60 protein-coding genes and 1 pseudogene (1 of these 61 running past the window's edge) are annotated in these 56,297 nt (G+C 70.2%); 46 read left to right on the top strand and 15 right to left on the bottom strand.

Annotation, left to right across the window (positions count from 1 at the left end):
* Nucleotides 1-1,302, bottom strand: partial view of a helix-turn-helix transcriptional regulator gene (locus AB0P24_RS33670; protein WP_365800711.1) — the 5' portion only. The gene continues 894 nt to the left of window position 1, outside the view; the window shows 1,302 of its 2,196 coding nt (coding positions 1-1,302); it begins with the start codon at nucleotides 1,300-1,302; its stop codon lies beyond the left edge, outside the window.
* 121 nt (nucleotides 1,303-1,423) lie between these two features.
* Between AB0P24_RS33670 and AB0P24_RS33665 the strand changes: the two genes are divergently transcribed.
* Nucleotides 1,424-3,253, top strand: coding sequence for a zeta toxin family protein (locus AB0P24_RS33665; RefSeq protein ID WP_365800709.1), 1,830 nt, complete (start codon nucleotides 1,424-1,426; stop codon nucleotides 3,251-3,253).
* On the opposite strand, the gene AB0P24_RS33660 is transcribed toward AB0P24_RS33665, so the two are convergent.
* Nucleotides 3,220-3,495: a hypothetical protein gene (locus AB0P24_RS33660; RefSeq protein WP_365800707.1), complete on the bottom strand. Its 276-nt coding sequence runs from the start codon at nucleotides 3,493-3,495 to the stop codon at nucleotides 3,220-3,222. The two genes, AB0P24_RS33665 and AB0P24_RS33660, sit on opposite strands and share 34 nt — an antisense overlap.
* Before the next feature lie 205 nt (nucleotides 3,496-3,700).
* Here AB0P24_RS33660 and AB0P24_RS33655 point away from each other — a divergent pair, with 205 nt between their 5' ends.
* Both AB0P24_RS33655 and AB0P24_RS33650 read left to right on the top strand, forming a co-directional pair.
* The gene (locus AB0P24_RS33655) at nucleotides 3,701-6,373 is read left to right on the top strand and encodes an ATP/GTP-binding protein (protein WP_365800753.1); all 2,673 of its coding nucleotides are present in this window, start codon (nucleotides 3,701-3,703) and stop codon (nucleotides 6,371-6,373) included.
* Between the two features lie 57 nt (nucleotides 6,374-6,430).
* A complete protein-coding gene (locus AB0P24_RS33650) occupies nucleotides 6,431-7,333 on the top strand; it encodes a DUF4231 domain-containing protein (protein ID WP_365800705.1) in 903 nt (300 codons plus the stop codon).
* Nucleotides 7,334-7,982: 649 nt separating this feature from the next.
* On the opposite strand, the gene AB0P24_RS33645 is transcribed toward AB0P24_RS33650, so the two are convergent.
* From AB0P24_RS33645 to AB0P24_RS33620, 6 genes are all read right to left on the bottom strand, one after another.
* Nucleotides 7,983-9,323, bottom strand: coding sequence for a hypothetical protein (locus tag AB0P24_RS33645; protein WP_365800703.1), 1,341 nt, complete (start codon nucleotides 9,321-9,323; stop codon nucleotides 7,983-7,985).
* 280 nt (nucleotides 9,324-9,603) lie between these two features.
* A complete protein-coding gene (locus AB0P24_RS33640) occupies nucleotides 9,604-10,236 on the bottom strand; it encodes a DciA family protein (protein ID WP_365800701.1) in 633 nt (210 codons plus the stop codon).
* Nucleotides 10,233-12,452 (bottom strand): hypothetical protein, encoded by a 2,220-nt coding sequence (locus AB0P24_RS33635; RefSeq protein WP_365800699.1) that lies wholly within the window; start codon nucleotides 12,450-12,452, stop codon nucleotides 10,233-10,235. Before AB0P24_RS33635 ends, AB0P24_RS33640 begins: the two co-directional genes overlap by 4 nt.
* 1,152 nt (nucleotides 12,453-13,604) lie before the next feature.
* Complete coding sequence (locus AB0P24_RS33630) at nucleotides 13,605-14,066, bottom strand: DUF296 domain-containing protein (protein WP_365800697.1); 462 nt, start codon at nucleotides 14,064-14,066, stop codon at nucleotides 13,605-13,607.
* A gap of 27 nt (nucleotides 14,067-14,093) precedes the next feature.
* On the bottom strand, nucleotides 14,094-15,083 hold the full coding sequence (locus tag AB0P24_RS33625; protein ID WP_365800695.1) for an asparaginase: 990 nt from the start codon (nucleotides 15,081-15,083) through the stop codon (nucleotides 14,094-14,096).
* Nucleotides 15,084-15,123: 40 nt separating this feature from the next.
* Nucleotides 15,124-16,824 carry a helix-turn-helix transcriptional regulator gene (locus tag AB0P24_RS33620; protein WP_365800693.1) on the bottom strand — a complete coding sequence of 567 codons (1,701 nt, stop codon included), beginning with the start codon at nucleotides 16,822-16,824 and terminating at the stop codon, nucleotides 15,124-15,126.
* Nucleotides 16,825-17,122: 298 nt separating this feature from the next.
* Between AB0P24_RS33620 and AB0P24_RS33615 the strand changes: the two genes are divergently transcribed.
* The gene (locus AB0P24_RS33615; RefSeq protein ID WP_365800691.1) at nucleotides 17,123-17,278 is read left to right on the top strand and encodes a hypothetical protein; all 156 of its coding nucleotides are present in this window, start codon (nucleotides 17,123-17,125) and stop codon (nucleotides 17,276-17,278) included.
* 86 nt (nucleotides 17,279-17,364) lie between these two features.
* On the opposite strand, the gene AB0P24_RS33610 is transcribed toward AB0P24_RS33615, so the two are convergent.
* Nucleotides 17,365-18,123 carry a GntR family transcriptional regulator gene (locus tag AB0P24_RS33610; RefSeq protein WP_365800689.1) on the bottom strand — a complete coding sequence of 253 codons (759 nt, stop codon included), beginning with the start codon at nucleotides 18,121-18,123 and terminating at the stop codon, nucleotides 17,365-17,367.
* A 245-nt stretch (nucleotides 18,124-18,368) separates the two neighbouring features.
* Between AB0P24_RS33610 and AB0P24_RS33605 the strand changes: the two genes are divergently transcribed.
* The 37 genes from AB0P24_RS33605 (at nucleotide 18,369) to AB0P24_RS33425 (ending at nucleotide 42,581) form a co-directional block, all read left to right on the top strand.
* Nucleotides 18,369-18,827: a hypothetical protein gene (locus AB0P24_RS33605; protein WP_365800687.1), complete on the top strand. Its 459-nt coding sequence runs from the start codon at nucleotides 18,369-18,371 to the stop codon at nucleotides 18,825-18,827.
* A 283-nt stretch (nucleotides 18,828-19,110) separates the two neighbouring features.
* Nucleotides 19,111-19,821, top strand: coding sequence for a hypothetical protein (locus AB0P24_RS33600; protein WP_365800686.1), 711 nt, complete (start codon nucleotides 19,111-19,113; stop codon nucleotides 19,819-19,821).
* A 16-nt stretch (nucleotides 19,822-19,837) separates the two neighbouring features.
* The gene (locus AB0P24_RS33595; RefSeq protein ID WP_365800684.1) at nucleotides 19,838-20,029 is read left to right on the top strand and encodes a hypothetical protein; all 192 of its coding nucleotides are present in this window, start codon (nucleotides 19,838-19,840) and stop codon (nucleotides 20,027-20,029) included.
* A 126-nt stretch (nucleotides 20,030-20,155) separates the two neighbouring features.
* Nucleotides 20,156-20,374 carry a DUF5999 family protein gene (locus AB0P24_RS33590; protein WP_365800682.1) on the top strand — a complete coding sequence of 73 codons (219 nt, stop codon included), beginning with the start codon at nucleotides 20,156-20,158 and terminating at the stop codon, nucleotides 20,372-20,374.
* Nucleotides 20,375-20,570: 196 nt separating this feature from the next.
* A complete protein-coding gene (locus tag AB0P24_RS33585; protein ID WP_365800680.1) occupies nucleotides 20,571-20,777 on the top strand; it encodes a hypothetical protein in 207 nt (68 codons plus the stop codon).
* Nucleotides 20,778-20,879: 102 nt separating this feature from the next.
* Nucleotides 20,880-21,350, top strand: coding sequence for a hypothetical protein (locus AB0P24_RS33580; protein WP_365800678.1), 471 nt, complete (start codon nucleotides 20,880-20,882; stop codon nucleotides 21,348-21,350).
* Nucleotides 21,351-23,510 (top strand): hypothetical protein, encoded by a 2,160-nt coding sequence (locus AB0P24_RS33575; RefSeq protein WP_365800676.1) that lies wholly within the window; start codon nucleotides 21,351-21,353, stop codon nucleotides 23,508-23,510.
* 175 nt (nucleotides 23,511-23,685) lie between these two features.
* Complete coding sequence (locus tag AB0P24_RS33570; RefSeq protein ID WP_365800674.1) at nucleotides 23,686-25,152, top strand: hypothetical protein; 1,467 nt, start codon at nucleotides 23,686-23,688, stop codon at nucleotides 25,150-25,152.
* Nucleotides 25,149-25,322, top strand: a complete 174-nt coding sequence (locus AB0P24_RS33565; RefSeq protein ID WP_365800672.1) for a hypothetical protein — start codon at nucleotides 25,149-25,151, stop codon at nucleotides 25,320-25,322. The genes AB0P24_RS33570 and AB0P24_RS33565 overlap by 4 nt, the downstream gene beginning before the upstream one ends.
* Before the next feature lie 128 nt (nucleotides 25,323-25,450).
* Nucleotides 25,451-25,963, top strand: a complete 513-nt coding sequence (locus tag AB0P24_RS33560; RefSeq protein ID WP_365800670.1) for a hypothetical protein — start codon at nucleotides 25,451-25,453, stop codon at nucleotides 25,961-25,963.
* A 67-nt stretch (nucleotides 25,964-26,030) separates the two neighbouring features.
* Nucleotides 26,031-26,396 carry an RRQRL motif-containing zinc-binding protein gene (locus AB0P24_RS33555; protein WP_365800751.1) on the top strand — a complete coding sequence of 122 codons (366 nt, stop codon included), beginning with the start codon at nucleotides 26,031-26,033 and terminating at the stop codon, nucleotides 26,394-26,396.
* A gap of 39 nt (nucleotides 26,397-26,435) precedes the next feature.
* Complete coding sequence (locus AB0P24_RS33550; protein ID WP_365800669.1) at nucleotides 26,436-26,750, top strand: hypothetical protein; 315 nt, start codon at nucleotides 26,436-26,438, stop codon at nucleotides 26,748-26,750.
* A 93-nt stretch (nucleotides 26,751-26,843) separates the two neighbouring features.
* The gene (locus AB0P24_RS33545) at nucleotides 26,844-27,473 is read left to right on the top strand and encodes a hypothetical protein (RefSeq protein ID WP_365800667.1); all 630 of its coding nucleotides are present in this window, start codon (nucleotides 26,844-26,846) and stop codon (nucleotides 27,471-27,473) included.
* Between the two features lie 13 nt (nucleotides 27,474-27,486).
* On the top strand, nucleotides 27,487-27,855 hold the full coding sequence (locus tag AB0P24_RS33540; protein WP_365800665.1) for a hypothetical protein: 369 nt from the start codon (nucleotides 27,487-27,489) through the stop codon (nucleotides 27,853-27,855).
* 117 nt (nucleotides 27,856-27,972) lie between these two features.
* Nucleotides 27,973-28,587, top strand: a complete 615-nt coding sequence (locus AB0P24_RS33535; RefSeq protein ID WP_365800663.1) for a hypothetical protein — start codon at nucleotides 27,973-27,975, stop codon at nucleotides 28,585-28,587.
* A gap of 84 nt (nucleotides 28,588-28,671) precedes the next feature.
* The gene (locus tag AB0P24_RS33530) at nucleotides 28,672-29,079 is read left to right on the top strand and encodes a hypothetical protein (protein WP_365800661.1); all 408 of its coding nucleotides are present in this window, start codon (nucleotides 28,672-28,674) and stop codon (nucleotides 29,077-29,079) included.
* A gap of 103 nt (nucleotides 29,080-29,182) precedes the next feature.
* Complete coding sequence (locus tag AB0P24_RS33525; RefSeq protein ID WP_365800659.1) at nucleotides 29,183-29,533, top strand: hypothetical protein; 351 nt, start codon at nucleotides 29,183-29,185, stop codon at nucleotides 29,531-29,533.
* Nucleotides 29,530-30,018 (top strand): Pycsar system effector family protein, encoded by a 489-nt coding sequence (locus AB0P24_RS33520; protein WP_365800658.1) that lies wholly within the window; start codon nucleotides 29,530-29,532, stop codon nucleotides 30,016-30,018. Before AB0P24_RS33525 ends, AB0P24_RS33520 begins: the two co-directional genes overlap by 4 nt.
* Nucleotides 30,019-30,131: 113 nt before the next feature.
* A complete protein-coding gene (locus tag AB0P24_RS33515) occupies nucleotides 30,132-30,509 on the top strand; it encodes a hypothetical protein (protein ID WP_365800657.1) in 378 nt (125 codons plus the stop codon).
* Nucleotides 30,510-30,617: 108 nt separating this feature from the next.
* The gene (locus AB0P24_RS33510) at nucleotides 30,618-31,304 is read left to right on the top strand and encodes a hypothetical protein (RefSeq protein ID WP_365800656.1); all 687 of its coding nucleotides are present in this window, start codon (nucleotides 30,618-30,620) and stop codon (nucleotides 31,302-31,304) included.
* 96 nt (nucleotides 31,305-31,400) lie between these two features.
* A complete protein-coding gene (locus AB0P24_RS33505; RefSeq protein ID WP_365800655.1) occupies nucleotides 31,401-32,042 on the top strand; it encodes a hypothetical protein in 642 nt (213 codons plus the stop codon).
* A gap of 86 nt (nucleotides 32,043-32,128) precedes the next feature.
* A complete protein-coding gene (locus tag AB0P24_RS33500) occupies nucleotides 32,129-32,443 on the top strand; it encodes a hypothetical protein (RefSeq protein ID WP_365800654.1) in 315 nt (104 codons plus the stop codon).
* 68 nt (nucleotides 32,444-32,511) lie between these two features.
* Nucleotides 32,512-33,003, top strand: coding sequence for an AAA family ATPase (locus AB0P24_RS33495; protein WP_365800652.1), 492 nt, complete (start codon nucleotides 32,512-32,514; stop codon nucleotides 33,001-33,003).
* A gap of 96 nt (nucleotides 33,004-33,099) precedes the next feature.
* Nucleotides 33,100-33,897: a hypothetical protein gene (locus AB0P24_RS33490; protein WP_365800650.1), complete on the top strand. Its 798-nt coding sequence runs from the start codon at nucleotides 33,100-33,102 to the stop codon at nucleotides 33,895-33,897.
* Nucleotides 33,898-34,415: 518 nt separating this feature from the next.
* Nucleotides 34,416-35,090 (top strand): GGDEF domain-containing protein, encoded by a 675-nt coding sequence (locus AB0P24_RS33485; RefSeq protein ID WP_365800648.1) that lies wholly within the window; start codon nucleotides 34,416-34,418, stop codon nucleotides 35,088-35,090.
* The gene (locus tag AB0P24_RS33480) at nucleotides 35,087-35,551 is read left to right on the top strand and encodes a hypothetical protein (protein ID WP_365800646.1); all 465 of its coding nucleotides are present in this window, start codon (nucleotides 35,087-35,089) and stop codon (nucleotides 35,549-35,551) included. The genes AB0P24_RS33485 and AB0P24_RS33480 overlap by 4 nt, the downstream gene beginning before the upstream one ends.
* Nucleotides 35,548-36,072, top strand: a complete 525-nt coding sequence (locus AB0P24_RS33475) for a WhiB family transcriptional regulator (RefSeq protein WP_365800644.1) — start codon at nucleotides 35,548-35,550, stop codon at nucleotides 36,070-36,072. Before AB0P24_RS33480 ends, AB0P24_RS33475 begins: the two co-directional genes overlap by 4 nt.
* A gap of 9 nt (nucleotides 36,073-36,081) precedes the next feature.
* On the top strand, nucleotides 36,082-36,960 hold the full coding sequence (locus tag AB0P24_RS33470) for a hypothetical protein (protein WP_365800642.1): 879 nt from the start codon (nucleotides 36,082-36,084) through the stop codon (nucleotides 36,958-36,960).
* A gap of 3 nt (nucleotides 36,961-36,963) precedes the next feature.
* Nucleotides 36,964-37,518: a hypothetical protein gene (locus tag AB0P24_RS33465; RefSeq protein WP_365800641.1), complete on the top strand. Its 555-nt coding sequence runs from the start codon at nucleotides 36,964-36,966 to the stop codon at nucleotides 37,516-37,518.
* Nucleotides 37,519-37,530: 12 nt separating this feature from the next.
* Entirely contained in the window at nucleotides 37,531-38,010 is a 480-nt protein-coding gene (locus AB0P24_RS33460; RefSeq protein WP_365800639.1) for a hypothetical protein, read from the top strand.
* Nucleotides 38,007-39,122, top strand: a complete 1,116-nt coding sequence (gene dnaN, locus AB0P24_RS33455) for a DNA polymerase III subunit beta (RefSeq protein ID WP_365800637.1) — start codon at nucleotides 38,007-38,009, stop codon at nucleotides 39,120-39,122. Before AB0P24_RS33460 ends, dnaN begins: the two co-directional genes overlap by 4 nt.
* 22 nt (nucleotides 39,123-39,144) lie before the next feature.
* Nucleotides 39,145-39,318 (top strand): hypothetical protein, encoded by a 174-nt coding sequence (locus tag AB0P24_RS33450; RefSeq protein ID WP_365800635.1) that lies wholly within the window; start codon nucleotides 39,145-39,147, stop codon nucleotides 39,316-39,318.
* Between the two features lie 38 nt (nucleotides 39,319-39,356).
* A complete protein-coding gene (locus AB0P24_RS33445; RefSeq protein ID WP_365800633.1) occupies nucleotides 39,357-39,602 on the top strand; it encodes a hypothetical protein in 246 nt (81 codons plus the stop codon).
* Nucleotides 39,603-39,683: 81 nt separating this feature from the next.
* A complete protein-coding gene (locus AB0P24_RS33440; RefSeq protein WP_365800631.1) occupies nucleotides 39,684-40,013 on the top strand; it encodes a hypothetical protein in 330 nt (109 codons plus the stop codon).
* Complete coding sequence (locus AB0P24_RS33435; protein ID WP_365800629.1) at nucleotides 40,010-40,480, top strand: hypothetical protein; 471 nt, start codon at nucleotides 40,010-40,012, stop codon at nucleotides 40,478-40,480. Before AB0P24_RS33440 ends, AB0P24_RS33435 begins: the two co-directional genes overlap by 4 nt.
* 263 nt (nucleotides 40,481-40,743) lie before the next feature.
* Nucleotides 40,744-41,478, top strand: a complete 735-nt coding sequence (locus AB0P24_RS33430; RefSeq protein ID WP_365800628.1) for a ParA family protein — start codon at nucleotides 40,744-40,746, stop codon at nucleotides 41,476-41,478.
* Nucleotides 41,478-42,581, top strand: a complete 1,104-nt coding sequence (locus AB0P24_RS33425; protein ID WP_365800626.1) for a ParB/RepB/Spo0J family partition protein — start codon at nucleotides 41,478-41,480, stop codon at nucleotides 42,579-42,581. The genes AB0P24_RS33430 and AB0P24_RS33425 overlap by 1 nt, the downstream gene beginning before the upstream one ends.
* A gap of 92 nt (nucleotides 42,582-42,673) precedes the next feature.
* Here the strand turns inward: AB0P24_RS33425 and AB0P24_RS33420 are convergent, their stop codons facing one another.
* Entirely contained in the window at nucleotides 42,674-42,895 is a 222-nt protein-coding gene (locus AB0P24_RS33420) for a hypothetical protein (protein WP_365800624.1), read from the bottom strand.
* 295 nt (nucleotides 42,896-43,190) lie between these two features.
* Between AB0P24_RS33420 and mobF the strand changes: the two genes are divergently transcribed.
* Nucleotides 43,191-45,140 (top strand): MobF family relaxase, encoded by a 1,950-nt coding sequence (mobF, locus tag AB0P24_RS33415; RefSeq protein ID WP_365800623.1) that lies wholly within the window; start codon nucleotides 43,191-43,193, stop codon nucleotides 45,138-45,140.
* Nucleotides 45,141-45,321: 181 nt separating this feature from the next.
* Here the strand turns inward: mobF and AB0P24_RS33410 are convergent, their stop codons facing one another.
* Nucleotides 45,322-45,534, bottom strand: a complete 213-nt coding sequence (locus AB0P24_RS33410; RefSeq protein ID WP_365800621.1) for a hypothetical protein — start codon at nucleotides 45,532-45,534, stop codon at nucleotides 45,322-45,324.
* A 1,014-nt stretch (nucleotides 45,535-46,548) separates the two neighbouring features.
* On the opposite strand from AB0P24_RS33410, the gene AB0P24_RS33405 reads away from it, so the two are divergent.
* From AB0P24_RS33405 to AB0P24_RS33395, 3 genes and pseudogenes are all read left to right on the top strand, one after another.
* On the top strand, nucleotides 46,549-47,916 hold the full coding sequence (locus AB0P24_RS33405; RefSeq protein WP_365800619.1) for a replication-relaxation family protein: 1,368 nt from the start codon (nucleotides 46,549-46,551) through the stop codon (nucleotides 47,914-47,916).
* A 90-nt stretch (nucleotides 47,917-48,006) separates the two neighbouring features.
* Nucleotides 48,007-48,279 (top strand): hypothetical protein, encoded by a 273-nt coding sequence (locus tag AB0P24_RS33400; RefSeq protein WP_161240655.1) that lies wholly within the window; start codon nucleotides 48,007-48,009, stop codon nucleotides 48,277-48,279.
* Between the two features lie 74 nt (nucleotides 48,280-48,353).
* Nucleotides 48,354-48,491 (top strand): annotated as a pseudogene (locus AB0P24_RS33395) (DUF6207 family protein); the annotation flags it as partial.
* 102 nt (nucleotides 48,492-48,593) lie between these two features.
* On the opposite strand, the gene AB0P24_RS33390 reads toward AB0P24_RS33395, so the two are convergent.
* Both AB0P24_RS33390 and AB0P24_RS33385 read right to left on the bottom strand, forming a co-directional pair.
* A complete protein-coding gene (locus AB0P24_RS33390) occupies nucleotides 48,594-49,391 on the bottom strand; it encodes a hypothetical protein (protein ID WP_365800755.1) in 798 nt (265 codons plus the stop codon).
* A 160-nt stretch (nucleotides 49,392-49,551) separates the two neighbouring features.
* A complete protein-coding gene (locus AB0P24_RS33385) occupies nucleotides 49,552-50,415 on the bottom strand; it encodes a DNA ligase (RefSeq protein ID WP_365800617.1) in 864 nt (287 codons plus the stop codon).
* A gap of 377 nt (nucleotides 50,416-50,792) precedes the next feature.
* On the opposite strand from AB0P24_RS33385, the gene AB0P24_RS33380 reads away from it, so the two are divergent.
* On the top strand, nucleotides 50,793-52,061 hold the full coding sequence (locus tag AB0P24_RS33380; RefSeq protein WP_365800615.1) for an ATP-binding protein: 1,269 nt from the start codon (nucleotides 50,793-50,795) through the stop codon (nucleotides 52,059-52,061).
* Nucleotides 52,062-52,217: 156 nt separating this feature from the next.
* Here the strand turns inward: AB0P24_RS33380 and AB0P24_RS33375 are convergent, their stop codons facing one another.
* Both AB0P24_RS33375 and AB0P24_RS33370 read right to left on the bottom strand, forming a co-directional pair.
* A complete protein-coding gene (locus AB0P24_RS33375) occupies nucleotides 52,218-52,400 on the bottom strand; it encodes a hypothetical protein (RefSeq protein ID WP_365800613.1) in 183 nt (60 codons plus the stop codon).
* A 966-nt stretch (nucleotides 52,401-53,366) separates the two neighbouring features.
* Nucleotides 53,367-55,877 carry a Helicase associated domain protein gene (locus AB0P24_RS33370; protein ID WP_365800611.1) on the bottom strand — a complete coding sequence of 837 codons (2,511 nt, stop codon included), beginning with the start codon at nucleotides 55,875-55,877 and terminating at the stop codon, nucleotides 53,367-53,369.
* Nucleotides 55,878-56,297: the final 420 nt, after the last annotated feature.

The raw sequence follows: 56,297 nt of genomic DNA, 5'->3' as shown, positions 1-56,297 counted from the left end.
GAACGCCATGTTGACGTCGATCGCGACCAGGTACGGCAGCATGCACTCGTCGTCGGTCAGCGGCCGGCACCAGTCGTACGGCTCCTCCATCAGCATCTCTGCCGGGGTCCGCAGGTGGTGGCGCTCGAACTTTCCCTTGAGCTTGGGGTGCTCGTCCGGGACCTCGCACTCCACGTGTTCGTACACCGCCGTGAGCGCGTCCGCGTTCTTCGCGGGCTTGAAGGTGCCGGTGGCCTCGTCCTTTTCCGCGCGGGTCGGCGGGCGCAGCGCGGTCATCAGCTCGAGGCCGGTCGTCGACGTGGTGCCGCGCGGCGTCATCACCCGCTGCGCGTACGTGCCGAGGTACCGGGCGAGGTCGGCCGGGTGCATGCCCGGCAGCTGCGGGTCGTCCTTCTTGTCCCACTCGCGGGCGTCCAGCGCGTTCCACGCCGGGATGCACAGCTGCACGCAGCGCCGCCTCGAGCCCTCTGGGTCGCGGAAGACGCGCGCCCAGGGCCCCAGTCCGCGCTGGGTGAGCTGGAGTTCGGCGCGCTGGAGCTGCTTGACCACCTTGTGGCTGTCTTTGAGCCGGCCCGCGCGCCGCTCCTCATCCGAGAGCGTGGCGGGCAGGCCGTAGCGCTCCAGCGCGGCCGGGGTGAGGACCAGGATTGGGTCGGCGTCGCGGCCGTTGCGGTGCAGCCGGGGCTGACCGAGTTTCGCCTCGGTGATGGTCCAGTCGACCAGGGCGGGCAGCGACTTGGCGGGCACGTCTAGGACCAGGCCGCCGACGCAGTACGCCGACACGTGCCCGTCCTCGCAGTCGACGACTGCCAGCGGGCCGTTCTCGAAGCGCGGGTCCACGGCGGCCGCCGTGGTGGTCTTCTTCGCTGCGGCCTTCTTCGCGCCCGGGCGCCGCGACGTCGACGTGGGCCTGGTGGTGCTCGCCGCCGGTCGGGCGGGCGGCTTCGCGGCGTCCGGCGCCGACACAGTCCCGGCCGGTGCCGCCGGGGCGGGTTCGGCAGCGAACGTCTCCGGCACAGCGGGCTCGCCGGGCGCATCGCCGTCGGGGGCGGGGAAGCGTTCGGCCAGCTTCTCCAGGAGCTTCGCGTAGGCGGCGCGCTGCGGCGGCCGCGGCTCGGTCCGGCCGGCCTCCCAGTTCCCGACCGCCTCACGGCGAGTGTCGAGAGCCTTCGCGACCTGAGCCTGGCTCAGCCCGGCAGCCTCGCGTAGACGCCTGCGCTCGGCAGGCGGCGGCAGGTCGTCTTGGGCGACCTGTTCCAGCAACGCGTCCACGTTGCTGAGCAGCTCGTTCTCAGTGGGCACAGAGCTCACCTCCACTAGACACCCTACACCAATCGCGCATTGGATCGCTCATTAATTCGCGCATAGATCGCTCATGATGTTACGTTGATCGCGCAGCGCGTGGCGGGAGACAGGAGGCGTGGTGCCAGGACGAGATGGGGGCTCGGTCGTGCTCTCCGAGCAGGAAAGCTTCGACGTGCTGCACCGCGTGATCCTCCCGGCTGCGACTCAAGACGCCGTCGCCCAGCCCCGGCCGGTCGTGGTCGTCGTCGCCGGGCAGCCAGGCGCCGGTAAGACGTGGATCGCCGACCTCGTCCAGGCGGTGCTGGACCGGCGCGGTGGCGCGGTGCGGGTCGGCCGGGACCTGTACAAGCCGGTCCACCGTCACTACGCCCACGCCCTCGCGGCCGACGTCCGTACGGCCGGAGCTCTGGTTCGCCCCGACACCGTGCGGTGGCAGGCCGCTGTCGAAGCCCACGTCCGCGAGATGGGCTTCGACGCCGTGGTGGAGTCGGCGCTCGCCGACTCGGACGACTTCCGCGACTCCTCCAGCGCCTACCGCGCGGTCGGCCACCGGATCGAGGTCGTCGCCGTGGCCACCTCCGAAGCTCTGAGCCAACTGGGCATCGTGGACCGCTTTCTCACCGAGGCCGCCGCCGGATGCGGCCGGTACGTGTCCTGGGAGAACCACGACAGCTGCGCGAAGAACCTGCTGAACACCCTGGCCGTCATCGAGGCCGAACAGCTCGCCGACCGCGTCACCGTCGTACGGCGCGACGGCACTCTGCTGTACGCCAACGAGCTCACGCCCGACGGCGACTGGCGTCGCCGCCCCGCGGCGGACCGGGCGGTGCGGGTGGAACGGGCACGGCCATGGACGGCCCCCGAGACTGCCGTCTTCCGACGTGAACTCGCCCGCACCGACCGGCGCGTGCACACCGAGCTGACCGAAGAGGACAGGCGCCTGGCTGTACAGCGCGACAGCGAACGCGCGGCCGCCTGGTCCGAGCCGGTCCGCCGCACCGCACAGCCCACCGCGGCGCCGCCCGGGGTCGCCTACCACCGGCTGTCCGCCGACGAACACCGCTGGATCTTCGACGAACTGATCACCCCGACCGTTCTGGCGAACGTCACGCCCCGGGACGATCCGCGCGCCGTGTACGTGATCGGCCAGCCCGGGGCGGGCAAGCTGCTGGCCGCCAGGATGGTCCGGCGCGCGATGCGGCCCGGCACGACCAAGCTGGTCGGCGACGACTTCAAGGCCGCACATCCGGACTACCGCCAGATGCTCCGTCAGGATCCCCGCGGCGCTGGCGCGGCCATCCGCACCGACTACAAAGCGTGGTTCGCTCAGGCGGAAGAGTATGTGCGCACGCGGCGCGGCGACCTGCTCATCGAGTCCGCCCCGGGCGGCGCGGACGATGTCCTCGACAGCGCCCTCGCCTGCTCCCGGGCCGGCTACCCGGTGGAGCTGGTGGTGCTGGCCGTGCGGGAAGCGGACAGCCGCCTGGCCACCGCCCTGCGCTACGCCCGGGCCCTGCAAGCCGGAATCACCGGACGGTTCACCACCCGCGCCGGGCACGACCGCTGCTACCGGGCCGTCGCCGACCTCACGGCGGCCGCCGAAACCCACCCGGCCATCACCGCGGTGACGGTGATCCGCCGCGACGGCGACGCCCTGCTGCGCCAGGAGCAGCCCGCCGCACCCGGCAGGGCCCCATGGGCGCTGACCGCCGAACGGCAGCGCCCCTACACCGAGCAGGAAGCCGCCCACTTCATCCAGCTCTACCAAGGACTGCGCAAGGCCCTGCCCCAGCACCGCGACGAACTGGACGACATCGCCGCCCTGGCCCGCCCCCTGATGCCCGCCGGGTTCCAACGTCTGCGGATCGCCGCGCACCGCCCGGACATACGGCTGCTGCCCCTGCCGCGGACGGTCTACGACTCCAGCTCCCTCAGCCGCGCCGCGTAGAGCGCAGCAAGGCGGTCCTCCTCCTCCGAGTCGGCATCCTCCAGACGCTGCAGGTCCTGGTAGGCGGCCGTACGGCCCGCCGTCAGCTGCGCAAGGCGCTCCTCATCGGGCAGCGGGGCCCGCCGCTCGGCAGCGATCTGCTCGGTGTACCAGTGCACTACCTCCTGCACGATGTCGGCCGCATGCTGGTCCTCGCCTCCGCCCAGGCCGGAGAAATCGGGCTGATCCGGTGTACCGGGCATGGCAAACCCCTCATTGTTCTGATCTTGATCGGATGGGTCATTGTCCTCCCGGCCCGTCGGCCCGGTTCGGTGCCGCCACGGCGCTCCGAGGTGCGGGCAGGCCTGAATCCGTCGTCCGGCCGGGCCGTGGCAGCGGGGCGGACTCCCCAAATCCCGCAGGGCGGGCATAGGTTGACCTGCGAGTGATCATTTTTCGGGGGTGGATGTGACAGGCGGCCGGGATCTCAGGGCACTGTTCAGCACGAACGACCGCAGCGTGCAGGCCGCCGAGGCGTTCACGAACCGGCAGACGCAGTGGGAGACGGTCGCGGCCGCGCTCACCCAGCACCTCCACCACGTCGCTTCCCCCGGCTTCGACCCCGAGGACCTTGAGGCGCCCCGCAGTCACGTGCTCGTCTTCCACGGCGTCGGCGGCATCGGTAAAACGACCCTGTCCAGGACGCTGGAAGCGGCGCTCGCCGACGCCGGACACCGCCCCACCCAGTGGGGCGCGCCGGGCTGGCCGGCCGACCGGATCCTGCCGGTGCGTATCGACCTCGCCCGCTCCGTCGGCACCGACTTCGAGCAGATCGTGCTGACCGTCCGGGCCGCCCTCACCAAGGTCGGGCGTCCGCTGCCCGCCTTCGACCTGGCGCTGCGCCGCTACTGGGAGGCCAACCATCCCGGCGAACCGCTGGAGGAGTACCTGCGCCGCGCCGGTCTCGGCTCCCGGTTCGGGCAGGCGCTGCCCCAGCAGATGCAGTCCGCGCTCGCTGACGTCGCCCAGGCGCTCATGCTGCCCGGCACCATCGGCTCGGTCGTCGGCCAGGTCACCGGCGCCCTCATCGGTGCGCTGCGCGAACGCCGCCAGACCGTACGCGCGCTCGCGGGCTGCGCCCGGCTGGCGGACCTGCTGGAGGCCGAACCCGACCTGGACACCCTGTCCTTCTACCCGCACCTGCTGGCCTGGGAGCTCGCCCGACTCCCCGAAGGCAAGAAGGTCGTGCCGGTCATCCTGCTCGACACATTCGAGGACATCGGCGACCGCACCCGCCGTGATCTGGAGCGGCTGATCCAGCGAACGGTGTGGCTGCTGCCGAACGCCTTCTGGGTGATCACCGGACGCTCCCGCCTGCAGTGGGCCGACCCAGCGCTGCAGGGACAGCTCGACTACACCGGCCCCGCCGCCTGGCCCGGCCTCGCCCACACCGCCGTGCCCGCAGCCCGCACCCCCACCCACACCGGCGCGGCACGGCAGGTGCTGATCGGCGACTTCTCCCCCGAGGACTGCGACGACTACCTCGCCCGACGCCTCACCCGCGACGGCCAGCCCCTCATCGGCGAGCCCATCCGGCAGATCATCACCGCCCGCTCGCACGGCCTGCCCCTGTACCTCGATCTGTCCGTCGCCCGGTTCCTCGAGCTACGCCGCAGCGGCCGCACCCCGCAGCCGGCCGACTTCGACCACGACTTCCCCGCCCTGGTCTCCCGCACCCTGTCCGACCTCACCCCCGACGAACGCCACGTCCTGCGCTCGGTGAGCCTGCTGGACGCCTTCGACGTCCCCCTCGCCACCCGGGCCGCAGGCCTCGCCCACGAAGGCCCCGCCCAGCGGCTGACCGAGCGGCCCTTCGTCCGCGACAATCCCTTCAGCCTGTGGCCCTTCCACCTCCACGGCCTGATCCGCTCCGCCGTGCGTAACGCCGAAGACACCACCGACGACCGCTGGACCGAGACCGACTGGCAGCAGGCCGCCCAGCGGGCCTTCACCGCCCTGGGCGAGCAACACCAGGCCGCACCCGGACCGGACCGGCTCCTGCTGATCGCCTTCCTGCGCCAGGGCCTGCGCCTCGCCCGCGACCACCGACTGGACCTCGGCTGGCTCACGCCCGCCGCCTGGACCTACGTCGGCGACTCTGTGTGGGAACCCCTCGCCCCACCCGACACCGGCAGCACGGGACTGGACACGGCCGCCGACGCCCTGGTCGAACTCCTCAGCGCGCTCGCCCGCCGCCAGCACCAGCACCGCTCGCACACCGTCGACCGCCTCACCACGGTCATCGACAGCCGCCTACTCCCCGACGACCTTCAAGACATGGCGCTGTACTACCGGGCCAAGGCCCACCGCGACCTCGGGGACAGCCCGGCCTCCCGCGCCGGCATGCAGGCCGTCGCAGACGGCCAAGGCCGACTCGCCCCCGCTGCCCGCCGCGGACTGGCCCATCTCGCCCGGATGGCCGGCGACTTCCCCACCGCTCTGGCCACCGCCTACACCCTGGGCTGGGAAGGCCGCCACCATCGCGTCGAAGGCGACATCTGGTGGCCCCACGGCGACATGGACCGCGCCGCCGCCGCGTACGCAACCGCACGCGACGAAGCCGAACACCACGGTGTCACCGGTGAGCGCGGCAACAGCCAGGCACACCGCGCCTTCGCACTGTCCTTCACCGACCCGGACGTCGTCGACGATGAACTCGCCCTCGCTGAGCAGCTGCTGGCCGGCGTGGATCTGCGCGCCACCACCCTGATCACCCATATCGCGGCGCTCGCCCGCGACGCCGGCCGCACCGATGCCGACGTCGACGACCGAGCCCAGGTCCTGCGCACCGAGATCCGTACAGCGGGCGTGGCCTACCTCGAGCTCGCCCTGGACCTCACCCTCGCCTTCCACCACGCCGTCCGCGCCGACCACGAACAGGCGGCCGCAACGGTTGCCCGGATCCAGGCGAACACGATCGGCGGCGACTACGCCTACTACGCCGACATCGCCTGCTACATGGCGAACCTGACCGTCCAGGAGACAGCCGGCGCCCAGTGGGTCGACGGCGCTGATGTCGTTCGCGCGCGGTGGCGGGACCTCGTGCTGACCCGCCGCACCCACCTGGAAGTCGGCCCGTGACCCGGCCGGCCAATCTGTTGACCCCCTCCGTCCGGTGAGAAGAGGAGCAGCCGCAGCGTGCCCCGCAGCTTCGACGATGACGCAGCCAGCCGGATGAGAGCAGCCGATGAACACCTCTCTGCGGAACAGAGAGAGGCGCGTGACGAAGAGCTCGCCGAAGTACGCGCCCTGCGACGCGAGGGGCGGCGGGGCGAGCGGGAGCTCGCGCGCCGGCGTCTGATCAACCGAATACGCCGCTGGGCTGCCGCCATTGCGGCGGTGGCCGTGGTCACCGCCGCAAGCTGGACCCTGCTGCGGTGGGGATCGCCCTCCCGTTATGTGAAGGCTGACATCGTCTGCGGAGCCGCATTGGTCCTCGCTGCTGCGGCGGCTTGGGGTGTCGGATTTCGGCACCGAGATCTGCCATCACGAGCTGAACTGGAGGATGAACTCGACTCCAACCGGGAGGCGCTGCGGTTCTACAGCACCCTCGTCTATCCGTCACTCGGGGAGCGGCGCAGTCTGTACCGCGAGGACGTCGCGGGATTCATCGAGCAGTACCAGGCGGAAAGCCGCCGCTACCGAGCCGTCCACAACACCCTGCAGTCCCTCATCATGATCGGATCCACTGCCACGACCACAGTGGCTGCTCTGGACTCCGGTGACAAACTGACCTGGCAGAACGTCACCATCGTGACCATCAGCTTCGCCATCACCCTCGCGGCGGCCTTCACCGGCTACTACAAGTACCGCGAGCGCAGCTACTTCCTCCAGCAGACCGCTGACGCCATCGAAGAAGAAGCCAACGCTTTTGCCCTCGGTGTCGGCAAGTACGGCGTCTTCGGCCCCGAGCAGGACCAGGAAGCGCTCGCCGTCTTCACCCTGGCCGTGGAGGACCTGCGCAACGAGCAGCGCCGCCGGCAGCAGCAGTTGGACCAACCGGCCGAGCAGGCCACGTCTGGAGGCACATCACCGGCGTGAGAGCGCACTGACGACCGACTGCCCCGTACGGGGATGGTGCTGCGCCGCAGATCGCCAGCGACGGCCCGGACGCGAGAGTCGCGGATCGGGGCTTCCAGGTGCGCAGGAGGGCGGCGATCTGCTCGGCGGTGCAGCCGCGGGCTGTTCAGCTCGCGGGCGGCTGTCCGGGCGGGCCTCCTGGTGCGTTGCGAGCGCGCGAGGTAGCCCTCGCACGTCCTCTCCCTGCTCCTCACTGGCCTCTCTGGCGCAGCGGCCGGAGCCACGTCGTCGGGCACGGGCACCGACCCGGCCACGAGGATCCGCAGGCCCCGCACGACCGTGCGGCCCACCGACTCGTCCGCCGCCTGGACGACGCGGGCCTGCTCCGAGCGCAGCTTGGTCGCCCAGATCGCCGGCTCCCGGCACACGGCGACTTGAGCACGGGCGCCTTGGTCGCCGCCTGCTCCGCCTCCCTCGGGGGCACCGGCCTCCCGCAGGACGGAACGGTCGTGCTGCAGGCGGCGCATCGCGGCGAGCCGGGAGAGGAAGCGCACGAACACCTGCCTTCAGTTCCTGGCGCTGCTGGACTGCTGGGCGAGCCGGTCGCGGCAGGCGGTGGAACCTTCCCCTCCGCGGCGCCGGTGTGGCGCGACCGGAGTGCCAGGTGTGGTTACAGCGGCGTGCCCGGCTGCGTCTCCGGATGCCGGACGACCTGTCGCAGCCGCCTTTCCACCTCGTACCGATTGAGACCCTTCGACCTTGCGTACTGGGTAACGGCAGCCTGCACCACCACAGCGGCTTCGAGCCATACCCGGCGCTGCCGATCCCGCTCCTCAAGGTCATCGAGCTGCTGGAGCTGGAGGTGAGCGTCGGTGGCGGTCTGCTGCAGCGCAACGAGCTGATCGGGGAGGCCGCTTGGGTGCAGCGCCGGATGGGGGCCACGCTGAGCACCTCCCCGGGACTGGACCGCCGTCTCGGCAACGGTAGGAGCAGGCTGGGCCGGGACCCCGGCCGCAGGGAGCTCCGGGCCGGCGGCCGGAGCACTCAGGGCGGGAAGCGACGGCTTGCAGGTCGGCCGATTACGACTCGCACGAGCAGACGGGTCGGGCTCCGGTACAGGCGGCAGCTGGGTGTCGTCGCTGCGGAGAGCCTCATGGCGATCCCGGTCGGCGTCGGTGACCCAGAAGCGGTGCGTCGTACCGCCGACACGGAATTGCACCGGCACGATGGTGCCGGCCGCCGTCCGACGCACCAGGTCGTCGAACAGGACGTCACGCGGCTTGGGCGTGGCGTGGAAGCGGCCGCACCGGCGCACACCGTTCGGACAGGGATACACGGCGCGGACGTCGCAGCGCCAGAAGTCCAGGGCACGGAAGCCGGAGACGACGCGCAGGTCACCGGTCTTGGCAATGACATAGGCGGGCAGGTTGTCGCTGCGGGTCCACTGGGTGTCGTTGCGGCGCGCGTAGTCGGCCCGATCGGTGTGCCAGGCGGGAGTGATCCCGTTCTTCTCGGCCTTCGCCGCGCGGGCGCGTACGCTGCGGGGCCCGTGCACACCTGCGGACGACAGCTGTACCTCCCAGCCGATTCGGCGTCCGTCGGCGCCTTCGACGAGGGTGTCGGTCTGGATCCAGCTGCGGCCCACACGCGTGCGGACTTCGCTGTCGGCCCGGAAGCCGTCCTCCTCCGCGACCCGCACAATGCGCTCCTGATACGCCTTGTGCTCGTCGCTCATGGGCAGGGTGTGACGTTCCTCGTCTTCGGCCTTCTCGTGGACGGCTTCCCGGCGCCCCGCACGGAGCCGCAAGTGCATCCAGGCTTCCACCCCGGCCTCCTGGCAGACGCCACCGCACTGCAGATCCCGCCCGGCCACCGGCACACCACGCGCGGCATACAGCCGGTCAGTGCGGTAGACGGTCTCCCACAGATCCGGTAACTCCGGATGTCCTAGATCATCCCGGATCAGATCCAGGTAGACCCGCAACTTCGTGTGCCAGACGGTATTGGCCACCCGCTACCACCCTTCTGTCATGAAACCTCAGCAAAGGGACAGTAGGGCGCGGCACTGACAATCGGCAGGGCGCACGCACGTGGCACGGTCGGAAAGCGGTCAGTGTCAACGCAGGCCGTCTTATCTCCGCCGTCCTGGCGGGCCGCTCGTTCGGCACGGGCCCGGCGCAGCGCCAAGGCGCGGGTGGCCTCGGCTTCACGGCGGCGCTGGACACGGGCCGCCTCGATCGGGGCCGGTTGCTCCTCCGAGGGCGCCTCGAGTTCTGGGAAGGCGCGGCGGCTCAGCTCGCGCATCGCGGCGGTCTGCCGCTCCACGGCTTCCGCGATGCCGGGTCCACCCGGGACGGCACCGCGACCTCCTGGTGCGCGGCGAGCGCGCGGCGGTAGCCCTCGCACGCCGTCTCCCGCGTCCTGACCGGGCCCGTGGGGGCGTCGGCCGGGGCTGCCGGGGCGACGTCGGCCGGATCGGGGGCGGGCACGGCGCCGGACGGCAGGATCCGCAGGGCGCGCACGACGGTACGCCCCGCGGCCTCATTGGCGGCCGCGACGACCCGGCGCTGCTCCAGCCGCATCTTCGTCGCCCAGGCCGTCGACTCCGGGCACACTGTGAGCCGGCCGGAGTCAGGGTCGTACGACACCGCGGCGACGTGCCCGGCGAGCTCGGGGGCGATGGCCGCCCACCGATCCCGCAGCGTCGCGCCGGCGGCCGGGAGCTCCCAGGCCCGCTCGGTCACCAGCGCGCCGATCGCGGCACCGAGCCCCATCGGCTCGCGCCCGCCGCGCCGGGCCCCCGGCGCTGTGCGCGGCTTCGCTTTCGACGCCGCCGTACGGCCGCCGTTCTTGCGCGCGCTCTCCAGCGCGACCCGCAGCGCGACCCGTGCCAGGTCGACGCCCGACAACTCGCCGCCGCTCATGACCGCTCCCAGGTGGTGTAGCCGAGGGACAGGTGCCCGAGCCGGGACAGGCGGGTGACCTGGTCGACGAACGCGCTCGTGAACAGGCGCCTGGCCGACACCTCGCCGTACCGGTCGATGTGCGCGAACACGATCTCGTGGTCGCGGGCGGCGCGGGTGCGCCAGTCCAGGACCTGCTCGCGGGTCAGGTCCTCGAGGACCAGCTCCTGGTCGACGACGACGTCCTCCGGCTCCGGCGCGGGTGCCGGGCGGGGAGCGGGCAGCGCAACTGGCGTCAGTGAGTCGGCCGGCTCCTTGATGGCTGGGTGCGTGGCCGCGGCGTTGGTGCGGGCCTTGGCGGCCGCCGCCTGCCGGGCCCTGACCTGCTCCCAGCGGTGCTCGCGGGCCCATGCCTGGGCGGTCACGTCCTCGTGCAGCTGCCGCTCGGTCGCCGTACGGCGCTCCTCCGGAGAGGCGTACGGCATCGCCGCGTCCACGGCGGCCGCAGCCGCGTGACGCTCGGCACGGCGGCCCTCCCGCCTGTCCTCGCACCGCGGGCAGTCCTGGCCCGAGTCGAGCAGTATGCCCTCGTCACACCGCTTGTCGCCGCACTCCTGGCGCTGGGGCAGGCCCCGGCCGACCAGCCAGCCCACCGGGTCCTTGATCGGACCGCTCAGCCGCAGCTGGTCCTCGAGGCGCCGGGCCAGCCGGTCGGCGAGGACCTTCGGCCCGTCGGCCCGGCCCGTGAAGCCCGCCACCAGGTCCAGCTCGATGCGGGTCGCAGCCTCCACGAGCTTCCGGGCGGCCGGACGCTCCAGACGCGCCCACACCAGCCGGACCGGCTCCAAGATCACCCGCAGGTCTTCGGGCGGCAGCGGCACCCTCCCTCGCTGCTGCCTGCTCTGACCCGCACTGTCCACGGGCCGCACCGAAGCGCCAGCCACTGGCCCGCGGCCGCCGTTTTCGCTGCTCATCGACGGGGACTTCTCGCGCTGTTCCCCGCGGAGCGGGCCGCCCTCGCCGTCGACCAGGCGCAGCTCGTCAGTGCCAGCAGCGTCTGGGGCCCGGTCCTCGCGTGCGCACGCGCGCTCCGGCCGATCACCGTTCCCATCGCGGCCTTCGCCGGAAAACCCACCAGAGAGCGAGGGAGAACCACCGGGAATAACCCCAGAAGCGTGAGAGGTGTGAAGGTGTGCAGCAACGGCGAGGTCTGCGATATCGGCCTCCTGGCTCTCCCCGGTGCCCTCCACCCCAGTAACCACAGGGGGCGCGGCCTTCCCAGCGCCTTCAAGATCTCCGGATGCAGTACCGGCGAGGTCTGAAAACACGGCACCGGCAGCCTCGCGGGCCTCCCGCACGAGCAGACCGTGCGCTTGGGCGACTGGCAGCAGCCGCACCCGGCTGCGCGCGTTCATCTGCGACGCCGTCTCGCGCCGGTCCACCGTCAGCGTGCCGCGCTCCTCCAGCCGCGCCAGGACCTTCGCTCCGCCCGACGGAGTGCAGCCCAGCAGTCGGCCGACCGTCGCCGCCGGACGGCCCCGCTCGGTGTCCACCGATCCGGGGCACAGCTGCAGCCAGCCGTTGGAGTTCGTCGACAGCACCATCAGCAGCAGCCCGAGCCGGTCGGTGGCCGCGCCGCGCCCCGTACGGTCCGCGAGCATCCCGGCCGGAGTCACCCGCCCGTCCTTGTGCGTCCAGCCCGGCGCGAACAGCACCTCGATCAGCTTGAGCAGCACCGCCAGCTCCACCCGAGACAGCGCCAGGACGTGCCGCCGGTCCCCGGCCTGCTGCGCCCGGTACATCGGGATCACCCGGCACTCCAGGCCCGTCATCCGCCCGGCCGCGCTGGTCGTCTCGCTCGACCCGAGCACGCCGCGCTCACGCAGCTCCGGCAGCACGGTGTGCGCGATGCGGGACTTCTTCAGCCCGAGCCACCGGCCCAGCTCCGCAGCAGTGATCTCCGTGCTGTAGTCGGCAGCGACCCGGGCCTTCGCCAGCAGCACCACCGCCGCCAGCCGCGTGGCGTCACACGCCCCGTCCATCGCCGGGGCCGACACCAGTGCACGTACCGCCGCGAGCAGCCGGGTGCGCATCGTCTCCGTCAGCTGCAGCGGGTTGCCCAGCTCCAGTGCCACCACGGGGCCGGCCTCCATCGGCACAGCCCGCAGGGCGGGACGCCGCGCACTCCGGCGCAGCACCTCCGGCACAGCAGCGGCCGACGCCGCCACGGCGCTCACCAGTCCGCCCCGGCTGACTTACCAGAAATGATCATCTGGGGATGGTCACGCCGAGAGACTGTGGACAGAGTCCAGTGCGCAGCGGCGGTCCTGTGGATGACGCTGGAGCCGGACGAGGCCTGCCTCCGGGTGAAGGTGTTGCTCGGGACGGACCTAGTCCAGGCGGGGACACCAGATCGTGTGATGTCGGCCACGGCGGGCTGGCTTTGTGGCCGATCCGACGGGTGGGAGGGCCGTACACGGGGACGCCAAAGCTGGCGACCCCGAGCGAGGTCATGCACAATGACTCCAGTCACGGGACTTCGGTCGTGTGGCACGACGAAGCCCCTGAGTGGTGCTTCTGGTTTCGGGCTGAAACCTGATGTCGAACCGTCCAACCGGCTCCCAACCGGGCGGACAATCCCTTCGGAGGGGCCTCCCAAAGGCCTTCTCCGGTAGCAGATGGGCGCTGAGCCGAGGTGACTCCCAATCACCTGAAGCTGAGCGACCCGGGGCGGCATGAAGACCCGTAAGGGCGCCGCCCCCACAGACCTACGTCATCCCGCCCCCCTCAACCGAGGGGTGAACCGGGGTGCGCGCGGACAGCACGAACGCCCCGTCGAAGGACCAGCAACCGGCATGGCTGCTGACCCCACGGCGGGGTGCGGTGTGTCGGGTGACGGGTACGGGTACCCTGATCACGTCGGCACCTTCCTTCTCGCGAAAAGGGTGCTCGGCAGGCCTCCGGACCCCTCTCACAAGGTCCGTCGGCCACGTGGCCCCTCCCGGCTTGCTCAAGGCCGGTAGACGGGGCCACTTTTCTTTTTGATCAACGCTGGGGATCACCCTACCGTTCCCGCCGAACTCTGCGCGGCCCCAGGGCACACGTGTCGCAAAGCCCGACGTCCCCTGACGTCCGATCACAACCTCGTACCTCCCGGGTGAATTCGCGCTTCAAATGCTCAACCGTGCTGCTCACGCGACACGTGCCTGTGATCCGAACAGGGATCGGTCAGGAATTCCAGAGGGTTCGCACGGAGACCCTCGCGGATCCCGCAGGGCGGCCAACCATCTGCTCGGAGGGCCCGCCCCACGGGACAGCAAATTGGGGCGAGCACGGATCGACGTAGTCGCCTGCCAGGGGCCACACCTACGGGTCGCCCTTCAGGCCTCTCACGCCCCGAAGGCCAGCAGGGGCACGTCGTAGAGGTTGGGGTTCTTGGGGCGGGTCATCACCGGTGCGGTGACCTCGACTACGAGCATCTCGACGAGGAACTGGACGCGGGCGCTGAGTAGATGGCTGGTGTGGCCGGTGGCCGACCGGGCCTTTTCCCCTAGCGACGTGTGGATGTGCGGCAGGACCGAGTCCGTCTCTGGGGCGTAGGCAAGCGTCCCGCATCCCATGGCCTCCACCCCGGTCAGGTGAACCTTGCTCCAGACCGGTGCTTCGGGGTCCTCGAGCCTTTCGCACGCACCGACGATCTCAGCCTCTGCGAAGCCGGCGATGAACATCGGGATGTAGCCGTGCCGGACGCCGTTCAGGCGGCAGAACTCGGCAAGGGTGGGGAAGAAGTCGTCTCCATGGTCAAAATTCACGGCGAAGGTGCGCCCAGTGGTCAGTTCGTAGCTGCGCAAGACGGGTCCTCGAGATGGTGGGGACGGTTAAGAGAGAGCGCTGAAGGCCTGGGCGACCTGGTCGTTGTCGGCCGTGGTCATCAGGAGCAGTTGCAGCAGGATGCGCGCTTTGACGGGGTCCAGCGTGCTGCCGGAGATCAGCCCGCGTTCGAGCAGGTCGGACTCGGAGCCGGGGAAACCGTAGGTGTGCCGGAGCACGGGGCCCGATCCGGTGCGTGTAGCGAGGACGACGGGCATGCGTTTCGCGAGATCGTTGAGCCCGTCCACGCATGCCATCGGGACATGGCCGGCTCCGAAGGCCGCGACCACCAGGCCGTCGACGTGGTCGCCCAGAGCATGCAGGAGAGCCCCGTCGTCGCCGAGGCCGACCGTGTAGATCGCGGTGCGCGCGGCCGCGGTGGCACTGCGGGGATCGAACGTCAAAGAGGGAGCGGGGCGTGCCATGATCCGCACACGATCCTCCGCGACGTAGCCGATCGGCCCGGGGTACGAGGTGAAGGCTGCGGGACTCGTTGCGTGGGTCTTGCGGACCCAGCGGGCAGCGTGGATCTCCTCAGCGAACACCACCACACAACCCGTGCCGCGTGCTTCGGTGCTGGTCGCGACACGGAGGGCGGCCAGCACGTTCGCGGGACCGTCGGCCCCGGCCATGCTGGCATTGCGCATGGCGCCGGTCACCACAACCGGCGTGTCTCCAGTGGTGAGGAGGTCCAGCAGATACGCGGTCTCCTCGATCGTGTCAGTTCCCTGGGTGACGACTACACCGTCGACACCGTCGGCTGCGAGCGTCTCCACCAGGACGGCGAGCTCAAGCAGGTCGGAGAAGGACAGCGAGGCGCCGGGGAGCCGGCGGAAGTCGTGAACCTCCACTTCGATGCCTGTTTTGGCAAGTCCTGGTACGGCTGCCACGAGGTCGTCGGCTGACAGTGTCGGCGTTGCGCCGCCTTCTGCCTGGGCGGTCATCGCGATGGTGCCGCCAAGCGAGATCACCGCGCCGCGCGGGGCGTTGTCGACCATGGTCTGCTTCCTCTTCGTGGACATGTAGGTGTGGTGGGGGTCAGTGGTCGGACGGGAGAGATCCCACGTACGCGCAAGCGGCATCGATGCCGGCCGCTGAGACGAGTCGGCTGCGGGACTGGACCAGACCGGACGAGCCGTACCGGGCGAGCTGGCCGCACCGCTCGATCAGCCACGACCACGGCAGATCGAGATAGTGGGCGAGAGCACGGAGCCGTCCGGCAGGCGTGGGCGCAGCTGTGAACGAGTCCGCGTTGACGTCGCGCGCCGCGATCGTGAACTCCCTGACCACCGAGGACCGGGCCGTCACATCGACATGCCACATCCCGTCCCCGCGAACCCAGTTGGCGATCACGGCTTCCTTGTCAGGGGCAACCACGAAGCCTTCGACGGCTTCGTACGCGGGATCAGCCGTGAACTGGGCGTGGATCCCCAACGACTCCATCAGCGCCACGGCCAGGAACAACAGGATCCGTTCGTAGCGGGGCGAGGAACGGACGATGCCCTCCGGGATGCAGAAGGCTCGGGTACTCGTACTGCCGAGCACCTTGGTGGTCTCCCGCAGGTACGGGAACTTGTGATCGAAGATCAGCCATGCGCTGGCCTCCTCCCCTCGCTGCTCCCGGGTCCAGAACGCGGGCAGTGCTGGCAGATCCGGCAGCGCACGAAGGATGTGGCGGGCGCAGAAGTCGCTGCCCAGCCACATGTGGGCAACCGTGTTCAGCCCGGGTGCAGCTTCCCGGCTGACCGCCGAAGCGGACAGCCGCTCGTACGCCTTGAGATCGCTGCGCGTCTCGGCAAGAGCCTGGTCATCGGCCTGTAGGGCGTCATCGTAGTTGCTGACGGCCCACAGGAGGCCGTACGTGAGGTCATCCAGCTCGTAAGCGGTAGGAGCCGTGACTTCGCATACGCCGCCGTTCCTTGTGATCTTTGCGCGGGCTGCGCGGGCGTCCAGAGCGTAGAACCTTGCGACGCCACCGGTGTCGACCGCCCCGACCAGCAAACCGCGATGAGGCCGTGCCAGGAACTCCTCCACGCGTTGTTGCTCAGGCACGGACACGATTACCCGGCTTCCCTCGACGCGGGCGGGGTGGACCTGCAGCGAGAGCTGGGAGCCGAGCATGGAACGGCCGCCTGGGAGGAGCGCGTGCCAGTCGACACCGAACTCAGGGGCCGGACGGGACAGTCGAAGGCCGGACCAGTTCGCGGTCACGCTTCTCGCGAAGTCGAATGGGTCATCTGCGACCGCAGCGGACGCTGGCATGGGAAAGCCAGCTACCACGGCTGCACTGATCCCCGCGCCGGCGCGCAGGAGCGCGCGTCGATCGAGTGCCACGAGCACCACCGTTCCATCGTCTAGACGCCGAGGGACAAAGATCCCCTCACCATCTGACGCTGCCGTCTGCGACAGGGCCGTGGCCAGGCCAAACGATGTATCGGATACATGGGGCGCGCCATCGGATACATGGACGGGCTCAGGGGTACCTCGGCCGATCTCCTGCCACAACTCGATCAGGAACCCACCTGCGCCGAGCGCCCGGTCGACGAGCTCGATCTCACCCAGGTCCTTCGGGGGGCGGTCGCCGTTCTCCCAACGCTGCACCTTGGAGTGCGAAACAAACGTCTTGGCGGCCAGTTCTCGCATGGACAGACCGCGCGCCTCGCGTAGCTCCCGGATCACGTAACCAAGGCGGTGCTGGGGCGACTGATCCGGCGTCAGCACATTCGGCCGCTGCCCCATTTCGGGCCCCCTCTATGTATCCAAGTCCGTGTATCCGGCCGACGGATACACGGCAACCGTAGAAGTCACTGCTTTTCACGCCTACACCTGGAGTGACGGCTCCACCGGCCGGAACCCCCAACTCCCACTCCAGGAGAGCGAGATGACCCAGATTCGTCATGCCCACAAGACATCGTGCAGTGTGGCGGACGCGCATGGTCGGAACGTCGACTTCATGGTCACAAGGCCGGCCTCGACGTGCACCTGCCCATGCACGAGACCTACTGAAGACCCGCGACCGCGTGGCCGCCCCGGAGCCGTGGTCATACGCGTTGCCGCGATTTTGACCGCTGGCCTGGTCGCAGCCGTGCTGCTCGTGGTGATCCGCGACGTCATCACCACCATGGCCAGCACCGGCGTCACCGGCCTCATCCTGAGGGCGTTTCTCACGCCATCCGATAGGCGGGACCGGTGAACTCCATATCCGACCCCCGAATCTCGTCTGACATGGCCCAGATCCGTCGTACGCCGTCGCCGGCCACTGCCAGCGCAGGATCGGAATCATGCGTCGAACTCGTAGTCCAGGACGTATGCCGCCGAATCCAGGGCCATCTCGTTGATCTCAACCGCTCGCCCTTCACCGTCGAACGCCGTGCGGGCCAACTTGATGACGGTTCTGTCAGCAGGGATAGCCAGTCGGGCTGCCTCTTCGGCGGAGGGCATGCGGACTCGGATCTCCTCTCGGAACCGAGCCGGAGGACGCCCAAGATCCGCAAGGCGAGCGTAGATGCCCCCTGGTCCGGTGTCGGCCTGAGTGATGGGCGAACCCGCAACCAGCGACTGAGGGAGGTACGACGCCGCGAGCATGACCGGGCGCCCCTCCATGACATACCGGCGGCTGCGTACACAGACGGTCTCGCCAGGCCCCAGTTCGAACATGTCGCTGATGTGCTGAGGAGGTGGGACATCCTCTGCCACGGTGATCTGATCGACGTCCGGTGCGCGGCGATCGTCTGCGGACCAGATGGTCTTGCCGCTTCCCCATTGGCCACGCGCCAGTCGGGGAATGCCGCGCCGGCGGATTGGCTGGAAGGACTCGACGAACCAGCCGGCTCCCTTGCGGGAACCGACGAGGCCTTCGTTGCGGAGCACGCCAAGCGCCTGCCGCATGGTCAGAGGGGCAACTTCGAAGTCAGCCGCCAGGGTGTTCTCGCCTGGAAGGCGGTCCCCGGGCTGGTAGTCGCCGCGTTCGAGGGCGGCCCTCAGCTCTGCGGCAATGCGCAGGTATTTGGGCTGACCAGCTCTCGTCTCGCGGCTCATACGTCTCCTCGGTATCGGCTCTCTATAGAGCTGATCGTACGGGGGTGCTGTTGGCGGTGGCGACGTATTGTGGCCTGATCCCTTCACTTCTCACTAGTGAGAGGTTGACCTCTATAGAGAGATTTGCTTCACTGAGGACATCGCAGCGAGGTCACCCCAAGCGACCTTCTGATCACTTCATGCTGCTGTGCTCGATCCATCGCTCCGAAACGCCAGGTCAGACCCCATGCGAGAGGAAACGCCCCATGAACCCGATCTCCACGCCCGACGCCAGCTTCCTCGAGGAGTTCGACAGCGAGACCGCGGCTCTCCTGGAGGCCATCGAGGTGGACCTCCCGGAGTTCGGCAACGTCGACCTGGACGTCGTGTTCGGTACGCCGCTGGAGATGTACGAGTTCGTGACCCCGGGTGAGCTGGCCCGCTTCGACGCCGAGGCCGGCCTGCGGGGCGGCCGCACCAAGGCCCAGGACGAGGTCGGATTCGAGTTCGCGGCTCGCAGGGACGCGGCCCGGGACATCGTCGCGGCCGACCCGTCGATCACCGAGCGAGTCCGCGAGCGACTGCTGGAGGCCCTGGAGCCGTCGATCGCCGTGTGGATCCGCGAGGAGCTGATGGGCGCGGCCCGGTCCGTCGGCGCGCAGATGCTCCGCCCGATCCCCACCGCCGACGCTCGGGTCTCCGCACCGGTCCCGCTCGCGGCCTGACCCTGCCCGCCGGGTCTTCGGACCCGGCTCCCCCACCCGGCACCGCCCCTGCGGGCGGCGCCGGATGAGGGAGCCGGACCCACGGTCCCTCCCGATCAACTTCATATGTCTGGCTGACCGCCGCTTCCACGCGCGGCCGGGGTGACGAGTTCGACGAGGTCCCCCGGAGCACAGCCAGGTGAGCCACCCGCAGCCAATTGCGCTGCCCGCCGGCCAGGAAGTCCGGGCCCCGCCCGGCTCCTGGTCGAAGGAGAACGCAATCGCTACCCAGGGAGTCAACTCGATGCGCCATAACGGCCGCACCCCGATCAAGGCCAGCAGCCTTCGCCCCGAGAACCTCAACCTGCGCGAGGGCGAGACCTCGGTCGTCTGCCCCGACTGCGACAGCTGGCGTCGGCTGACCCGGTCGATGATCCACCCGCACCGCGACGGTGTGGAGCAGCCGAAGCCCGAGGCCCGCCGCTACCGCGACGACACCACGTCGTCCAAGCCGTCCAACGGCCGGCGCTGCCCCGGCAGCGCCCAGCGCATCGAGATGGACATCACCCCCGAGCAGTGGTCCGAGAAGCTGCACGAAGCGGAGACCACCGCGTCCGGCCGACGCACCACCAACCCGGTCCGCAAGCCCCGCCCCCAGGCCGCGCCGACGCCCTCGCAGATGGCGCCGGGCCAGCTGATCCCCGCGGTTGGGTCGCTGAACGAGCAGCTCACCGAGCACCTGCAGAGCGACTGCGTCCGGTGCCGGGTGGGCCGCTGCTCCACCGTCATCGAACTGCGTCAGCGCATCCGGCGCATCACCCGCCAGGCGGCCGGTCCGCAGCCGCAGCTGTACGGGCAGCTGCGCGCGGCCCTGACCGAGCACCGCGCCACCTGCTCGCCGTGCACGCAGGACTCGCCGTGCGACGCCGGCCGCAAGCTCACCGCCCGGATTTCCGGGCTCGCCCAGGACCAGATGCGTCGCACCCGCCCCGCCCTCTACCGCCCCGTCGTCTGACCCGAAGGAGCCTCCCGTGCCCGACCTGATCGCCGGTACCCGCCCGGTGCCCACCGACCCGCGCACCCCGCTCCAGCGCGCGACCGACCGGCTCACCGCCGCGCGGCGCGAGCTCACCCAGGGCAGCCCCTCCCGCGCCCGCCGCCAGGAGTTGGCCGACCTGATCGCCCGGCTCGAGACGGAGATCCGGGGACTGAAGCAGCCCTGACCGCCCGCGACTTCCCGCGTTGCCCAGACGCCAACGGCCCGCTCGTGGCGTGCCGTTGACGGTGGAGAGCGTCGGAGGACCCCCGCTCGATCTCACCCCGCGCCTCAACGAAGAGGGACTGACCCCATGACGACATCTGAGTGCCACCACCAGACCCCGTGCCCGTCGGCGGACAGCCCCGACCGCGAGGCCGCGCACATCGTCGCCCACCACCCCGAACAGGGCTGGTCGCTGCTGTGCAACGGCGTCCTGCTGTTCGACGACACCGGTGAGCTCCTGCCCGACGGCCGCGTCATCGCCCCGCACCGGCCGATCGGCAACCTGCTCTTCGCAGCGGCCGCCTAACCCCCGCCCTTCCCGATGTTGCCTGTCGCCTCCGGGGCCGCCGTCGGCCGCCGGGGACGGCGGGGAGCACCAGGGACTTCCCACCCCTGCACCGCTCCACGGCCGGCCTCCGGCTCCCAGGAGGCCGGCCCTGGTTCGGCCCTCCCCGTGATGGCTGAGGAGCACATCCCAACTCCCCTGCGCCAAGGAGGACTTGATGATCACTGTCCCGTTGTTCCTGCTCTTCGCCTTCCTCACATGGCTGTGCTGGCGGGCGGACATCCAGATGGGCGCCCTGATCTGCGCGCTGGTCTGCGGCTACGCCCTGGCGGCGTCACCGCTGTCGGCCGCGATCGACGGGATCGGCCAGGGCATCGCCACGGCGGTGCAGCACGCAGGAAGCAACCAGGCCAGGAACCGGTGAACCTGCCGTCTGCCTGTGGCTCCGGGCCTTCGGGCCCGGGACCGCAGGGAGGTGACAGCCCCCGCGTGCGAGACCCCCACCCCGCCTTCCGGAAGGAACTTCATGAGTGACGAGAGCAGCGCCGACGAGAAGATCGGCTCCGACCTGGTCAAGCTGATCCAGCAGCTCGAAAAGATCGAGTTCCGCAACGACAGGGACCTCTACCGGTACGCGAGGATCCTGCGGGCGATCGGCCTGGAGCTGTACATGAGGGTCGGTATGGACGCCGACATGATCACGGCGATCCTCAGCCAGTACAAGGGCAAGTGGTACACCTTCGGCCTCCAGTCCAAGCTCCGCGCCAAGCTGGTCGGCGCGCACCTCAAGGGCGGCGCGAGCGCCGCGAAGGTGCTCGGGCTGAGCGGCGTGAAGATGTACGCCTCCTTCGTCAAGCACTTCATCAAGCCCGAGCAGGAGGCCGAAGCCGAGGCCCGCAAGGGCAAGGGCGGCAAGGGCCGTCCCGGGTTCTCCATCGGCGACAAGCCGAACTCCGGATCTGCCGGCAAGCCCGGCGAAGCAGGAAAGGCCGCCTAAATGGCACGCCGCGCATCCCGTTCGAAGAAGATCGACACCCGCACCGAGGAAGAGGTCCAGGAAAGCCGCGGGGCCCGTCTCACCTACGGCGGCCCCTGGGCGGTCGTACTGGGCGGATACCTCCCGGTGGAGCTCGCCCACGTCGTGCTCGAAGGCAACCCCACCACCCTGGCGCTGGCCGCGCTCGGTGTGGCCGGCACCGGCACCGCCGTGTGCCGCCTGATGTCCCACATCGACAACAAGGCCAAGCGCCCCAAGGACCAGCGGATCTGGCACCAGGTCAACACCGGGGCCGTCACCGCGGCCGCCACGCTCGGCACCGTCGTCGGCGTCGACAGCGCGGCGACCGCCGGGGCCTGGTTCCTCGGGGGCGTCGGGATGGCGGCCGCCAACAACCTTTGGTCGAAGTTCTACAAGGCGGGCTCCGAGAAGAGCGCCTCCAAGTGGGAGAAGCTGGAGTCGGAGATCGGCCTGGCCAAGCAGGAGCTCGAGGACGCCAAGTCCAACGGCAAGGGCACGGTCGTGGCGAAGGTCAGGGCGAAGGACGGGGCGACCGCCGACGAACTCGCCCGCAAGATCCCGGCCCTGGCCTCCGTCCTGCGCCTGGGGCAGGGCCGCATCACCCACACCGTCAACGACGACGACTCCGGCGACATCACGATGCGCGTCCAGGTCGCCGACCTCCTCAAGAACGGCTTCCCCTGGCCGGGCCCGAGCGCGTTCGGCACGAGCATCGGCGACTCCCCGCTCAACCTCGGTCGCTACGAGGACGGCGAGACGCTCAAGGTCAACCTGCCCGGTGTCCTGCGCGACCCCCAGGAGCTGCGCAACGGCAACGTGGAGCACGCCATCGCCCAGGGCACCAACGGTGCGGGCAAGACCCAGGGCAACTGCACCCTCGTGGGCGACGCCGCCACCCGCACCGAGGTGTCGACCATCATCATCAACTGCTCGAAGTTCCAGCAGGACTACGGGCACGTCCGGCACGCCGCCGACATGGTCATCCAGACCGAAGCCGAGGCGCGCCGCTTCTTCAAGCAGCTGCACACCGTCATCAAGGCCCGCGCCGACTACCTCGGCTCCAAGGGCCTGTCGAAGTGGAAGCCCGGCTGCGGCCTGAACTTCCTGATCATCATCGGTGAGGAGGCGGCCGACTTCGCCGACGGCGAGGCCTACTCCAAGGTGCTGCGCACCCTGCGGTCGACCGGCGGCTGGTTCCTGTCGTCGATCCAGCGCGCCACGCACGACCAGATGGACACCACCGCCCGCTCCAACCACCCCGCCGGCATGGCCTACGGGCTCACCGACGGCGCGGACGCCCAGTACATCCTGCCGCCCGAGGCGATCGAGGCCGGCGCGTTCCCCGGCTGGGGCAATCGCAAGGCCGGCTACCTCTACGCGGCCGGCATGGGCATCAAGGAGGACCGCTGGGCGGTCGTCGCCCGCACCTACAACGCCGACCGCGCCCAGCTCGCCGCCGCCGTCACCGCGGGCATGAACGTCCGCACCCCGATGGACGAGGTGACCGCCGGGGCGTTCGGCGCGCTGTGGACCAACCGCACGTTCTTCACCACTCCCCTGCTGGAGGCCGACGACGCCGCCGACCTCCCCCAGGAGCCGCACCACCCGGCCCCGCCCGCCGCGTCCCAGCCCGCTGAGGCGGCGCCGGCCTCCGAGCACGGCACCGACGAGGACGAGGACGAGGCCATGGCCCTGGACGCAGAGGAAGTCGAGGAACTGATCCGTAAGGAGACCGAGGACTTGGACGACGAACTGCAGAAGATCCTCGACTCCGACCCCGAGCCGGGTGAGTACGACCACCTGAGCGTGGAGCAGGAGATCGAGGCCCCCGCCGACGACGCCCCGGTGTTCAACCTGCCGGGCGCGTGCGAGGACGAGGACAAACTGAGCAGCGACGACGCCCGCGACGCCATCTTTGCTCAGCTTGACGATTGGGTTCGCGAAGGCAAGGACTCGTTCCAGCCGAAGGAGCTCAACCACATCTGGATGCGGGTCGACCTGGAGGAGCCCCGCTCGTGGTGGAACCGTCTACGGACCCGGCTCCTCAAGGACGGCGTGATCTCCAAGGACGAGTCAGAGGAGGGCTACGGATCGTACGACCTGATCCGCTCTCCCCTCGCCGACAACAACGGAGAGTAGTCACATTCGAGGGGCGAACAGTGCGCGCACCGCGAACTGTTCGCCCCTCTCCCTCCCTAAGAAACTCCCCGGTGTTCTCGCGTACACAGTCCGGAAGATACCGGTTTGTCACCCGCGAACAGTGCGCCGCACACCCTCTCCGAACACTGCGCGAACACTACGGAAGGTAACCATTATGAGCGCCCCGACCGCTCCCCGGCCGAAGGCGGCCGGCCCGCCCCGAACCCCCACCCCAGTCACTGCCGACGACGCCAACAAGGCCCGCAAGTCCATGGCCAAACTGGACGAGGTCCTGGCCATGGTCACCAAAGCGCTGCTCACCCTCGGGGGCGGCGCTTTGATCTTCACTTGTGTGAATGTGACCCGGTTCGGCGTCTCCCACGAGATTCCCTGGTACATCGCCTGGATGCTGGACCCGCTGGCCAGCCTCGCGCTGATCACCGTCCTGTACGTCGACGGCGTCCTCGCCGAACACGGCGGCGACTACAAGCCCGGCGGCTGGCCGTTCCTGCTGCGCTGGACGGCCGGCCTGTCCACCTGGGTCATGAACTGCTGGACGTCGCTCTACCCCGACGGCCACTTCCACTTCATCCCCCAGAAGCCCGACGCCGGCGGCATCCTGCTCCACTCCGTCGCCCCCGCCCTGCTGATCCTGCTCGCCGAAGCCGCCACCGGCTACCGCAAGTACGCCACCCGGCGGCGCGGCGAACTCACCGCGATCATCGCGCAGTTCGAGGCGACGGCCGCCGCAGAACGCGAGGCCGCCGCAAATCGAGCCCGCGCAGAACGCGAACGTGAGGAAGCCGAGAAGCGCGAGGCCGCCAAACGCGAGGCCGACCGCGCAGAGCGCGAGGAAAACGCGAGGCTCGAACGCGAGCGGATCGCGGCAGAAAGCGAGGCTGCCGCCCGAGCCCGCCGCGCAGAAATCGAGGCAGAACGCGAGCGCCTCGAACTCGCTGAACGCAACGCGGAAATCGAGGCCAGGCGACGCAAGACCCAGGCAGAGATCGAGGCGCAGCAGCGCCGCGAGCGGTGGGAGCTGGAGCAGGCTGAGCAGGACCGTGAGGCCACCCGCCGCGCAGAGATCACCACGGCAGAAGCCCAGGCTGAGGCGCTGCGCAAGGAGGCAGAAGCCAAGGCGGAAGCCGAAAAGATCAAGGCTGCGGCTGAGGCCCGCGCCCTGGAGGAGGCTGAACGCCTCAAGCGGCAGCGCGCTCTGGAGCGGACCGCCGCCCGCACCCGGGGCACCTCGGAAAGCGCCTCGCGAAACGGCACCGGCCGCGCCTCGATTTCTGCGGGGCGCACCTCGGGAAGTTCCTCGGAAAACGGGGCCGCGCTCACTGCCGTCCCCGCCCTGACCGCCTCGGAAAGTGACGGCCGGGTCCCTCGCGATGTGCGCGCGCAGCAGCGAGACGAGGCTGAGCGCTACGTCGCAAAGTGCTTCCTGACCAACGTCACCCCCGACCTGGACGGCCTCGCGAAGCACTACGGCAAGGGCGAGACCTGGGTCGGCGATCGTGTCCGCGAGGTCAAGAAGCGCCTCGAAAACGAGGCCGGGTTCAAGGAGAGCGTGCTCGCCGACGAACTCGAAGTCTTCGCCACCGACGACGCCACCGACAGCGACACCGCGGGCGCGGCGTGAGCGCGCCCGGCGAACAGGAGGACAACGACGTGGACATCACGTTCGACTTCACCGAGCACCCGGACGAGCCCTTCGAGCTGCTCTCCACGGCCGGCCCCCAGCACCCGCCGACCATCCTGCTCCGCAGCGAGCCGCTGATGCCGATGCGCTTCGGCCGCATCCCCGACTGAGCTTCGACAGCTCCACTGACCCCCGAGATGTTGAAGCCACCTCGGGGGCCGGTGAAGAGGCCGAAGCCTCCCCGGGCGCTTCACGCCAATGACACCGCCCGAGCTCCCCCATCGAGGAGGACACCATCATGCCGTCCTACGGCGAGCAGCCCCAGACCACCTACCTGCCGACCCCGCTGCCGCCGCAGTACGGGCAGGCACCCGTCCCCGCGTTCGGCCAGCACGTCGTCCCGCTGCCGCAGAACACGGTCGTCTACCCGTCGACTGCCGGCATCGACGGCGTGGTCGTCGTCCCCGGCCCGGCCGGACAGCAGGTCGCCTACTACACCCCGCCGCCCGCCCCGGCCCCGCAGCCGCTGGTCTCCCCGCTCCTCATCAAGGCCGCCCTGGTGGCCTTCATCGTCGGCATCAGCGGCGTCGGCCTGTACTTCCTGATGCACGCGATCGTGGAACTCCTCCACGCGCTCGCCACCATCGGGCTGATCGGCCTGGCGGGCCTGGTCGGCTTCATCGTCCTGAAGATGTTCAGCATCGGCTCCGGCTCTCGCTCGCGTGGCGACACCATCAACGTCAACGCCAAGGGCCGCGCCCGCGTCCAGGTCCACACCGGCCGCGGACACAACCGTGGCCGCCGCCGCTGAACCGACGCCCCCGGCCGATGAGCCGGTCGTCCGGGACGTCGACTTATACGCCACCAGCTCCGGCGCCATCCCCACGTACAAGTGGCGCCAGGCCCCCGAAGGCCTGGCCACCCGCCGCCAGCTGCGCGCGATGGGCCTGAGCCCCGGCCGTGGCAACGACCCCGTCGTCCAGATCGAATGCCGCGGCGGTAAGCGCGTCGCCTACCTGTACCGGATCGACCTCGCCGTCCCGAAGCGGATACCGACGCTGGCTCAAGAAGCCGCGCTCGACAAGGCGATGGCCCGGCGCCAGACGTGCCCGAAGTGCTCCAGGCGGTACTTCCGGTGCCTCCCTTTGCGCACCCTCGGCAGCTGCCTGGAGTGCTACGACGGCACGCCCGCCGATCCCCGCGACTACACCACTGCCTCCACCGAGTGGATCTCCGCTGCCTGACCCCGCCACGACAACCGCCATCTCGAAGGAGTCCCGCCCGTGCCCAAGTCCAAGATGCCCCGCCCCGTCGAAGCGGCCACGGTCGTGGTCGCCGCCGTATGGGCCGCGTTCATCGCCCGCGACCTCGCCGACCACGGCGTCGACACCCTCGTCATCATCTCCGTCGTCCTCGCGGTCATCAGCGCCGGCATGGGGCTCGGTACCCGCTTCGAGCAGGCCACGCACAGCGAGTTGTTCGTGTGCCCGGAGCCCGGCTGCGGCGTCGAGATCCGCGCCACGAACCAGCCGGACGAGCGCGTCGCCCGGCTGAAGGAACTCGCCACCGACCACTCCCAGCACCCCGCCAAGGCCTGACGGCTGCCTGATCCGCCCGTCCCGCACGGGCGGTGAAGAGAACCGTCCAGACCAGCCGCCACCCAACCCCGCGCCCCAGAGAGGACGCCCGCCATGCCTCAGATCGTGAGCACGCCCCGCCTGCGTGAGCTGGAATCGCACGCCGGAGCACTGCCCTTCGCCCGCTCCAAGAGCGACCGGCTGGAGAAGGAACTCGAGGCCGCACAGCGGAAGATCGGGGAGCTGGAGCGCGACCTGGAGAAGCTGCTGAAGGCCACCGCGAAGGAACTCGCGGACGGAGTCGCCCAGGTCCGCGAGGCCAACCAGCGCACATTCGACGCGCAGACGGCCACCCGGAAGGCCAGCGACAAGGTCAGGGAACTCAACCAGGAGATCGAGCGGCTCAAGGGCAAGCTCACCGAGAACCCGCGCCCCGAGCCGAGCGGCGTCGTCGGCCGCTACCTGAACCAGACCGGCGCCCACGTGGACATCACCCTGCTCGTCACCGACGCCGGCCGCCGCGGCGGCGTGGGCAGCCGCATCGTCGACCTCCGACTGGTCGCCGGCTGCACCGGCTGCGGCGAGAAGAACGAGGACGACGCCGTCCTCAGCGAAGGCGTCTACGACTCCCCCGACGCCCGCCACCGCTACATCAGCGACGACTGGAACGGCGGCCGGATGCGCCGCTGGGCACAGTCCCACGCCGAAACCTGCCGGGCCGTGGCACTGAACAACGCCGCCTGACAGGGGCACCGCGATGACCAGCAACCCTCGCTCCGACCGCGTCGCCGTCAGCCGCGCCGGGCAGATCGCCATGCTCGCCCTCGAGCAGCTGGGCGCGCTCGTCCACGGCGGCCTGGACTACGACCCCGCCGTCGACCTGCTGCTCAAACTCACCTCCGGCGACCCGGACTGCGACATCACCCTCCCCCTGCTTTTCGGCGAGCTGACCCGGGCCTTCGCCGACCACCTGTACGTACACGCCGACCGCGACATCCGCGTCCGGCGGGCCGCGCAGAACCTGTACGCCGCAGCCGAGAGCATCACGGCCGCCGGCGACCACGTGGAGCAGGCCCTGGAGCACCTGGGAGTCCTCAGCACCTCCCACACCCCCGCGTCGGCCTGAACCGCGGCTGCCACCTGCCCGATCCGCCCGACACCACGCGGGCGGTGAGGGGAGCCGGACAGCCAGCCCCCGCCAACTCCGTCCAGCAGACACCCAATCCGCCGAAGGAGCTCCCTGGTGAGCGAGCCCACCGCCAGCCCCAACCCCGAACAGCCCGACGCCGTCCCGCCGATGGAGACCATCGACGACAGCAAGCGCCAGCCGCCCCGCCGACACCCGGGTCCGGCCACCACGATGCCGAGGCCGACGCCCATACGGACCCGCGACGACATCCCGCCCGGCGCCCTCGCCGCCGGCGTCGTCCTGGGCATCCTCACCCTGGTGGTCATCCTCAAGGTGGCCATCCCCATGGCCATCGACTGGTCCCGGCACCAGGACTGGTCATGGGCCACCCAGTGGGCCGCCACCGTCACCGACCCCGTGCACGCCTACCTCACCGCGCACACGGCCGGGCTGCCGGTCACCGCCTCCAGCGCGTTCGGGATCTGGCTGGGCGTCGGCGCCGCCTCCCTCGTATGGGCCTGGCTCACCAAAGCGGTCGGCGCCCGGCTGACCTTCATCGCGCACGGCACGGCCACGGTGCTCATGGTGTGGTCGTCAGCTCCCGCCGCCGGCCGCACCGTCGCCGCAGGTCTGGCCGCCCTCGCCTGGACGATCGGCAGCCTCTTCGCGCTGCGCGGCCTGTCCCTCCGGCCCGTGATCAACGTTCCGCCGTGTGACCGCCGGTCCTGACGGCTGCCTGATCCACCCGCCCCGCCGACCGTCGGGCCGGGTGGTGACGGGGAGCCGGACAGCCCGGCGACATGGGAGGAGCACATGAACAGCAGCGAGATACGCGACGAAGCCGCCCGGCTCCTGCGAGCCGTGCGCACCGAACGGGGCGAGCTGCGCGACCACATGATCGAGGAAGCGCGGCTGTGGATCGCGCTCGTGGAGGTGACCGGAGCCGAAGACCCGGACACGCCCGTCCCGGCCGGCACGGTCATGCGGATCCACACCCGCACCGGCGCACTCACCGTCGTACGGAAGACAAAGGACTCCGGAGTCACCGTCTACCCGTGGACCTGCCTCGGCTGCGGCGAAAGCCACGAGTTCGGCCGCGCGGACCGCAACGGCGCCCGGACGGAAGCCACCCTGCACGCGCGGGACTGCTGGGTTCTGCCCGAGCCGACGGAGCCGAAGCCGAACGACAGCATCCCCGACCAGGCCCTCGCGACGGCCTGAACCCCGAGTGCTGACCTGACGGTTGCCTGATCCACCCGCCCCGCCGACCGTCGGGCCGGGTGGTGACGGGGAGCCGGACAGCCCGGCCAGAAGGGAACCGACCATGACCCTCGGCATCGACACCGAGAACCACATGCTCGAATCAGCGCAGGACGGCCAGCGTGCCCTCGCCCGCATCGACGGCAACGCCGCCGCCTCCCTCTCCCTGCTCATCAGCGAGTACACGGAGCTACGCGACCGCGTGAAGCTGCTCATGGACGGACTGCCCAAGCACCACACCGACCCGGAGCTGTGCGCCGCGTGCGACGCGCTCGCGCAGATGTGCCCGTACCACACGGGCCGCGCCGACAGCTGGGCGTACCTCTCCCAGGCCATGCGCCTGGTCGCGAGCGGCGACTCCAGCTACGCCGTCCTGGTCCTGGAGCACGCCGACGCGAACGGGGACGAGGCATGACCGCCGCCCCCGACACCGCGCTCCTGCTGACGTCGTGCGACCTGGACAAGAACCTGGACGCCGCCATCCGTGACACCGACGCGAAGATCACCCGCACCGACAGCAAGGCGTCGCTGTTACTCGCGTTCGACGGTGTGGTTCTGGCCGCTGTCGTCGGCGCCTACGACACGCGACTCCCGCTCGCGGCGAAGGTTTTCGGGACGGCGGCCGCGCTCGCCCTGGGCGCGGCCGCCGTCCTGCTCCTGCTGGTCGTCCGCCCCCGCCTCAAAGGCGACGACGCCGCGTCGTTCCCGTACTGGGCGCGGTTGAAGGACGACCGGGAGATCCTCGCCAGCCTCACCGTCGACGCCCGCGTCGCCCGGCTGCGCGTCCTGTCCCAGATCGCGCTCGGCAAGTACGTGCAGCTGCGATGGGCCATCGACCTGATCCTCGCCTCACTCGCCCTGCTCGCGGCCGCCGGTGCAACCGCCCTCCTCTTCGCGTGACCGCTGACCGGCCGGTCTCCGTCGCCCCCACCCCGCTCCCGCAGCCGGGTGGGGCCAGGCGGTGTCCGCCCGGCCACCCAGGCCGGGGACCGGCACCCTCCAAGGAGGAGCCCGTGTCCAACGTCCAGTCCCTCACCGACCGCAAGGACCTCATGCGCCGCGCCGCTGAGCGGTTCGGCCACCGCACCCCGCAGCCGCACCCGATGGACGAGCGGCTCACCGCGCAGTCCGAGGCGGCCTACTCCGCCCACGCCGACCGGCGTATCCCGTCGGCCGCCAGCCTCGTGGACGTCGCCCTCAGCGTGCGCGCCAGCGTCCTGGGCGAGGTCCTGCTGCTGGAGAACGTCCTGACCGCCGCCCGCGAGCGCGGCGGGATCGACCCCGGCGTCCTCGAGCTCCTGGAGCTGGTCGTCGACCACGGCCACGAGCACACCGTGGCCCTGGCCGACACCGTCCGCGCCCTCGCGCCCGTCGGCGACGCCGCCGCATGAGACCCCCGCGGGGCGGCCGACCGGTCACCACAACCAGGCCGCCCCGCAGGAGACGCACCGCTCACCTTCCGATCGCACCACGACCCGAAGAGAGAGGCACACCCCTTCATGATGAACAACGAACTGCGCCAGGCGACAGCCCGCGTCGGCGCTGAGGCCCTCAGCCTGACCAAGGTGGCGGCTGTCCTGTTCGTGGCCGGCGTCACCGCCGACCTCGCCTACAGCCCGCTGCGGCACAGCCTGTCCGCGCACGACAGCCGGATCGGCGCCGCCGTCCTGGCCGTCATCTTCGCCATCGGCGCGTCCCAGTTCCTCGACTGGACGACCAGCCCGATCAGCAAGCGCCTGAACGAGCTTTCCTACGGCTGGCCCTCCCGCACCAGCACCAAGGCCCCGGCGCCGGCCGCCACCCTGGACGACGGCATCGCCCTGGTCGCGGACGCCGCCGTGCAGGACGCCGCCGCCCGGGCCGCCCACGGCGTCATGGTCACGCTCGATGAAAGCGGCAGCTCGCTCCTGTCCCAGGCCGACCGCTGGCAGGGCTTCGAGAACGGCGAGGCCCGCTACCACCTCGCGCCCGGCCTGGCCCTGTACTTCCGCGGGATTGAGGGCCACTACGGCACGATCACCAATGAGTTCACGCTGCTGAGCGGCGACAGCGAGGACGACAGCGTCCAGATCACCAGCCTCGCCCAGATCCACCAGCACCTCACCGCCCGCGCCGCAGGTCTCCCCGTGGCCGTTCCCGTCGACGACACCGACGACGGTGACACCCGGGGCCTGTCCGCGGCCTGACGGACTGCCCGTGCTGCCCCGACCCGCACCACGCGGGTCGGGGCGGTGCGGTAGCCCCTCAGCCCGCTCGCTCTCCGTCTCCGGAAGGACGCCCACGTGCAGTTCCACAAGAAGAAGCAGCTGGACCAGATGACCATCCGGCGAAGCGGCCTGTTCGTCTCCAAGAAGATCACCGCCGACATCGAGCGCACCGTGCCCGTCGCCCAGCGACTGGTCCGCGACCACTACGGCCGCCGCCCGGTCGTCCCCGTCGAACTCGTGGTCATCAAGACCAACAAGCTCTCCGGCCTGGTCGTCCAGTCGCTGGGTGTGGCCGCCGGCATCAAGTACGAGGTGTGGCGCGACAAGGTGCTGTCCCTGACCGCCCGCCCCGGCGACATCTACGCCGTCACCGTGGCCGGTCCCAACAGCTCCATCCGGATCTTCCTCAACGCCCAGCGGCTGCGGCGCCGCAAGGGACAGGAGATCGGCCCCACCCTCGTCTACGCGATGGTCGAAGTCGACCAGCTGTGCCGCAAGGGCGGCCCCGACGCGCAGATCGCCCTCGCCCGCCACGAGATGGGCACGCACGTGCTCAACAAGGCCGCTCTCAAGAAGCTCTACAAGGAGCTCGTGGCGCGCGAGGACGAAGCGGAGAAGGTCACCCAGAAGATCATGGGCAAGGTCGTGCGCAACCACCGCCGCCAGGAGGCTGAAGCCCAGCGGCAGGTGCCCGCTGCGGCCGCCGGCCGGGCCTGACCTGCCGCCGTGCCGTCCCGGCCCTTCCCGGCCGGGACGGTGCGGGGGCACGTCAGCCCACCCCGCCGAACCCCTGGAGCTGCAAGATGACGACCGCCATGCGCATCACCGGTCACACCCCCGAGCGCCCGAAGACCGACTGCGCCTTGGCCAGTCGCGTTTCCGGCGTGGAGACCCAGATGATCACCGAGATGGCCGGGGCCGCGTTCCACTTGGAGCGCCTGCAGAGCACGGTCGGCACCCCGGAGCAGGAACTCGCTGCGTACAAGGTCGACATGACCGCCGACCGGCACCGCGACTACGTCCTCGGTGTCGCCGCCCGTATCCGCCGCGCGCTCGACACGCTCACCGCCCCGTACGAGACGCCCGCGGACACGGACACGGGACAGGCCGCCGCCTGACCCACGCCCACCGCCCCAACGGCCCGGCCACCACGGCCGGGCCGCTCGCATCCCCGCCGAAGGACCCGATGCACCCGCTGACCCTTCCCGCCGGGACCCTGTGCACGCTGATCGGCCCACCGGGCTGCGGCAAGTCCACCTTCGCCGCCCGCTACCCCGCCAGCTGGCGCATCTGCCTCGATCTCTACCGCCTGGCCGCCACCGACTCCGAAGCGGACCAGAGCGCAACGCCCGTCGCAGCCGAGATCCAGAACCTGCTCCTGGACGCCCGGCTCGCCCGGGGCCTCATCATCCTGGCCGACGCCACCAACGTCTTCGCACACGTCAGAACCGGGCTGCTGGCCCGCGCCCGCTACTGGCAGCGCCCCACCGTGGCCGTCCTGTTCGACGTCCCGCTTGACACCGTGGAGGCGCAGAACGCCAGCCGCGACCGCGTGGTGCCGACGCACATCGTCCGCGACCTCCACGCCCAGCTGCCCAGCTTCGAGCAGCTGCTCGCCGAAGGGTTCGGCCAGGTCCACCTGGCCTCCCAGCTCGCCACGGCAGCACCTCTGACCTGAGCCGCACCGCCGACCTCCCGCACACCAGCGCATCCACGTCACGTCAACGACCCGTCCCGGGCGGCCCGCTGGCCGCCCGACCGATCCGGAGGACTCATGGCACACAGCACCCGGCCCGTCGTCCACTACATGGCGACCCGCCCCAACGGCACCGTCCACCCCACCTGCGAGTACCTCGCCCGGTACTACACCGAGCGGGGCGAGACGATCACGACCGTCAACCTCGCCGACCACGTCGGCCAGACCATCGACCACCCCAGCCCCGGGAAGAAGTGGTACACCGACACGCCGTTCTCGTACTTCCACATGTACACCAAGCCCGGCGAGATCCTGGAGCGCATCGAGGAGGGCTGGCCGATACGGCTGTTCGCCGTGGAGCCGCGCGGCGAGACCGGCAACTGGGGCGAGAACACCTACCCGTACTGGCTGATGTCCCACCAGATCCACGTCGTCGAAGAGACCGACGCCTGGCGTGCCTTCGGGCACCGCGGCGAGAAGGTCCTCAACACCATCGCCCAGGTGCCCGACCTCGCCCGGCAGTGGGCCGAAGCGTGGGCCGCCGACCCCGACGACACCCGCCGCAGGTACAACGCCTGGGACGAGCGCCTGGCCGACACCCGTGCCGTGAGCGACTGGGCACACTTCAAGGCGCAATACTCCCGACGCGCCGCCGGCCTCAAGACGGCCTACACGCTCGCAGGGGACGCCGCTGAGAAGGCCGCGACCGACGCCGGTGCCGACATCGAGGCCATCGCCGCGATCGGCCTGCGCGCCCGCTGCCTGGTCGCCGGTCAGCTCCTCCACGACCGGATCTGCTCGGGCGAGTACGAGAAGTCGATCCGCGCCCTGCTGCTCGGCACCCAGCTCGACACCCCCACCTCCGTCACGGCCTGACGGACCCCGCGCGGCCCGGGCGCACTCAACTCGCCAGGGCCACGCGTCGGCCGTCGCACCGAATTGCGGCCGGCTGCCTCTCCCCGCCCGTACGGACCCGCACCTGGTGTGCGGCGTCCGGCCGGGCGGGGCGGGGGGAGCCGACAAGGAGCTCCGACGCTAAAGAAGCGCGGCCCCCGGGGGGCTACCCGAGGACCGCGTGACAGGGAACCTGAGTGGAGGCACCTGTGATCACCAGTCTGACAGACGCCGAACGCGACAAGCTGTCAAAGGACAACGCCGCACAGAACAGGCGCAGCGAGAACAACGCGCGGGGCAAGGGCGGCGGCCAGTGATGGCCGACGACCACGAGAAGACGAAGCAGCCCACGCTGCCGTCGCGCCCGCGCGGCCCGCACCCGCACGCGCTCTGACGCCCGGCCGTTGACCGGCCGCACGTCAACGTCCCGGGGTGTGCGCCGGGCTTCACCGTCGCCCGCCCCGGGACTCCCATCCCGTACGAAACGAGAGGGAGTCACCATGACCTCCGTACGCGTGGCGTTGTCCTCCGCAACGGTCGCGGCCGCGCTCACCGCGGCCGCGATTCCCGCCGCCGGGTGGGCCGCCCACAGCGTCGTCTGGCACCGGCGCCTCGCCAAAGCCAGCCACGACAAGCTCACCGGAGCCCTGCGCCGCGAGGCGTGGGAACCACGCATCCAGCGGTTCATTGACCGCTACGGCAACAACGCCCTGGTCCTCGTCTGCGACGTCGACCACTTCAAGGACTTCAACTCCGACTTCGGGCATCACGTCGGTGACCTGGTTCTCAAGGACACGGCCGCCCGGCTGACAGCCTGGGCGGGACGCCACGGCATCGTCGGCCGGATGGGCGGCGACGAATTCGTCGTCTGCACATGGGTCGGCGCCGGCCGCCGCACCATCCGGCTGGACCAGTTGTGCCGCGCCCTGCGCGAGCCGATCGACACCGGCAACGGCCAGTTCGTCGACGTCGCCGTGTCCATCGGGGCCGCCGCCCCGGACGTTATCGGCAGCCGCGACCGCTGGTGTCTGCAGCGCGCCGCCGACGTGGCCATGTACGCGGGCAAGCACAGTGGCCACGCCGTCCAGGCGACCCGCGCGCACGCCGACGTCGTCAGCATCAACGGCCGCCGTCCCGGCCGGAACGGCACCCACGCCGGACCGGAGGCCGCGTGACCGCGACCGAGTACGCCCCGGACTTCATCCGCGGCATCACCATCAAGCAGCCGTGGACCGCGTGCATCGTCAACGGCGACAAGCGGATCGAGAACCGGCCCCGCGCCTGGGCGCCGGGCTGGCGCCTGCTGCACGCCGGTACGGAGAAGAACATGGACCGGGCCGCGCTGCGCGACCCGCTGGTGGCCCGCACGATCCGCGGCCGCCAGCTGCACTACAGCGCGGTCCTCGCAGTCGCCCGCATCACCGGTTCCCACGGCTCCTACACCGACGACGGTCTGTGCAGCCCGTGGGCACAGTCCGACTGCTTCCACGTCGGCCTGGACGACGTCCACGAGCTGCCGCTGCCCGTCCCGTGCCGCGGGGCGCTCGGACCGTGGCGCGTCCCGCTCCCGGTGTTCGAGCAGGTCCTCCTCCAACTCCCCCACCTTGAGCGCCTGTTCCAGGAGGCCACCTCATGACCCGCTACCACCCGGGCGTCGGCCACTACACCGATCACGGCGGGCCCGACCCGCGGTTCCCCCAGCCCCAGAGTCCGACCCCCACCGCCTGCCAGATCAACCCGAGCCTGTTCGACTTCGACTTCGGCGACTGCAACCGCAGGGAGAAGGAGCTGGCCAAGGCCCGCCGGGCCTGCTCCGGCTGCCCGCTGGTTGCCGAGTGTCTCAAGTGGGCCCTCGTGAACGAGGACCTCACCGAGGTCGGGGTCTGGGCGGCCACCACGCCCCGCCAGCGCAAGACGCTGCGCAAGCGCATGGTCGACCGCCTCGGGCCGGACTGGATCGACGTCCTCGCCCACCAGGACCAGGTCCGCCGCGAGCGGGCCGCCGCCGCCCGGCACACCCCGCTGACCGTGGACCAGGCCCGGATCGTCCGCCTGGACCGTGAGGTCAACGGGCCGATGCCGCCGCACCGATCGGTCACCCCCGCGCAGCAGGAACGCAACCGCACCCGGCTGATGGCCGGCCTCAAGGCCGCGTAGGGGGCCGCGATGTTCACCGACTGGACGGAGGCCCTCGAAGCCGAGGGCCTGCCGCTTGACCCGACCACGACCGAGCAGGAAGCCGCCGCGGCCCGGGTTACCGCCCGCAACGCCGGCAGCAAGGAGGACCTGGCCCTCCTCCTCGAAGCGCTTGGCCTGCCCGGCGACGACGACACCGTCACCACCCTCCTCCCTCTCCTCCCCAGCTCCGAAGGAGACCCCGACATGCCGCAGACGACCGCCAACGCGTTCGAGGCGACGGCGCTTTCCATGTACCACGCCGACCACCCCGTCTCCGAGATCACCGAGGCGACGGGCCTGACCGAGGACGAGATCACCGCCCTGGTCGCCGCCACGGAGGACACGACCAACGCGTCCGAGCAGACCGGCAGCAGTGTCGGCGGCACGGCCGCCGGGAAGTCCGTGGAGGCCGTGGAGGCGGGCGTCGGCGTGTCGGTGGAGCAGCTGCTCGCGTGGGCCGAAGCCCACCCGGCGGCGGGCATCCGCAACAAGGCCGCCCGGGTGCGCAGCGACCTCGCCGAACTCACCGCCCGGCACGCCACCGACCATGCCCAGCGCAAGGCGGAGGACAAGGTCGCCACGCTCAAGTCCCAGCTGGAGCAGGCGCAGGAGGAACTGAAGGCCATCAAGGCCGGCACCCTCCCTGCCAACTCCACCGTCGCGGCCCCCGACGCCGCCCCGGCGACGGCCGCACCCACCCCGATCCGGTCGGGCATGGGCAGCGGGCGCACCAAGGAGGAGCTGGCCGCCATCCGGACCTGGGCGCGCTGCAAGGGCTACAAGGTCGCGGACGCGGGCGTGGTCAAGAAGTCGATCATCGACGAGTACGACGCCGCCCACCAGGCCCCGGCCGCGAAGGCGAGCTGACCCGTGGCCGACGACGCGATAGCCCTGGACGGCTTCCTGGACGAAGAGAAGGCGCCCGGCCTCCATGGCTCAACGGCGCGCTTCCGTATCTTCGTCAGCCCGACGGACGAGCGTGTGGACGAGATGGTCATGCCCTGCACGGTGACCGACCCGGCCATGGTGGCCGCCGTGCTGCACGACCTGGTCCCCGGCGACATGCTGCGCGTCACCGGCTACGTCCGGGCGCCCCGCACCCCGGACGAGCCGATGTGGCTGGACGTCACCGCGCTCGAACTCCTGCAGGAGGCACCCGCCCAGTCACCGGAAGGCGTCGGCGCCGGGGAACTCGACTTCCTCACTGCCGACGCCGGCGACATCTACCAGCGGACCGGGATCAGCGTCCACGTCGCCGACTGCGGGCTGTTCGAACGCCACGGCACGTATCTCCTCTGGCACGACGGCGACGTGGCGGTCACGAGCGTGTGGGCCGACACCGGCGCCTGGGTCGGCGAGACCGACGATGCGGACCGGATCGGTGACCTGATCGCCGACTACGAGCACCGTCCGGCCGACGGCTGACCGGAGACCGCCGTGCCGATCCGGCCCGAGAACGTCCTCCGTTACCCGCCCGACTGGCCGGCCATCTCCCTTGCCATCAAGGAGCGGGCCGGGTGGCGGTGCGAGTGCATGGGCGAATGCGGCCGGGGCACGCACCCCGGCCGCTGCCCCAACGTCCACGAGGGCGAGGCGTACGGCACCGGCAGCATCGTCTGCCTCACCACCGCCCACCTCGATCACACCCCCGAAAACGTGGATCCCGCGAATCTGCGCGCGATGTGCCAGGGATGCCACCTGCACCTGGACGCCGGACACCACGCCGTCACCCGCGCCACGACCCGCGCCCGGGCCCTCGCCGACGCCGGGCAGCTCGCCGTCGACGTCGGCGCGGCCGCCACTCCGGTCATGCCGCCCACCCGGCCGCAGACCGCGCGCACCGCGACGGCCCGAGACTCCGAACAGCTCCCCCTCCTGCTGGACCTTCCCGAACACCCCGAAGGGACCCGCCCGTGAAACTCACCATCGAACAGGCCCACCTCGCCGCCGCCGTCGGCTACACGGCCCGCAGCCTCCCCGCCCGCCCGCCGGTACCCGTCCTGGCCGGCATCCTCCTGGACGCCCAGGAGGAGCGGCTGCGCCTCAGCGCCTTCGACTACGAGGTGTCCGCCGACACCGCCGTCCCCGCCACCGTTACCGAGGACGGCCGCGCCCTGGTCTCCGGCAGGCTGCTGTCCGACATCGTGGGCACCGTCCGCGGCGACGTGCACCTCGAACTCACCGGCCCCCGCATGGTGCTCAAGGCCGGGTCCGCCCGCTTCACCCTGCCCACCCTGCCCCTGGAGGAGTACCCGGCGCTCCCCGACCCGGGCGCCGCCGCCGGTACCCTCGCCGGTCCAGCCTTCGCCGAAGCAGTCGCCCAGGTCGCGTGCGCGGTCAGCAAGGAAGAGTCCCTTCCCACCCTGACCGGCATCGGCCTGCGCCACGACAGCGAGACCGGCACCCTCACCCTCTACGCCACCGACCGCTACCGGTTCGCCGTGCGCACCGTGCCGTGGAAGGACGCCGACCTGGCCGACTGCACCGCCGTGATCCCCGCCAAGGCCCTCACCGACGCCACCAAGGCCGCCGCCGACGAAACCACCGTCGACCTCGCCCTGCCCCACGCCAACTCGGGCCTGTTCAGCCTGCGCAGCGAGCACCACACCACCACGATCCGCGCCCTGGAGGGCGAACTTCCCAAGTACGAAACGCTCTTCCCGGACGAGTTCGCGCACGAAGCCACCGTGGAGATCACCGCCCTCAAAGCGGCCGCCCAGCGCGTCGCCCTGGTCGCCACCAGGGAGGCCCCGATCAAGCTGACCTTCACCGCCGACAACACCCTCGTCTTGGAGGGCGGCACCAGCGACGACGCCCAGGCCGTCGACAACGTCTCCACCAGCCTCGAAGGCGGCGAGCTCAGCATCGCCTTCAACCCCTCGTACCTGATCGACGGCCTCAACTCGATCGATGCCGAGTCCGTCCACTTCCAGTTCGTCTCCGCTACCAAGCCCGCCGTGATGCGCGGCGCCGGAAGCGACGACCAGGCCCTGCGCTACCTCCTCATGCCGGTCCGCCTCAGCGGCTGACCCCAGAACCGGAGGCATCCCGATGCCCGACACCCCGCGCACCGTCCTGGAGCGCTTCCCCGCCGGCGGCCCCCGCGGCTCCTGGCCCGCAGAGGAGTACGCCGCACAGCAGCGCTCCCAGGGCCAGCCCGCCCAGGTCGTCATGGACCTCCCCTCGGACACCTTCCTCGTGGTGACCGACACCCCCACCGACTGATCCGACCCCAACCGACCCTGCACACAGGAAGGCTGCCCATGGCCCGCATCAAAATCGCGATCGACCCGCTCCACGCCGACGGCACCGTCTGCACCCACGCGATCAAGCCGTCCGGCAAGCCCCGCGACCCCGAGTCCGGGTGCACCGGCCGCAAGAGCTACCAGGTCGTGTGCAGCGAGCACGGCAACGTCGGCGACCCCCACGGACTGCGAGTCCTCGCCGAACCCGCCCAGTCCGCGCACCGCGACGAACACAAGAAGGCCCCCGCGGCCGCCACTGCCTGACCCCCGCTCAACCCCGCAGCGCCCGGGGCGGCCGTCGACCTTGAGTCCGGCCGCCCCGGCGCCCTACCCGGAAGGACATCTGTGCCCCAGCCCCGCCCCACCGTCGTCGTCCTGTGCGGCTCCACCGCCTACTGGGACAAGCTCGCCGAAGCCAACCTGTACGAGACCGCCGCCGGTCGCGTCGTCCTCGCTCCCGGATGCAACCTCAAGGAACCCCACCCCTTGTGGGCCGACCAGCAGCAGGCCGACCGGCTCAAGCGGGTCCTGGACGCCCTCCACCTGCGGAAGATCGACATGGCGGACGAGGTCCTGGTAGTCAACCCCGATGGCTACATTGGCGACAGCACCGCCCGCGAGATCGACTACGCGCGCAGCCTCGGCAAGCCCATCCGGTATACGGAGCAGCCGTGACCGACTCCCCGGAGACACCTATGGACCCGGCCGCCCCGTTCACGCCGCTGCGACCGGTCGCCGACGCTCAGACCGCCCTCGTCTGCGACGAACCCGCCTGGCCGTACCGGTCGGCGTGCGCGGCCGGCGGGGGCATCGCCCGCCTACGGGTGTGGTGGGCCGGAGAGCACGGGCACGTCGCGATCGTCACCGAGACCGGCCTGGGAGCCTCCACCACCAACAGCGCGGGGGAGATCTGGGACGAGCTCACCGCCCGCTTCCCCGGCCCCCTGGTCCTGCTGGAGCACTGGCCCGCCGGAGACGGTGACGACCACGACCGCCTCGATCAGGTCGGCATGGTCGGCCGTCGCCCGACCTGGCGCCGGATCTGGCCCACCGCCCCCGCCAACCCCGACCATCACCTCTGCCAGGCCTGGATACAGGCGTACGGACACGACCTGCTCGCGATCTCCCAGCCCACCGCATAGACGACACCCCGCAATGAGGCCCTGCCCCCAACCGGTTCATACCGGGCGGGGGCAGGGCCTTTTTTGTGTTTTTGTCCCTGTGCTTCAAAACCGGGTTTTGAAGCACAGGGGGTGCCGACGCCTGGCGCGTTCTCAAAACCGGGTTTTGACGCGCCCGCTTAACGCGTGTTGTGGAGCGACGCGCGACTCATGCCATGCTGTCCCGGTCCGCTAGTACCGACCCTCCGGGCCGGGAAGCACACGGAACCCACGGAGTACCACTCATGGCACGGATCACCGCGCTCATCAACCGCAAAGGCGGGGTCGGTAAATCGACTCTCACCGTCAACACTGCGGCTATCACCGCCAACGTCCTTGGCTCCTCCCCTGAAGGCGAACCCGACTACGTGGCCGCCGTCTCCGCCGACCCCCAGGGCTCTGCCACCTGGTGGTCCGAACGAGTCGGCGACAACCTGCCGTTCTCCTTCATCCAGACCAAGTCCCGCGCAGACCTCGACTTCTTCCCCGAGCTGAAGAAGTCCCGCAAGGTCAAGCACGCATTCATCGACACCCCTGGATGGATGGACCTGCCCGAGGACGAGAAACAGCACGCCGGCGACCCCTTCGGCAACAGCGCTGCGGCCGACGCCATGCGCGCCGTCCTCGCCATCGCCGACGACATCATCGTCCCCGTCGAACCCGAGCCGCTGGGCTTCATGCCCACCCGCGACACCATCGAGGAAGTCGTCAAACCGCTCGGGCTGCCCTACTGGGTCGTCATCAACAACTGGGACCCCCGCGACGGCGAAGCCGACCTCGATCAGACCAGGGACTTCGTCCAGGCCCAAGGGTGGAAGCTCGCCAACACCGTGATCAGGCACTACAAGGTCCACACCCGCGCGGCTCTGGAAGGCACCGTCGTCACCCAGTACAAGAAGAACCGGGTGGCCATGGAGGCCCGCGAGGACTTTTACCAGCTTGCAGTCGAGATTGGCGCCGGGAAGAAGGGCGGCCGCTGATGGCGACGAAGAAGAAGGCCTGGACCGATCTACTCGGCACGGGGAGTACCTCAGACACAGCCGGGGACACCGGAGCGGCTGATGGCGGGCCCAAGGAGCCGCCAGCCACCGTGCTGATGCACACCATCGTGAGCAACCCGGAGAATCCACGGCCGGACGAGGACTACACCGACGCCGACCCCGAATTCCGGGAGCTGAAAGCCACGCTGAAGGAGATCGGCCAGCTCCAGCCGCTCGCCGTGGTCTCACGGAGCGTGTATGAGCGGGCCAAGCCGCACGTGGTGGAGCAGCTCAAGCCGAAGGACCGAGCAACCTTCCGTAAGGCCGACTGGGTTGTTGTCACCGGCAACCGGCGCCTGGCCGCCGCCCGGCAACTCGGCTGGACCCGTATCGACATCCGCGTCCAAGACCAGCTCGGGGACGAGGACGGACGTATCGACGACGCGGTCGTCATCGAGAACATCCACCGCAAGAACATCGCGCCCATAAGGGAAGCCGAGTTCCTCAAGCGGATGGTGGCCAAGCACGGGTCGCAGGAGAAGGTCGCCGAACGCATCGGCAAGACACAGGTGTACGTGTCGCAGCGGCTGTCCCTGCTGAACCTCGCCCCCGACATCCAGGACCAGGTCGACACCGGCGAGCTGAAACTCAAGGACGCCCGGCTGCTCGCCAGCCAGACTGAGGATCCTGCAGAGCAACGGGCACGAGTCGCCGAAATCAAGCGGAAGGCGACTGAGCCGAAGCCCCCGCGGAAGCGGAGGACGGTTCAAAACCCGGTTTTGGACGGAGAGCAGGCAGAGAGCGACACGTCGAACGCGTCGCCTGCGGACGGCCAACCAGTCCTGACCACGGACCAGGTGGAACCGGCAGCCACGAAGCATGAGCAGCTGGACAACGTGGCCGTTCAGCCGTCCGTTCCCGGGCAGGCCAGCCCTGCCGAAACGGCGACTGGCGGCAGGGAGCAACAGCCCAAGCTATTTCCCTACAAGGACGGAGTGGAAGCGGCGCAGCACCTGATCCTCAAGATGCCGCCGGACGAGTTCACCAAGATGCTGGACCTGCTCATTCGGCATAGAGACGACCAGGCCGTTTCTGCCGGTTGACCGAGCCTCAGCGAGGGGCCGCGCTCTGCCGACCACGAGGGCCGGTTTCCCAACTTTGGGAAACCGGCCCTCCAGCGTTCACGCCCGCCCTGCTACTCCTGGAACTCCTTGCTCTTCACGCCGTAGAACGTAGGCTTCGCAGGCCGGACCGTGGACTGCTCCAGCGTGTCGGCGAGCGGGGCGAACGTCTCGCTGCGCCGGACGACGTTGAGGAACTTGCCCAGTGCCTCCTTGTCCTCCCACAGCTCCGACACGGTGCTGAAGATCAACGACTTCAGGCGCTCCAACTCGGTCCCGGCCTCGTTCGCTGCCACGGCTGCCCCTCCTGGTCATCGGAAACGATCAGCCAACCAAGCTGCGCTCGTGGCCCGCAAGACCGCCTTCGGCCAGGGATCGATGGGACGTCGTGCGCGCGCCCGTCGGGTGCCCTGTGGCGTGGATCGGGGTGTTGGTGAAGTCCGACCGGAGAGCGTTGACACTCGTGCGCCGGCCGGAGCTGCTTCCCGCCTGGCGGGCACCTGAGAAGAAAGTTCGGCTGCTGCTCCCGCCCGGTGGGACACAACGCGGATCGGGCTTTTCTTGCAGGTCAGGGCCGTGTGGCGTGTCTGCATGACGATGAATATCGCGCTGATCACTGCCGGGCAGATGTACCGCTACTACTTGCGCCAGGTCGTCTTCGGCGACAGTCGGCGCCCGGCACGCACGCCGCTCGCCAAGGCGCAGGAGGAGGCCGGTGTCCCAGTTGGCCGATGGATGGGCCGTGGGCTCGCGGCCCTCGGGCTGGCCGCGGGGGACGTCGTCACCGAGGCGCAGCTGCGGAACCTGTTCGGGGAGAGAGGCCGGCACCCGCACGCGGATCTGATCGAGGCCGACCTGCTGGCTGCGGGCAAGTCACCGAAGGCAGCGTGGAAGGCCGGCGCCCTCGGTCGCCGGGTGAAGGTCACGGGCTTCGACCTCGTCTTCCGTCCGCAGCCGACGATCTACCTGCTGTGGGCGCTGGGTGATGACGAGACCCGGCGGGTGATCGAGGCCGCGCACGAGCGGGCGATCGAGAGGGTGCTGGAGTGGATCGAGGACCAGGTGGCGGTGATCCGCTTCGGCAAGGACGGCGTCTACCAGGTCCGGCCGCCCGGCGGTCTGGTCGCCGCCAGCTTCCGCCACTACGAGGCCCGGTCGGGAATGCCGCTGCTCCATGACCATCTGCTGCTGTCGGTGAAGGGGCAGCGTCTGGACGGGACGTGGGGATCGGTCCACTCGGAGGTCATGTTCGAGAACACCGTCGCCGCGTCCGCGCTCTACAACGAGATCGTGATGGCTGAGGTGTGTGAGGCGCTGGGGCTGGCCTCCGAGCCGCGCACCGTCACCGCCGGGCGCCGCCCGGTGATGGAGATTGCCGGGGTGCCGCACGAGCTGATCCGCTGGACCTCACGGCGCAGCGACCAGATAGCCGCCTGCCGGGCCGACCTGGAGCACGAGTACGTCACCGCCGTCGACGACGACGGCAACCTGAAGTTCGCGCCCGAGGTCTCCGAGAAGGCCCGCGCCAAGCTGAACGCGATGGCGGCGAAAATGACCCGCCAGCCCAAGCAGCAGGCCCGGCCGCTCGCGCAGCTGCGCGAGGACTGGCAGGCAGGTGCCCGCGCGTTCCTCGCCGACGCCGCCTACCTCATCGACTCCCTCCTCGATCGCGCCCGCGCCGCAGCCCGGACGATCCGGGCCCGGGTCGCCGCCGTGGTCGACGTCGCCCTGGCGGCCGTCGACGTCACCGCGATGGTGTTCGTGATGAACAAGGACGGCTACTTCCACCGCCGGCAGCTGCTCGCCGAAGCCCGCCGTCATCTCGCCCTCGTCCTGCGCGGCCGCCGCCGCGCACCGGGCCTGGACGAGAAGATCGTGGACGCCGCCATCGCCACGCACTGCCTGGACATCAGCGAGCCGAAGACACTGCGCGGCCGCATGCCGGCCTACCGCTTCTACACCGCCCGCTGGTCCCTGGCCGACCCGCCCACCCGCCGCCCACCGGGCGCCGAACCCGGGACCGACCGCCAGCCACCGGCCGGCCCCGGCGACCCGGATATGCCGCGCCTGCCCCTGGAGTCGGGGGAGTGGGACATCCCGCGCGTCCCGCTGCTCTACCAGCGTGCGGTCATCGCCTCCACCGTTCTGGGCGCCCGGCTGCGTACCGCGCGCCGCACCGGCCGCGCCCTGTACGACGACGTCGTGGCGCACCAGCAGGCGGCGATGCCCGAGCAGCTCCTCATCCCGTTCCCGGACGCCGACGAAGACGCTGGCCCCGGGCTCCGGCCGGCACTCGACATGACGGCGGTGCGGGCCCTGAAGAAGTCCCGAACGGACGTGGAAGCCCTCGATCTCACTGCCGAGCGGCTGTGCCACCTTCAGGATGCCTTCACCGCGGCGGCCGACCGGGCCCGCGCCACCATGGACCGCTACGCCAGCCGAAACGATGCCGATGGACCGCACCCGGTGCGCGAGGACGACCAGCAGGCGCACCACCCGCAGCAGCCCGGCCCGCGCCGTGGCCGGGAGACCGGCCACTGAGTGCACCGACGCCGCGCACCCGATGCCGCGGTGCCCATCGACGATGCCCGGCATCCCCGGCCGGGAGTGCACTGCATCGTGCGGGAGTGCTCGGCATCGCCGGGGACGATGCCGAGCATCCAGTCGATGCGCACCCGCCGCGTTTCCCCTTGACACAGCGCTGTGTCAAGGGGAAACGCACCTACGCCGCGTGGGCCCGCTCAAGGCGCTCGGTGCGCATCGTCTTCAGGGTGTCGACGATGTCCTCGCCCTCCTGCCGCAGGACGCTGTCGGTGAACCGGATGATGGTGTTGGCGACGCCCCAGATCGCGCTGGGGACGCACTCATTCGTCCACTGCTGCAGCGCGGCCAGCAGGATGCCCCGACCTCGTCCAGGGCGAAGGAGTCCGCGCACGGATCGGCGTCGGCCGCCAGGTCCGTGACGGGGAGGATGATGTCCTCAGCCAGCCGCAACAACAGGACGGCCGGCGCCGCAACAGCCCTCGTCCGGTCGAAGACGGCGGCCACGGCGCGCTCGCTGTCGGCCTTTATCGCCAGGATGTACTCGAAAGCGAGCTCCACCTCTTCGGGTGTCAGCGGCGTGCGGGGCTGCTCCAGGTGCGGCATCCGGATCTCCTCAACAGGCTGTCGCCGTGCCGATCACGACGACTGATCAGATGTTCCGGCCGGGTCCCTGTGGATAAGGTCCGGAGATTTCTCCCCCCTCCAAACCGGGGCGAACTGGTGCCGCAAGGGTTGAAGCGGGCCCCCTTGTCGACCGTGGTCGGCCCAACCACCAGCCCGACCACGGACCCCTTGTCCGATGCGGCGCGGGCGGCCAGGAGCGCACGTTTCTCCTTGACCAACTTCGCTACCGGCCGCCGTCAGGTCGCGGACAAGGGGTGGGTATTCACGATGGCCGCCACGCGCCCGCAGGAGGGGCATACAGCGGCCACCGAGCCATCGGGGCGGCTTCTCCCTCGCGCGGGCGTGCCACCGGCCGTCACAGGGCCGGTGAAGGACGCCAGGACGCAAGGGAGAGACCCAAGATGATGACCCAACACAGGCGCCCGCCGTACCCTGACCGCACCGCCGACCGGCGAACCGCGCGAGAAGGGCTGGCCGGTCGGACAGGCCGCCGCAGTCTCCTACCGCCGGCGCTTGCGATCCCACTGCCGTACCCACTTCCGTGCCCGGCACGAGAGCGGACCGCATTTCCCCTGGCCACCACGGCGTTCCCGGGCTGTGGCGCGCTGTCACAACCCTCTTCTCTCCTCCTCTCACTGACCAAGCTCTGGGAAATAGGTGGGGGTGGGGTGTCAGTGGTGGAGGCGATCATCGGGTTCAGGGCGCGCCTGGTGCCCTCTGCGGCCGGGCGGGGCCGGCGCCCGGCCGGTGGCCGGACGCGGACGACGGGAGGGCGGGGCTGATGGCGGGCAAGCGCAAGACGAACGAGGCGGGATCGTCGACCGGGCTGCGCGCCGATGTGCTGCGCGTGCTCGGAGTGCTCAAGGCCGCGACGGCGGACCAGATCCAGCGCCTGTCCTCACCGCACCTGACGTACCGGCACACCCTCAAGGAGACGGCAGCCGAGCGGAAGGAGGCGCGCACCGCCTCCCATCGCGGCGCGCTCAACGATCTGCGCAGGCACGGCCTGTCCGTCGACGGCGGCCGCACCCGAGGCGGGGAAGAGGTGCGGCTGCTCACCAAGGACGGGCTGGCCGCCGCCGGCCTCGAGTTGGACCGGGGGCCGGAGGAGATGGGCGGCATGCCCAAGAGCGCGGGCCGCTCGGGTGCGTCGCACGCGATGACGGTCAACGAGACGGTCATCGCGATGATCCGCCCGAAGCCCGACCTCGCCCTGGTGACCGGTGAGCCGACCGAAGCCATCGCGGCCGCCCAGGCCTTCGTCGACGCCCCCGACGGAATCGGCACCATCACCTCCTACGCCACCGAGGTCGCCCTCCCGGCGACCGGCACCTGGAGGAACCCCGGCGTCGGGTGCGCGTGGGCCGACATCGTCCTCACCGCTCCGGAGGTGGGGCTGCCGCTGTTGTTCATCGAGGCCGACAACTGCACCGAGGAAGCCCCGATCATCGCGGCGAAGTTCGACAAGTACATGCGCCACTTCCACCGGATGGTGAAGGACACCGACGGCAGAGACAAGCCGATGTGGCGCACCCGCTGGTCCGCTCACGATCCTCAGTGGGGCGATGCGACGCACCCGCCGGTCCTGCTCGTCTTCCACCAGGTCGGCAAGCGGCCCGCGCTGCAGCAGATGAAGAACGTCGCCGCCCTCACCCGCGAGCACTGGCAGGGCCAGTGGGCCGACGGCTTCCACCTCTACAACCAGAAGATGCCGATCGTGGCGACCACGCTGGAGCTGCTGCGCGAGCACGGCCCGGCCGGGCCCGCGTTCTGGCGTTTCGGCCGCGAGGACCGACAGAACCTGTGGGAGGCGATCGGCAACCCCCGCCGGGACGCCGCCCTCGCCCGCCTTGCTGAAGAGGGCCGGCGCCGTCTCGCGCAGGAAGCCGCCGAACGCGAGGCGCAGCGCCCCGTGTGCGCGGACTGCGGACAGAAGTTCACCGACGACCGGTGGAAGGCCAGCATCGTGGTCGACTGGGGCTGCGGGGACAGTCACCCGCACCTGTGCGACGACTGCAAGGCCCGGGCAGTCGAAGCGGAGCGGCAGGCGGCACAGGCCGAACACGAGCGCCAGGAGCAGGAGCGCCAGGAGACGGAGACGGCGCAGGCATCGAAGGCCGGCGGCTGGCTCGGACGCTGGCGCAGCTGACCCGGGCACGCCACCCCGCCAGCGCGGAGGCTTGCCCAGGGCCGCCTGGGCAAGCCCGCGTTGTCGGTAGCGGCTGCGAGGCTGGAGGGCATGGACAGCGACGATGAGCAGCTGCTGCGTGGCCGGATCTATGGAGCCGACCACGACCACCCGGGGCCGAAGCCGGGCCGCAGCTACGCCGAACTGGTGGGCGGGCCGCTGGACGGACTGCTCCTCGACATCACCGGCTGGAGGCCGGAGGAGATCAGCGACGGTGTCTCCCTCCAGACCGAGCTCGGGCAGTTCGGCCCCGGAGGCCGGGCGCTGTACGACCCGCGCCCCGGAGACCCGGCCCGCTGGGACTGGGGCGGCGACAGCCCCTGACGGCCCGCCACTCGGTCGGGTGAAGACACGGCAGCGGCGGAACTCTCCCCGGTCGCCCGGGCGTAGAGCCGTACATGAACCCGATCAACGAGGCACACGTGAGCGAGCCCGGCCTCCTGGTCGTCGACGTCGCGGCCGCCGACGACGCCACCGCCCTGGCCTTCCAGCAGCTGCTCGCCGATCGGTGGGCGACGTCGCCCGCACAGCACACGACTCGGGACGCCGGCGAGCCCGGCGTACGGCTGCGCTGCTACCTGGACCTGCGCCAGTCGCTCGACTCGAAAGCGGGTGCCGCTGCGGGCACCCTGCCGCGCCTACTTCTTCCGGATGCTGCCGCTAGAGATCCAGTGGACCAGGATCGCGGCCGTGTGCACGGCCGTTTCCGCAGCCTCCTGGGTCACGGGAGCGCTGGTGGGTCCTCCCGCATGGCGATCCCGCTGCCCGTGCCAGAGCAGGCTGATCATCGCGACGACCGCGTCAATGTCTGCAGGCGCCCCCGTCTTGTCGGAGATGACCATCTCGTACTTGTGCCGCCCCTGATCCAGGTGAGCACGCACCTTGCCGAGGGTGGGCTCGGGCGCGTTGGGAAGGAAGAGCGGGTTGGCGACGGCCTCAACGGCCTTGAGAGCACGGGAGTAGGCGGCACTCGGGTCGGGCTTGATCCCGTACGCCTCGGAGAACGCTGCACGCAGGTGATCGGCCGCCGTCTCCGCCTTCGCAGCCCCAGCGTCCACGGCCTTGTCATACGTGGCGTGGAGTGTCTCGTCCATCCGGCGTTCGAGCCTGCTGCCGTCTTCGGACACTGCGAATGCTGAGTCCCCCTCGCGCAGGATGCCTTCCAGCTGGCGGGCATATGAAAGGGCCGTTTGGCGGTGCTGCCAGTGCGCCCCCTGCAGCGCTTGCTGTACGCAGCCCAGAGTGGCGTCGATGACCTCCAGACGCAGCATCGGGTTCATCCGGTCGTCCAGATTGGCCAGCTCGGCATACGGGTCGCGGCTCTTAAGGAACCGGGAATGCAGCTTCAGCCGCACGGCGACGGGTGTCGCCATGTCGTAGTTGCGCAGCACCTCGTACAGCCAGTCACGGATGGGCACGTCGATGTGGTCCGGCACGCCCTCAACCCACAGGGGCTCTGGCTCGGTCTTCCCCGCCAGACGGTCAGTCAGCCGTCTCCATGTGCTTGTCACAGGTCGACTGTAGGGCGGCAGGTGAAGAGATCACGACCGACTTCTTCAGAGGCAGAAGCGTTGACCACCATGGTCCTGTCGTGGCTCAGCGCAGGCGGACCACGGTGACAACCGCGTGCCGGGTCGTGCCCGCCACGACCTCCACCACCACGTCGCCGACGGCGGGCGTGTAGGAGTCGCCGGCCTTCGTGAACGCCCTCCCGGGCCTGGGTACCAGGCGCGGGCCGATGACGGACGCGAGTGCCGTGGTCAGCCGCTGGGACAGCGCGACCCGTCCGTCGGACAGCTGTACGGCGAGCGCCTTCGGGTGGAGGGCACTGCCGGTGAACCCGACCACGGCCGCGTCGACGGTGTCCGCGTGCCTGATCTTCGCCCAGATCCGGCCCGCCTTATAGGCCCCTCGCAGCGGTTTCGCCACGATCCCCTCCACGCCTGCTCCCTCGAGCGCCGCGTACCAGAGCAGGGCCTCGTCCAGGTCGGTGGTCGACCACACCGGCACGATCGACGGACCGGCGTCGGCGAGCACGTCCAGGAGGACCTGGCGGCGCTCCACGTAGGGACGCGGGCGCAGGTCAGGAAAGCCCGCCGCAGGATGGGCCAGGACGTCGAACGCCACGTACGTCGCGGGGTGCCGGTCGGCGAGTTCCCGTGCCCGGCGCGGCCTGGAGAGCGCGCGGGACTGCGCTGCCTCGAAGCTGATCCGCGCGTTGCCGTCGGCGTCGGAGAGGTACACCACTGCCTCGCCGTCCAGGATCACGCCGGGCGGCAGGCGCATGGCGGCCACGGCCAGGTCCATCCAAAGTGCGGTGACGTCGCGGCCGGTGCGCGACTGCAGCCGGACACTGTCCTGGGTCCGCCACAGCACGGTCCGGTGGCCGTCGACCTTGATCTCGTAGGCCCACGGCCCCGTCGGAAGCTGCGTCACCGGGCGGGCCAGGGCGACGTCCACGGGCCACTCCACCCCCTCAGCCTGCGCCCCTGGGACACCGGCCGCCTGCTGGCTACTCCCGCGCTGCCAGCAGGCGGCCCGGGCGGCGAGGCCGCTGCGGTACGGCCGCGCCGCCGCACGGCGCGAGCCCGGCCGCGCTGAGCGAACCGGGCCCTGAAGTGGTCTGTGGTGCTCTCGACTTTCTGCTGAGCGTCTCGCCGAACCGCCCGGCTGTCATCACCCACACGAGTGGCCCGGCGAACGGAGAGGAAATCCGAAGCATGGCCCTCACTGCTTCGCTAGCTTGGCCTGGTGACACCTTCGACCCACACACGTCCAACGGATGGGCGGCTCGCATGACATCCGCGGCTTCGCTGTTCGCCTGCCGTCCTGCGGACGTGACCCTGGAGCGCGTTCGCGAGCTGGTTGCCATCGGCCAGCCCGAGAGCCTGACCTTGGAGTACAAGGAGAAATACACCCCCAGGATCCCGACCTCGGTCGCAGCGATGGCCAACAGCTACGGCGGCGTCATCCTGGTCGGCGTCACCGAGAGCAACGTCGACGACCGGGTCGTCGGCGTTCCGGAGGGCACGATCGTCCAGATCGTCAACGGCTGCCACCAGACGCTGGAGCCGCCCTGGGAGCCGGAGATCATCCCGGTGCCCCTGCCGGAGACCGAGGGCCGGATGATCCTGGTCGTCCGAGTCGACCCGGCGAAGGCATCGCGCCCGCTTCTGATCCAGGGGGCCGCTCCGATCCGGCTGCACGGACGCAACTCGGTAGCGGACCGCGCGGGGCTCGCACGGCTGATCAATGAGGCCACGCCCCAGGCTGTGGCGGCCGGACTGCGGTTGCCACCGGCTGACCTGCCCATGGACGACCAGGGCAAGCCGAGCGCCGACTTCCTCGTGCGTACGGGGATGTTCGTGCCGGTCGATGCGGCGGCCACCTGGCGCCCGCTGTCGGAGCGCAACGTGCAGGCCTTCGCCGACGCGCTGAACAACTCGCCTCTTCACCAGGCCCTGTTCCGCTGGTGCGCATCGATCGGCGAGGGTGGCATGAACCCTTTCCACCGGTCGGGATTCAACAGGGCCCGCAGGGTCCGGCTTTTGTGGCAGGGGGGTCCGGATGGAGCGCCGGCCTACCCGTTGGAGGCTGTGGCAAGGATCGACCTGCCGGATGCTTACGGAGCCCCGGTCTCGCACCTGCAGGTCTCCCTCGAAGTCGTCGCGCGCTTCCAACACGCCTTTGGCCGCTCAGCGCCCCTGTCCGTCGCCCGCCTGCACGAGCTGGTCGACGCTCTGACAGCCTCGCTGGTCGATGACAAGGTCACCGGAGCACTCGCCGCTCTGGCGGGTGTCGATCCTCTCGTGATGCCCCAGCCGCTTGGCCTGGACTTCCTCAGCAGCACGGACATGCCGGACCTGCTCGCCGGGAACGGACTGGCCTCGGTGCCGGACGCCGGCACCTCCCGAGGAGCCAACCTGCTCGCTGACCCGGGCGTCGACCAGCGAGACGCGGCGGAGCGCCGTGCGCTCATCGACAGCTGGCTCCAGCAGATCAGCCTGGACGCCGGCCTGCTCGGTATGGAGAAGGTCCTGGAACAGCTCCACGGCACCTCCCTTGAGCAGCAACTGCGCCGTCCTCACCGCACAGACGCTCTGTAAGGAATTGGGCGACGCCGCACCCAGCCCGACTTCCGCGGAGGCGGGACGCGGCGCGCGGGGGAGCCGGCCACCGCTGTATCCAGCTCGAGGATCGCCTGTAGCAGGCCGACGACCGTAAGGCTGCCGTCGGCCATGCTTTGGTCCCTCTGTCGGCTGTCAGCGCGACTGGATCCAGAGGCTGCCGTACGCGACGACGGCGCCGCCGACCGCGGTTGCGGCCCCTCGGATCAGATGCAGGCCGGCCTCGTTGCGGATCCGCCGGGCACGCTTGGCCCACCGGGTCCTCGATGGGAGGGGTTCCGGGTCCGGGCTGTTGCCCGTACGCTCGGACTTGGACATGAGCTTCTCCTTCGTCGGGGACGTTCGGTCTTCTGCAGACGGCTCCCTGCCCACCAGGGGGCCGTCGCCGTTTCCGACGACAGCCGTGCCGTTTGTCCGCCTGTTGAGACACCAACGCGTCCCGTGGGGCGGCTGAGAGCAACAAAAGCACCCTGAATAGCGCCCTGACCAGCGGAAACAGTGCTTTGGTCAACAAAGTTCTTCTGTGTTTTTGTGTGGCCAACCAGGCAGAAGACGTGTCTTCCAAGGTCTTCACAGGTCCTTGTGGGGCGAGGCTTGTTCTTTGCAGTTTTCAATGGGTGTCATGCCGGGGCTAAGCTAGGCTCTTTGAGTTCAAATGGGCTTTGATGAGCTGGAGTTGGACGTGCCCCAGGTGTTGCGAATGCCGAGCTTGGATGAGCTCCCGCATGGGTCCAGAAGGAACTTCGTGGGCGAGCTGCACACCTACTTCCGCGCGGCAGGGCGTCCCTCGCCAGCCAGCATCGCGGCAGCTGTTGCTCAATTGCGTGGTCCCGCCCCCGTGACCGTGAGCCGTGAGACGGTCCGGAGGCTGCTCAAAGGCGAGACCACCAGCACCTGGCCCAAGGTCAAAGCGGTACACGAGGTTCTCTGCCGCATGGCCGACCAGGACCCGACGTGGAGAAGATTCTCCGACTCCAACGACTACGACGAGGAAGACGACACCCGCACGCTTCGCGAATACCTACGCGATCTGTGGAACGACGCCGTTGAGGGTGTTGAACCTGATGCCGAGGCGGGCCACCCTCAGCTGGCGCCGGTTCCGCAGGCGTCACCGCCGCCCGCCCCGACCGGGGGATGGGGGCCGGCTCCGCAGCTGTCACCGCCGCCAGCCACAACTGGGGGGTGGGGTTCAGGGGGAGCCAACGGCGGGTACAGCGATGAGCCTCCTTTCTGAGCTGGGGTGGCACCGGCACGCCCGACATCGCTCCAACTGAGCTATCGCTGCTATGCCCACCGCATCCCGATCGCGGACAGCTGCTCGCGCCGGTCCTCCGACAACGTCGCTGCACGCGAGCGCTGGTTTCCGACCCATGCCCCCAGACGGAACTGCAGTTCCCACCCCTCGTCCGAGAGCACGGTCTCCACGTGCTTGCGAGGGACGTTCAGATGGCCTTCACGCTCGTAGAACTGCCTCGCGGCTGCCAGGTTGGCGGCCCACTTGTGGCCCTGCGTACGGCGCGGCTTCGGCTTCTCGTCCTCGGTGGCGGGCTCGATCCCGAGGACCTGCTCCAGCATCCACTGCTGCACTCCGGTGAGCTTGTCCCAGCCCAGCCGCTGGGCACGCACCCACCGCCCGAGGTCCTCGCCCTGGCGCAGGACGTCACCCGGCTCGGTCGGCAGCGCCCCGCCTTCGTCCAGGTGCAGCCGGGTGAGGTGAAACGCCCGCTGCCACTCCACCGGCCAGGTGGGACACCACGAGGCATCGATCTCCTCCAACTGCTCGCGCCGGTCCTCCGATAGCGCGCCGGCCACCGATCCCACCGGCAGGCCCTCGGCGCGCCGCTGCTCGATCTCGGCTGCCTTGCGGGCGGCGGCCCGGGCGTTCTTGAGCCAGATGCCCACCTTCGCGCCCTGGTAGGTGGCGTCCAGCGGGGCTAGGAGGTGCCCGTTCTCGGCAGCCCAGCCGCGGGCTGCGGCCAGGCCCTCCTCCCATGCGACGTCGAAGTGCGACCACACCATGCCCAGCTTCTCCAGCTGCTGTACGCGGTCCTCGTCCATGTCCCCGCGGGCGTAGAAGCGGCGGGCATCCGCGATCCACTGCCCCAGCGGGAAGTTGGCCAGCGCGGCCGGCCACCCCTCAGCCTGAGCCTCCTCACCCGCAGGCACCCGGTACGTGAACGGCACCTTCAGGTCGCCGACGTCCCGCGCGTACAGCACGGAGGCCTCGATGCCGCGCCGCCAGTGCTCGTGCTCGGGGTTGAGGACCCGCAGGTTGATGAACGCGGCCAGCTGCGCCGGGTCACGCGGCGTGGAGAACTTCAGCAACGCCTTCGCCGACGCGGACGGCCCACCGTCCCCGCCCCCGCTCTTCTCCTTGCCCTTGGCGTCCTTCTGGACGGGCTTGTAGCGACTCGGAGCCTGCTGCTGCGCCAACTGCTCCACGATGCGGGTGTCGTGCGCCCTGAGCGCCTCCAGCAGCTTCGCCAGCCCGCCGAACGCCCGGCTCGTCAGCATGTTGTCCGCCGTCTCCCCGGGCGCCAGCAGCACCGGCACCACGAGCGACGCCATCTTGCCCTCGCCAGGCTGCATCCGCAGCGCACGGCCCACCGCCTGGACCAGGTCCGGCATCGAGCCGCGCACGTCCGCGAAGTACACGGAGTCACAGTTTCGGGTGTCGACCCCCTCGCCCAACACCTTCACCGAGCTGAGAAATGCCTTCTCCACCACCGTGCCGTCCGTGGCGATCAGAGAGGAGAACTCCCCGAGCACGCGCCGGCGGTGGAGCGCCTTGTGATCGCCGCACAGCCAGTCCGCCCACACAGTCGCCGGGTACAGCTCGGGATCGGCGGCGTGCAACTGCGCCGCGACATCCGGCACTCCGGCCGAGAACGCTTCGGCCTCCTTGACGACGTGGTGGAACACGAGCGTGCGCTTGAAGGCTTCCTCGGCTGACGCCTTTACCAGGGCTGTCTGGAGCGCGGCGAGCCGGGCCCCGCGCATCTCGTCCGACCGGCCCTCGGCACCCAGCAGCATGGCGGCCTGGAACTGCGTGTCGGTGATGTCCACGCACACCACCTGGTACGGCGCACAGATGCCCCGGTCGATCGCCTCCGACAGCGTCAGCGTGTAACACCGGCTGCCGAACGGGCCGTCCGGGTCGTCCTCCATGCTCGCCACCAGCTCACCCGGCGCACCCTGCTCCTGGTCCTCGTCCAGCTGCCACAGCCGGGGCGTGGCCGTCATGTACAGCCGCCGCAGCGACGGGATGCGGGTGTTGTCGTGAACGACCGCCCACGGCTTGCCGATCCGGCCCGAAGTCCTGTGCGCCTCATCGACCACGATCAGGTCCCACGCCGAAAGGCCGGCGGCATGCGCCCGCTCCAGCGTGCCCAGACCCAGGCTGGCGTACGTGGCGTACACGGTGACCTTCTCCAGGCCCCTCGTCCACTCCACCAGCTCGTCCACGTCCGTGGTGTTGGGGAAGGACACCTCCTCACCCCGCAGGGAGGAGACCCCGATCACCGGGCCCCTGCGGCCTCCCTCACGCCACGCAGCCTCGGTCTGGGCGAGCAGATCGAGCGAGGGCACGAGGACCAGCACACGGCCCGCGTGGAGCTCTTCCGCGCTCCGGACCGCCACCCGGGTCTTCCCGGACCCGGTCGCCATGATCACCTGTGTCCGCAGACCCCGCTCCGGCACCAGCGATCTTGCAGGGAGTTCGAGGGCACGCAGTACCGCATCAATGGCTTCTCGCTGGGCGGCCTCGCGCTGATCTACGCGGTTCGTGGTCGACATTCCGGTCTGCTTTCTCCTGGGTGATGCCCGGTCGGTTCGAGTGGCGGGAAACGGGAAACCTGCACGTAGAAGGGCCTCAAGGGCTACGGTGTGAGGGGCTCGGCTGGCTGATTGCCCTGCCCTGCCGAAGCACTCGCAAGAGTCTTGAGCGGATCTCTATAGGCCTCCGAGCGTTCCAATGGTGGTGCGCTCTGAGTCCAGAGTCTATCTCGCACTTCAAAACGAAGCAGAGACAATGGATAAAATCCCTCGAACGTGGCGCGATCCTGTTAGTCTGGCCCTATTGAGACCGGAAAGCAGCCTGACGGGAAGTCACGCGATCGTGGTTTCAAGTCCCCTCGCATCCATGCGTCCCTGACTCTCCGTCACCCCCTCCGGGCCCCCGATTCGGCTCGCGCCCGCTTTCCCGCCCCCTGGCCT

It is taken from the genome of Streptomyces sp. NPDC086519, assembly GCF_040686075.1.
Taxonomy (GTDB): Bacteria; Actinomycetota; Actinomycetes; order Streptomycetales; family Streptomycetaceae; genus Streptomyces; species Streptomyces shenzhenensis.
This window is presented reverse-complemented; position numbering and strand designations above follow the sequence as displayed.

Coding starts and splice junctions, on each gene's coding strand:
- AB0P24_RS33660 (WP_365800707.1), bottom strand. CDS start 3,495: ATGCCCGGTACACCGGATCAGCCCGATTTCTCCGGCCTGGGCGGAGGC.
- AB0P24_RS33585 (WP_365800680.1), top strand. CDS start 20,571: ATGATCACTGTCCCGTTGTTCCTGCTCTTCGCCTTCCTCACATGGCTG.
- AB0P24_RS33485 (WP_365800648.1), top strand. CDS start 34,416: ATGACCTCCGTACGCGTGGCGTTGTCCTCCGCAACGGTCGCGGCCGCG.
- AB0P24_RS33575 (WP_365800676.1), top strand. CDS start 21,351: ATGGCACGCCGCGCATCCCGTTCGAAGAAGATCGACACCCGCACCGAG.
- AB0P24_RS33610 (WP_365800689.1), bottom strand. CDS start 18,123: ATGAGCCGCGAGACGAGAGCTGGTCAGCCCAAATACCTGCGCATTGCC.
- AB0P24_RS33580 (WP_365800678.1), top strand. CDS start 20,880: ATGAGTGACGAGAGCAGCGCCGACGAGAAGATCGGCTCCGACCTGGTC.
- AB0P24_RS33500 (WP_365800654.1), top strand. CDS start 32,129: ATGACGACCGCCATGCGCATCACCGGTCACACCCCCGAGCGCCCGAAG.
- AB0P24_RS33510 (WP_365800656.1), top strand. CDS start 30,618: ATGATGAACAACGAACTGCGCCAGGCGACAGCCCGCGTCGGCGCTGAG.
- AB0P24_RS33470 (WP_365800642.1), top strand. CDS start 36,082: ATGTTCACCGACTGGACGGAGGCCCTCGAAGCCGAGGGCCTGCCGCTT.
- AB0P24_RS33620 (WP_365800693.1), bottom strand. CDS start 16,824: ATGGGGCAGCGGCCGAATGTGCTGACGCCGGATCAGTCGCCCCAGCAC.
- AB0P24_RS33430 (WP_365800628.1), top strand. CDS start 40,744: ATGGCACGGATCACCGCGCTCATCAACCGCAAAGGCGGGGTCGGTAAA.
- AB0P24_RS33640 (WP_365800701.1), bottom strand. CDS start 10,236: ATGAGCGGCGGCGAGTTGTCGGGCGTCGACCTGGCACGGGTCGCGCTG.
- AB0P24_RS33400 (WP_161240655.1), top strand. CDS start 48,007: ATGGACAGCGACGATGAGCAGCTGCTGCGTGGCCGGATCTATGGAGCC.
- AB0P24_RS33450 (WP_365800635.1), top strand. CDS start 39,145: ATGCCCGACACCCCGCGCACCGTCCTGGAGCGCTTCCCCGCCGGCGGC.
- AB0P24_RS33625 (WP_365800695.1), bottom strand. CDS start 15,083: ATGGTCGACAACGCCCCGCGCGGCGCGGTGATCTCGCTTGGCGGCACC.
- mobF (WP_365800623.1), top strand. CDS start 43,191: ATGACGATGAATATCGCGCTGATCACTGCCGGGCAGATGTACCGCTAC.
- AB0P24_RS33520 (WP_365800658.1), top strand. CDS start 29,530: ATGACCGCCGCCCCCGACACCGCGCTCCTGCTGACGTCGTGCGACCTG.
- AB0P24_RS33495 (WP_365800652.1), top strand. CDS start 32,512: ATGCACCCGCTGACCCTTCCCGCCGGGACCCTGTGCACGCTGATCGGC.
- AB0P24_RS33525 (WP_365800659.1), top strand. CDS start 29,183: ATGACCCTCGGCATCGACACCGAGAACCACATGCTCGAATCAGCGCAG.
- AB0P24_RS33560 (WP_365800670.1), top strand. CDS start 25,451: ATGCCGTCCTACGGCGAGCAGCCCCAGACCACCTACCTGCCGACCCCG.
- AB0P24_RS33600 (WP_365800686.1), top strand. CDS start 19,111: ATGCGCCATAACGGCCGCACCCCGATCAAGGCCAGCAGCCTTCGCCCC.
- AB0P24_RS33475 (WP_365800644.1), top strand. CDS start 35,548: ATGACCCGCTACCACCCGGGCGTCGGCCACTACACCGATCACGGCGGG.
- AB0P24_RS33540 (WP_365800665.1), top strand. CDS start 27,487: ATGACCAGCAACCCTCGCTCCGACCGCGTCGCCGTCAGCCGCGCCGGG.
- AB0P24_RS33605 (WP_365800687.1), top strand. CDS start 18,369: ATGAACCCGATCTCCACGCCCGACGCCAGCTTCCTCGAGGAGTTCGAC.
- AB0P24_RS33590 (WP_365800682.1), top strand. CDS start 20,156: ATGACGACATCTGAGTGCCACCACCAGACCCCGTGCCCGTCGGCGGAC.
- AB0P24_RS33375 (WP_365800613.1), bottom strand. CDS start 52,400: ATGTCCAAGTCCGAGCGTACGGGCAACAGCCCGGACCCGGAACCCCTC.
- AB0P24_RS33370 (WP_365800611.1), bottom strand. CDS start 55,877: ATGTCGACCACGAACCGCGTAGATCAGCGCGAGGCCGCCCAGCGAGAA.
- AB0P24_RS33490 (WP_365800650.1), top strand. CDS start 33,100: ATGGCACACAGCACCCGGCCCGTCGTCCACTACATGGCGACCCGCCCC.
- AB0P24_RS33425 (WP_365800626.1), top strand. CDS start 41,478: ATGGCGACGAAGAAGAAGGCCTGGACCGATCTACTCGGCACGGGGAGT.
- AB0P24_RS33445 (WP_365800633.1), top strand. CDS start 39,357: ATGGCCCGCATCAAAATCGCGATCGACCCGCTCCACGCCGACGGCACC.
- AB0P24_RS33570 (WP_365800674.1), top strand. CDS start 23,686: ATGAGCGCCCCGACCGCTCCCCGGCCGAAGGCGGCCGGCCCGCCCCGA.
- AB0P24_RS33545 (WP_365800667.1), top strand. CDS start 26,844: ATGCCTCAGATCGTGAGCACGCCCCGCCTGCGTGAGCTGGAATCGCAC.
- AB0P24_RS33530 (WP_365800661.1), top strand. CDS start 28,672: ATGAACAGCAGCGAGATACGCGACGAAGCCGCCCGGCTCCTGCGAGCC.
- AB0P24_RS33405 (WP_365800619.1), top strand. CDS start 46,549: ATGGCGGGCAAGCGCAAGACGAACGAGGCGGGATCGTCGACCGGGCTG.